Origin of the sequence: Providencia sp. PROV130 (assembly GCF_028482225.1) — a bacterium.
In the GTDB taxonomy this organism is placed as follows: Bacteria; Pseudomonadota; Gammaproteobacteria; order Enterobacterales; family Enterobacteriaceae; genus Providencia; species Providencia rettgeri.
Map to the genome: position 1 here is coordinate 1 of NZ_JAMPQC010000021.1, position 54,798 is coordinate 54,798.

The 54,798-nt window shown below is 38.3% G+C and carries 52 protein-coding genes; 37 read left to right on the top strand and 15 right to left on the bottom strand.

Annotation, left to right across the window (positions count from 1 at the left end):
* Positions 1-59: 59 nt before the first annotated feature.
* Complete coding sequence (gene zapB, locus PSF28_RS14860; RefSeq protein ID WP_004265299.1) at positions 60-299, bottom strand: cell division protein ZapB; 240 nt, start codon at positions 297-299, stop codon at positions 60-62.
* A gap of 305 nt (positions 300-604) precedes the next feature.
* Here zapB and PSF28_RS14865 point away from each other — a divergent pair, with 305 nt between their 5' ends.
* From PSF28_RS14865 to PSF28_RS14875, 3 genes are all read left to right on the top strand, one after another.
* On the top strand, positions 605-1,465 hold the full coding sequence (locus PSF28_RS14865) for an MIP/aquaporin family protein (protein WP_210838062.1): 861 nt from the start codon (positions 605-607) through the stop codon (positions 1,463-1,465).
* 3 nt (positions 1,466-1,468) lie between these two features.
* The gene (gene glpK, locus PSF28_RS14870) at positions 1,469-2,995 is read left to right on the top strand and encodes a glycerol kinase GlpK (protein WP_272685264.1); all 1,527 of its coding nucleotides are present in this window, start codon (positions 1,469-1,471) and stop codon (positions 2,993-2,995) included.
* 230 nt (positions 2,996-3,225) lie between these two features.
* On the top strand, positions 3,226-7,035 hold the full coding sequence (locus PSF28_RS14875; protein WP_272685265.1) for a hypothetical protein: 3,810 nt from the start codon (positions 3,226-3,228) through the stop codon (positions 7,033-7,035).
* Positions 7,036-7,077: 42 nt separating this feature from the next.
* On the opposite strand, the gene emrD is transcribed toward PSF28_RS14875, so the two are convergent.
* A complete protein-coding gene (emrD, locus tag PSF28_RS14880; protein ID WP_102140628.1) occupies positions 7,078-8,262 on the bottom strand; it encodes a multidrug efflux MFS transporter EmrD in 1,185 nt (394 codons plus the stop codon).
* Between the two features lie 477 nt (positions 8,263-8,739).
* Between emrD and fpr the strand changes: the two genes are divergently transcribed.
* A complete protein-coding gene (gene fpr / locus PSF28_RS14885; RefSeq protein WP_102140627.1) occupies positions 8,740-9,486 on the top strand; it encodes a ferredoxin--NADP(+) reductase in 747 nt (248 codons plus the stop codon).
* Positions 9,487-9,543: 57 nt separating this feature from the next.
* Here the strand turns inward: fpr and PSF28_RS14890 are convergent, their stop codons facing one another.
* On the bottom strand, positions 9,544-9,963 hold the full coding sequence (locus PSF28_RS14890; protein ID WP_004907027.1) for a DUF805 domain-containing protein: 420 nt from the start codon (positions 9,961-9,963) through the stop codon (positions 9,544-9,546).
* A 35-nt stretch (positions 9,964-9,998) separates the two neighbouring features.
* Here PSF28_RS14890 and PSF28_RS14895 point away from each other — a divergent pair, with 35 nt between their 5' ends.
* The 5 genes from PSF28_RS14895 (at position 9,999) to PSF28_RS14915 (ending at position 16,342) form a co-directional block, all read left to right on the top strand.
* Positions 9,999-10,628, top strand: a complete 630-nt coding sequence (locus tag PSF28_RS14895; protein ID WP_202981446.1) for a DUF1454 family protein — start codon at positions 9,999-10,001, stop codon at positions 10,626-10,628.
* Positions 10,629-10,806: 178 nt separating this feature from the next.
* Positions 10,807-11,577: a triose-phosphate isomerase gene (gene tpiA / locus PSF28_RS14900; RefSeq protein WP_102140626.1), complete on the top strand. Its 771-nt coding sequence runs from the start codon at positions 10,807-10,809 to the stop codon at positions 11,575-11,577.
* Positions 11,578-12,010: 433 nt separating this feature from the next.
* On the top strand, positions 12,011-12,955 hold the full coding sequence (locus PSF28_RS14905) for an OmpG family monomeric porin (protein WP_272685266.1): 945 nt from the start codon (positions 12,011-12,013) through the stop codon (positions 12,953-12,955).
* Between the two features lie 424 nt (positions 12,956-13,379).
* Positions 13,380-15,260, top strand: a complete 1,881-nt coding sequence (locus tag PSF28_RS14910; protein WP_102140631.1) for a glycoside hydrolase family 3 protein — start codon at positions 13,380-13,382, stop codon at positions 15,258-15,260.
* A gap of 125 nt (positions 15,261-15,385) precedes the next feature.
* Complete coding sequence (locus tag PSF28_RS14915; RefSeq protein WP_004907017.1) at positions 15,386-16,342, top strand: OmpG family monomeric porin; 957 nt, start codon at positions 15,386-15,388, stop codon at positions 16,340-16,342.
* A gap of 319 nt (positions 16,343-16,661) precedes the next feature.
* Here the strand turns inward: PSF28_RS14915 and PSF28_RS14920 are convergent, their stop codons facing one another.
* The 6 genes from PSF28_RS14920 to PSF28_RS14945 all read right to left on the bottom strand — a co-directional run bounded on the left by PSF28_RS14920 (position 16,662) and on the right by PSF28_RS14945 (position 22,622).
* On the bottom strand, positions 16,662-17,675 hold the full coding sequence (locus PSF28_RS14920; protein ID WP_102140624.1) for a sulfate ABC transporter substrate-binding protein: 1,014 nt from the start codon (positions 17,673-17,675) through the stop codon (positions 16,662-16,664).
* Positions 17,676-17,858: 183 nt separating this feature from the next.
* Entirely contained in the window at positions 17,859-18,836 is a 978-nt protein-coding gene (gene pfkA / locus PSF28_RS14925; protein ID WP_004265237.1) for a 6-phosphofructokinase, read from the bottom strand.
* Between the two features lie 405 nt (positions 18,837-19,241).
* The gene (locus PSF28_RS14930; RefSeq protein ID WP_210839594.1) at positions 19,242-20,186 is read right to left on the bottom strand and encodes a phosphatidate cytidylyltransferase; all 945 of its coding nucleotides are present in this window, start codon (positions 20,184-20,186) and stop codon (positions 19,242-19,244) included.
* The gene (locus PSF28_RS14935) at positions 20,183-20,824 is read right to left on the bottom strand and encodes a lysophospholipid acyltransferase family protein (protein WP_210839592.1); all 642 of its coding nucleotides are present in this window, start codon (positions 20,822-20,824) and stop codon (positions 20,183-20,185) included. Before PSF28_RS14935 ends, PSF28_RS14930 begins: the two co-directional genes overlap by 4 nt.
* 237 nt (positions 20,825-21,061) lie before the next feature.
* Complete coding sequence (locus PSF28_RS14940; RefSeq protein ID WP_004907010.1) at positions 21,062-21,814, bottom strand: M48 family metallopeptidase; 753 nt, start codon at positions 21,812-21,814, stop codon at positions 21,062-21,064.
* Positions 21,815-22,040: 226 nt separating this feature from the next.
* Entirely contained in the window at positions 22,041-22,622 is a 582-nt protein-coding gene (locus PSF28_RS14945; RefSeq protein ID WP_102140620.1) for a HutD/Ves family protein, read from the bottom strand.
* 161 nt (positions 22,623-22,783) lie between these two features.
* On the opposite strand from PSF28_RS14945, the gene PSF28_RS14950 reads away from it, so the two are divergent.
* Together PSF28_RS14950 and PSF28_RS14955 are read left to right on the top strand one after the other, a co-directional pair.
* On the top strand, positions 22,784-23,068 hold the full coding sequence (locus PSF28_RS14950; protein WP_102140619.1) for a type II toxin-antitoxin system RelB/DinJ family antitoxin: 285 nt from the start codon (positions 22,784-22,786) through the stop codon (positions 23,066-23,068).
* The gene (locus PSF28_RS14955) at positions 23,049-23,330 is read left to right on the top strand and encodes a type II toxin-antitoxin system YafQ family toxin (protein ID WP_102140618.1); all 282 of its coding nucleotides are present in this window, start codon (positions 23,049-23,051) and stop codon (positions 23,328-23,330) included. The genes PSF28_RS14950 and PSF28_RS14955 overlap by 20 nt, the downstream gene beginning before the upstream one ends.
* Before the next feature lie 295 nt (positions 23,331-23,625).
* Here the strand turns inward: PSF28_RS14955 and PSF28_RS14960 are convergent, their stop codons facing one another.
* Positions 23,626-24,210, bottom strand: coding sequence for a Spy/CpxP family protein refolding chaperone (locus PSF28_RS14960; RefSeq protein ID WP_210839588.1), 585 nt, complete (start codon positions 24,208-24,210; stop codon positions 23,626-23,628).
* A 150-nt stretch (positions 24,211-24,360) separates the two neighbouring features.
* Between PSF28_RS14960 and cpxR the strand changes: the two genes are divergently transcribed.
* From cpxR to trmL, 26 genes are all read left to right on the top strand, one after another.
* The gene (cpxR, locus tag PSF28_RS14965) at positions 24,361-25,059 is read left to right on the top strand and encodes an envelope stress response regulator transcription factor CpxR (protein WP_004265224.1); all 699 of its coding nucleotides are present in this window, start codon (positions 24,361-24,363) and stop codon (positions 25,057-25,059) included.
* The gene (cpxA, locus tag PSF28_RS14970) at positions 25,056-26,426 is read left to right on the top strand and encodes an envelope stress sensor histidine kinase CpxA (RefSeq protein ID WP_004906999.1); all 1,371 of its coding nucleotides are present in this window, start codon (positions 25,056-25,058) and stop codon (positions 26,424-26,426) included. Before cpxR ends, cpxA begins: the two co-directional genes overlap by 4 nt.
* A gap of 482 nt (positions 26,427-26,908) precedes the next feature.
* On the top strand, positions 26,909-28,348 hold the full coding sequence (locus PSF28_RS14975; RefSeq protein WP_272685267.1) for a capsule assembly Wzi family protein: 1,440 nt from the start codon (positions 26,909-26,911) through the stop codon (positions 28,346-28,348).
* Between the two features lie 659 nt (positions 28,349-29,007).
* On the top strand, positions 29,008-30,075 hold the full coding sequence (gene rfbB / locus PSF28_RS14980) for a dTDP-glucose 4,6-dehydratase (protein WP_272685268.1): 1,068 nt from the start codon (positions 29,008-29,010) through the stop codon (positions 30,073-30,075).
* Positions 30,076-30,087: 12 nt separating this feature from the next.
* Positions 30,088-30,720, top strand: a complete 633-nt coding sequence (locus tag PSF28_RS14985; protein ID WP_272685269.1) for a NeuD/PglB/VioB family sugar acetyltransferase — start codon at positions 30,088-30,090, stop codon at positions 30,718-30,720.
* Between the two features lie 8 nt (positions 30,721-30,728).
* Positions 30,729-30,941, top strand: coding sequence for an acyl carrier protein (locus PSF28_RS14990; protein WP_210848701.1), 213 nt, complete (start codon positions 30,729-30,731; stop codon positions 30,939-30,941).
* Positions 30,942-30,960: 19 nt separating this feature from the next.
* Complete coding sequence (locus PSF28_RS14995; RefSeq protein WP_272685270.1) at positions 30,961-31,971, top strand: ketoacyl-ACP synthase III; 1,011 nt, start codon at positions 30,961-30,963, stop codon at positions 31,969-31,971.
* A complete protein-coding gene (locus PSF28_RS15000) occupies positions 31,961-32,716 on the top strand; it encodes an SDR family NAD(P)-dependent oxidoreductase (RefSeq protein WP_272685271.1) in 756 nt (251 codons plus the stop codon). Before PSF28_RS14995 ends, PSF28_RS15000 begins: the two co-directional genes overlap by 11 nt.
* Positions 32,706-33,746 (top strand): ketoacyl-ACP synthase III, encoded by a 1,041-nt coding sequence (locus tag PSF28_RS15005; RefSeq protein ID WP_272685272.1) that lies wholly within the window; start codon positions 32,706-32,708, stop codon positions 33,744-33,746. Before PSF28_RS15000 ends, PSF28_RS15005 begins: the two co-directional genes overlap by 11 nt.
* Positions 33,747-33,782: 36 nt before the next feature.
* On the top strand, positions 33,783-34,646 hold the full coding sequence (gene rfbA / locus PSF28_RS15010; protein ID WP_272685273.1) for a glucose-1-phosphate thymidylyltransferase RfbA: 864 nt from the start codon (positions 33,783-33,785) through the stop codon (positions 34,644-34,646).
* 4 nt (positions 34,647-34,650) lie between these two features.
* The gene (locus tag PSF28_RS15015; RefSeq protein WP_272685274.1) at positions 34,651-36,093 is read left to right on the top strand and encodes a lipopolysaccharide biosynthesis protein; all 1,443 of its coding nucleotides are present in this window, start codon (positions 34,651-34,653) and stop codon (positions 36,091-36,093) included.
* Complete coding sequence (locus tag PSF28_RS15020) at positions 36,090-37,199, top strand: DegT/DnrJ/EryC1/StrS family aminotransferase (protein WP_272685275.1); 1,110 nt, start codon at positions 36,090-36,092, stop codon at positions 37,197-37,199. Before PSF28_RS15015 ends, PSF28_RS15020 begins: the two co-directional genes overlap by 4 nt.
* A gap of 3 nt (positions 37,200-37,202) precedes the next feature.
* Positions 37,203-38,117, top strand: a complete 915-nt coding sequence (locus PSF28_RS15025; RefSeq protein WP_272685276.1) for a glycosyltransferase family 2 protein — start codon at positions 37,203-37,205, stop codon at positions 38,115-38,117.
* Between the two features lie 33 nt (positions 38,118-38,150).
* Positions 38,151-39,359, top strand: a complete 1,209-nt coding sequence (gene wzy, locus PSF28_RS15030; protein ID WP_272685277.1) for an oligosaccharide repeat unit polymerase — start codon at positions 38,151-38,153, stop codon at positions 39,357-39,359.
* A 19-nt stretch (positions 39,360-39,378) separates the two neighbouring features.
* A complete protein-coding gene (locus tag PSF28_RS15035) occupies positions 39,379-40,305 on the top strand; it encodes a glycosyltransferase family 2 protein (RefSeq protein WP_272685278.1) in 927 nt (308 codons plus the stop codon).
* Between the two features lie 239 nt (positions 40,306-40,544).
* A complete protein-coding gene (locus PSF28_RS15040) occupies positions 40,545-41,711 on the top strand; it encodes a nucleotide sugar dehydrogenase (protein WP_272685279.1) in 1,167 nt (388 codons plus the stop codon).
* 71 nt (positions 41,712-41,782) lie between these two features.
* Positions 41,783-42,577 (top strand): glycosyltransferase, encoded by a 795-nt coding sequence (locus PSF28_RS15045; protein WP_272685280.1) that lies wholly within the window; start codon positions 41,783-41,785, stop codon positions 42,575-42,577.
* A gap of 28 nt (positions 42,578-42,605) precedes the next feature.
* Positions 42,606-43,751 (top strand): polysaccharide export protein, encoded by a 1,146-nt coding sequence (locus tag PSF28_RS15050; protein ID WP_272685281.1) that lies wholly within the window; start codon positions 42,606-42,608, stop codon positions 43,749-43,751.
* A gap of 6 nt (positions 43,752-43,757) precedes the next feature.
* Complete coding sequence (locus PSF28_RS15055) at positions 43,758-44,186, top strand: arsenate reductase/protein-tyrosine-phosphatase family protein (RefSeq protein ID WP_272685282.1); 429 nt, start codon at positions 43,758-43,760, stop codon at positions 44,184-44,186.
* Between the two features lie 35 nt (positions 44,187-44,221).
* Positions 44,222-46,300, top strand: a complete 2,079-nt coding sequence (locus tag PSF28_RS15060; RefSeq protein ID WP_272685283.1) for a polysaccharide biosynthesis tyrosine autokinase — start codon at positions 44,222-44,224, stop codon at positions 46,298-46,300.
* A gap of 17 nt (positions 46,301-46,317) precedes the next feature.
* On the top strand, positions 46,318-47,343 hold the full coding sequence (galE, locus tag PSF28_RS15065; protein WP_272685284.1) for a UDP-glucose 4-epimerase GalE: 1,026 nt from the start codon (positions 46,318-46,320) through the stop codon (positions 47,341-47,343).
* A gap of 58 nt (positions 47,344-47,401) precedes the next feature.
* A complete protein-coding gene (locus PSF28_RS15070; RefSeq protein WP_272685285.1) occupies positions 47,402-47,782 on the top strand; it encodes an HAD hydrolase family protein in 381 nt (126 codons plus the stop codon).
* Positions 47,773-49,359 (top strand): capsular biosynthesis protein, encoded by a 1,587-nt coding sequence (locus tag PSF28_RS15075; RefSeq protein WP_272685286.1) that lies wholly within the window; start codon positions 47,773-47,775, stop codon positions 49,357-49,359. The genes PSF28_RS15070 and PSF28_RS15075 overlap by 10 nt, the downstream gene beginning before the upstream one ends.
* On the top strand, positions 49,359-50,099 hold the full coding sequence (locus PSF28_RS15080; protein ID WP_272685287.1) for a capsular biosynthesis protein: 741 nt from the start codon (positions 49,359-49,361) through the stop codon (positions 50,097-50,099). Before PSF28_RS15075 ends, PSF28_RS15080 begins: the two co-directional genes overlap by 1 nt.
* 18 nt (positions 50,100-50,117) lie before the next feature.
* Entirely contained in the window at positions 50,118-51,017 is a 900-nt protein-coding gene (locus PSF28_RS15085) for a hypothetical protein (protein ID WP_272685288.1), read from the top strand.
* Positions 51,018-51,100: 83 nt separating this feature from the next.
* Positions 51,101-51,604, top strand: coding sequence for a tRNA (uridine(34)/cytosine(34)/5-carboxymethylaminomethyluridine(34)-2'-O)-methyltransferase TrmL (gene trmL / locus PSF28_RS15090; protein ID WP_272685289.1), 504 nt, complete (start codon positions 51,101-51,103; stop codon positions 51,602-51,604).
* A 29-nt stretch (positions 51,605-51,633) separates the two neighbouring features.
* Here trmL and PSF28_RS15095 read toward each other — a convergent pair whose 3' ends face one another.
* From PSF28_RS15095 to secB, 5 genes are all read right to left on the bottom strand, one after another.
* Positions 51,634-51,996: a type II toxin-antitoxin system PemK/MazF family toxin gene (locus PSF28_RS15095; protein ID WP_096863621.1), complete on the bottom strand. Its 363-nt coding sequence runs from the start codon at positions 51,994-51,996 to the stop codon at positions 51,634-51,636.
* Positions 51,993-52,238 (bottom strand): AbrB/MazE/SpoVT family DNA-binding domain-containing protein, encoded by a 246-nt coding sequence (locus PSF28_RS15100; protein WP_004906951.1) that lies wholly within the window; start codon positions 52,236-52,238, stop codon positions 51,993-51,995. Before PSF28_RS15100 ends, PSF28_RS15095 begins: the two co-directional genes overlap by 4 nt.
* 151 nt (positions 52,239-52,389) lie before the next feature.
* The gene (cysE, locus tag PSF28_RS15105) at positions 52,390-53,211 is read right to left on the bottom strand and encodes a serine O-acetyltransferase (RefSeq protein WP_272685290.1); all 822 of its coding nucleotides are present in this window, start codon (positions 53,209-53,211) and stop codon (positions 52,390-52,392) included.
* A 23-nt stretch (positions 53,212-53,234) separates the two neighbouring features.
* Positions 53,235-54,263 carry an NAD(P)H-dependent glycerol-3-phosphate dehydrogenase gene (gpsA, locus tag PSF28_RS15110; protein ID WP_004265161.1) on the bottom strand — a complete coding sequence of 343 codons (1,029 nt, stop codon included), beginning with the start codon at positions 54,261-54,263 and terminating at the stop codon, positions 53,235-53,237.
* A complete protein-coding gene (gene secB, locus PSF28_RS15115) occupies positions 54,263-54,739 on the bottom strand; it encodes a protein-export chaperone SecB (protein WP_004906947.1) in 477 nt (158 codons plus the stop codon). Before secB ends, gpsA begins: the two co-directional genes overlap by 1 nt.
* Positions 54,740-54,798 lie beyond the last annotated feature (59 nt).

Below are 54,798 nucleotides of genomic sequence, written 5' to 3' on the forward strand. Positions count from 1 at the left end.
ATGTGACTAGGGCGAAGAGACGAAGCCAACACCCCTACAACGCGAAGTATGACGAGAAATTACACTTCTTCCATCTTACCTAGCAGAGTCCGTAAACGCTCTTGCCAAGCTTGCTGCTCTTGTTTTAATTGTTCATTTTCACGCACCAGTGAATCCGTACCTGACTTTGCTGTTTCCAACTCTTGGCTTAATGCACCATTTTTATCTTTTAATTCATCGATTTCCATTTGTAACAGTGTGATTGTATCAATCGCTTGTTGGACTTTGGATTCTAGTTTTTCAAATACTTCAAATGACATAATTCTGGTCTCCCTTATCAGCTTTTACACGATTGTAAGTAGCATGATCCTCTGTGTCCAGTTCCTTCCTTCTGAATCGTAGTTACCTTCATAAAAAAACACTGGTCAGATCACATCACAAAGGTCGAATTCATCACTATTTTTGATTGTTTTGTTTCGCTTTAGTGATGTAACACACATTTTTCAATTTCGATATTTCTCGTTTATGTTCTTTAACGATAAATTCACAGTTAATGATTTTCGATTAGAAAATCTTAACTTAAAAAAACATTACAATATTTTTCATTTTCGTAGGATAGAAACATATGAGCCAAATGACGACTACATCACTCACAGGTCAGTGCATCTCAGAGTTTTTAGGGACTGCGCTACTGGTATTTTTTGGTTTAGGCTGCGTTGCTGCCGTTAGAATAGCGGGTGCACAACTAGGCTTATGGGAAATTAGTATTATCTGGGGCTTTGGCGTTGCTTTAGCCGTTTACCTAACAGCGGGTACCTCCGGTGCTCACTTAAACCCAGCGGTTACTCTCGCACTATGGCTATTTGCGTGTTTTGATAAACGCAAAGTTGTCCCTTATATCATCGCACAGATGTTAGGTGGTTTCTTTGCTGCCGCCTTAGTTTACTCAATGTATTCCCCTGTATTTTTCGATTACGAGCAAGTCCACCATATCATTAGAGGCTCACAAGAAAGCTTATTTACTGCGGGTGTTTTCTCAACCTACCCTGCGCCGCAAATTAGTGTTCCTCATGCATTCTTTATTGAGGTCATTATTGCGGCCATTCTAGTTTGCTTAATTCTCGCGCTAACCGATGATGGCAATGGTGTTCCTCGCGGCCCACTCGCTCCATTATTAATTGGTATCTTGATTGCCGTCATCGGCGGGTCATTTGGCGCACTCACTGGATTTGCACTCAACCCAGCTCGTGACTTCGGACCAAAGGTTGTCGCTTATCTCGCAGGCTGGGGTGATATTGCTCTCACTGGTGGTCGCGATATTCCGTATTTTCTTGTCCCATTGACAGCACCTATTGTTGGTGGTCTGCTAGGCGCATTCGCCTATCGCAAACTGATTGGTCGCCACTTGCCTTGCATGGTATGTGAAGAAGAGACCAAAACAGAAAAATTATCCGTTAAAAACACCAAATCCTCGGAACAGGCTTAAATTATGACAACTGAAACCACTATTGCGAAAAAGTATATTGTTGCACTCGACCAAGGCACAACCAGCTCACGCGCTGTTGTGTTAGACCATGATGCAAATATTGTCAGTATTTCACAACGTGAATTCACCCAAATTTACCCTAAACCAGGCTGGGTAGAACACGACCCAATGGAAATATGGGCATCCCAAAGTTCAACATTGGTTGAAGTCCTTGCGAAAGCAGATATTCGTACAGATGAGGTCGCTGGGATTGGGATCACGAACCAACGTGAAACTACCATCGTATGGGAAAAAGCCACAGGTAAGCCCGTTTATAATGCGATTGTGTGGCAATGTCGCCGCACCGCTGATTTTTGTACGCATTTAAAACAAAATGACCGCGATTTAGAAGAATATATTCGCCAAAATACCGGCCTGGTTGTCGACCCCTATTTCTCCGGAACCAAAGTAAAATGGATTTTAGACCATGTTGAAGGTGCCCGTGAACGTGCCGAGAAAGGTGAATTACTATTTGGGACTGTCGATACTTGGCTCGTTTGGAAAATGACACAAGGGCGTGTTCATGTCACCGACTACACCAATGCATCTCGAACCATGTTGTTCAATATCCGTAACCTTGAATGGGATGATAAAATCCTCAAAGCACTGAATATTCCACGTGCGATGCTCCCAAAGGTGCGCCCTTCTTCCGAAGTCTACGGGCAAACCAATATTGGGGGAAAAGGCGGAACACGTATTCCAATCTCCGGGATGGCAGGTGACCAACAAGCCGCACTTTATGGTCAGCTGTGTGTCAAACCAGGAATGGCAAAAAATACCTATGGCACTGGTTGTTTCCTACTTCTGAACACCGGCGAAACTGCTGTACGCTCAAATCACGGCCTACTAACAACTATCGCATGCGGCCCAAAAGGCGAAGTCAATTATGCCCTTGAAGGTGCCGTATTTGTTGGAGGAGCCTCAATTCAATGGTTGCGTGATGAATTGAAATTGATTGATGAGTCAACTGACTCTGAGTATTTTGCTACTAAAGTGAAAGACAGTAACGGCGTGTATGTTGTTCCTGCCTTTACAGGTTTAGGTGCTCCTTATTGGGACCCGTATGCGCGTGGAGCAATCTTTGGCTTAACCCGTGGCGCAAACCGCAACCATATTATCCGCGCAACATTAGAATCTATCGCTTATCAAACCCGTGATGTACTTGATGCCATGCAAGCAGACTCAGGTGAACGCTTAAAAGCACTGCGCGTTGATGGGGGCGCTGTCGCTAATAATTTCTTAATGCAATTCCAGTCAGATATTTTAGGCACCCCTGTTGAGCGCCCTGAAGTGCGAGAAAGTACCGCATTGGGTGCAGCCTATCTTGCTGGTTTAGCGGTTGGTTTTTGGAGTAACCTTGATGAGTTACAAAGTAAAGCAACGATTGAGCGCGTATTCAAACCGGGTATTGAGACTACAGAACGTAATTTCAAATACGAAGGGTGGAAAAAAGCCGTAGCACGTGCTCAGGAATGGGAAGATCGCGGTTAGTTTTTAATTAAAAATAATTAGATTTGCAGCCAAACATAATATATTTGACTGCAATCTGAGGCAGCACTTCTGTGCTGCCTTTCTTTTTCATAAAACTAATTAGCTAATAAATATAAAACCAATAATCAGATTAATAATAAATTAGAAGAACAATAAGTATTTATTTAAAGTTGTCTAGCAAGAGGAAAATTAACTATTGATAGTTTAAGAAATAAAGAAAGGACACGGTTATGGAAAACCGACACGAAGAACAAAGCAAACCCATTTCATCCATTAAAAATCAATACGATAACAATATTAAACAACAATCATTAAAAATTGGCTTATACGCACGTAAAGGCAGAGTCGTAGTTATTGATAATAACTCACCGTTATTAAAAAACTTAAGTCTTGACCCTAGAGCTTCAAAAGAAGGCAAATCCGCTCATGAGCTATTTAGCTGGCTTATAAATAAGCCAAGAGTTATAGGAGAAACGAAATACAGCTACATTGTAAGCACATTACCAAAGTCCCAATTTTCTGGTTTCACGTTCCATGCCAAGCAAGGCATATTTGTAGAAAGCTTTAATTCACCCAATGAATGGATCGACGGAGAAGTCAAAGCACAGGCCCAGCTCGCTGATTTATTGTTACCAAGTGGTGAATGGCACCGCCATTACAGCATCGTAATCTTGCCCGAAAGTGCCAATGATAAACAAATCGAGCTCATTCGCCATTGGTTGGAGCTCACAGGTGGTAGTTTATTGATAGTAAAAGACAAACAAAAAAAAACATCAGCTTCTACTCAACAGTTAATCAATGAACTTCGTCCAGTAGAGCACATTGAGCTAGCCAGCAATACCTTAGAAAATCACAACTTCCAACAAGTTATTATCTTACCACCCCATACAATAAGCTCATTGAAGCTAACTGATGAATTACGAAAAAATAGTCAATATTTCTCAGTAACCATAAGAGATACCAATAATAACAAAATATTAAATTTACATGATATCCCAATTGCAGAAACATCATCTTGGCAAAAGATTGCCCATTCAATCGAAACCGATGTCAATAGAATGATGGCAGAGCACCGACTGCCTGCGGTTAAAATCAGCTATGAAAAGAATACATTAAAACTTGTTGGGGAAAATATCATTTTTCGCCAGTTTCAATTGAAACAAGTAAAACAAGTCATCTCTCGATATCGTAAGCAAAAAACCATCGCTCAAACTCTCCCTATTTTTGTGGCAGAAAACCCAGATGAAATACCCAATCAATTAACTGTAGGGGCCATAACAGGAAAACTACCCAATATCCCTCATATTAAGGGTTACAAAATCCTTGAACAGCCCCAATTTGGGCAACTAACACTAAACAACACCACCAATGAATGGCAATATATTGCCAATAACACAAAATTTAAAACCCGCTCAGACCAGTTTGACTTTATCGCCATGCTGTCTAATGGGCAAAAATCCCAGCCTATTTCCATTCAGTTACAAACCGAAAATACACCACAACTCCGTATTCCTGGCAAACGGACATTTTCCGTTCCAGACCCGATTTATCATGAACCTCAACGGCGTTATCACCCAACACCAAGCGATATGCAAATCCATAATATTCAACTTGCACAAACTCATCTGCAGAATATGACAGATAAGCATATAAGCTTAACGGCTAATCGCTGGGCATTATTGAATGTGGAGATAACCAGTGAAACCGCGGCAAAATCCCCCGATATTGAGGCGATTATCAGTAGTAAAGAAAGAAAAATATTAGGTCGAATAAAACTTACAGGACCAGACCATTTACCCAAAACATTGACAGCACTTCCCCGCCGGCCCAATGTCTCCGTACAAAACTGGCATCAACAACGCTTTACTGCCCCGCTAAAAGGTGAATGGATACAACCGGATATCAACATCATTATCACTGTTAATGGCAAACCCATTATCACCGAAGAAACCAACCAATATGGGGCGTTCTCCCCAAACATCACGCTTGATAGCCACTTAATTGTTCGTGTAGATAGCCACAGCTTATACCAACAAGGGCATGGCGTTTATTCAGACTCCCCATTAGGCTGGGGAAGAGAAGCTGTGTCAGTCTTGCCTATTGGGCAACTCATACTGTATAGCTCTCCCGCCACAGTCAGTCACCCAAGCTTAACGCCATACGGAGAGGTAAATAAAAACCCAATGCCGTTTATTCATCCCAATTATGATAACCCTGAAAAAATCAGCTATCACCCTGAAGCCCAAATCCATTGGGCTTATAATAATAGCCAACAATACCAAACCGCTAACAATGCTGATTCTGACTACCAATATACTGCCATTGAAACCCTGCCTTCGAGTGTGTTCAACTCGCTATTAGGACTTGCATCACCCAATCACGGAGGGGGAGTTCACGAGCCTAACGTGATGTTTCACGAAATTTTTGGTCATGGCCTTGGGTTGCCACATACGGACTCGCAAGCTCATAATAATCAGCCAACATACCCTTACCGCCCCTATGACCACGGTAAAAATCCAGCTTATAACCAATCTAGGCAATATTATGTCACTTATCACGATCCCCACGACCCGCTACAACAGGCTATTCCGACTATGTTTTCGAGCTATGCTCCTTTTAGGAGCGATGCCTACGATGCATTTTTACCGCACGCAGATACCTACAACCAAAAAATCCACCAATTTTTAAGTAAAAGAGTACGTTGGCAGCCGAATAAAATAAAAGGTGTCGATAGTGAGGATGATGGATTTGCGGGGGAAGGGTTTTATCAACGATGGAATAAAGATTCTAAACAGTGGGTTACGCTAAAAAAAGTGAATTATTCAAAATATTATCACCGTACTCAAATTGAACAATTTCCTCATCAACGTGATGTCCCTATCTATTGGATACACATTCACTCAGCCAACATGGCGGACAATACACTTCACCCTTATAGTACGATTACCGTTGACCGTACCGTGGGTAATTTACCCGCTGATTATCACAACCTAAAAACAGGCGTAGGTCGTCCGTTTTATATTTACCATAATAATGCTTTAACGGTGACTTATGCCACGCCGAATGGGTTATTGACCGAAGTATTACAAATTCCACACGCAACGAGCTTCAATATTGCAGATAAAGGCGAATTAGTTCAATTCACCATACATAAATTGAACTACAAAAAAGAGCTCGGGCAACTTATTTACCACTATAAAAACCCGACCTCACTAGCGAATCGCATATTTGCAAAATATGATGGCCAAACATTACCTGACCACTTGCTCCTTGATAATTATTGGCAAGGCGCACCTATTTTTTGGGCAGCAACAGAAGAAGGCTTAATTGATTTTTCAACAGGTAAAGTCAATACTGCCAAAATCACAGCAAAAAGTGCCCTATCCGCCAAATGGATTGAAAATGGTCGGTTACACCAACAATATTTTTCATTATCGGATCCCTTTGGGCAAGATGGGCAAGTTGATACGTCAATGAACTTTATTGCTCTTAATCACCTTAATACCTACAAAACTGGCTATTTATCGGCAAATACGATCCACCACCAAATGATAGAAACACCATTAATCGCAGATATGAATATTGAGCAGCAGATTGATATTAGTGATTTAAACTTATCTAATGGACACTATACCTATTGGGTAACACTCATGAGCAGTGATGAGCAAAGACGAGTTCAAGAAAGAGTGCCTGTAGAGGAGTGGTTTTTTGCAATACAACAAAATCAATTAACCATAAAAGGAACGATAGACAGCACCCCAGGATTAAAACTGGATGGAATACTCATTCATATTGACCAGCACTTGCAAGACCATGTTGCCCCGAAGTTGATTTGGCTGCAACAAAACCATAAAAATCTAGCGGGACAATTAGCAGAAAATACGGAACTTCTAGATGACAACCAACCAGTGGTATTTAATTCAGGAGTCATTTTGCCGGAGCTAATATCATCAATACCAGAAAAGGAACCTAGCTCCCTTTGTTCATCAACGCTATCAATTCCGCAACAAAAGCAAGCTGATATACTGCTAAGTGCGTAATCTGAAAGTCAGGCTGTGTTTTACAGCCTGGCCTTCTCACGATTAAACCATGCGCTCTGAATGACTCATGCGTTTTGCTAAAGGCAACCAACACAATAATATGAGCGTCGACATTAAAAACATCAGTAACCCAAGGCTAAACTGCCCGTTTTGCGGTAATAATGCAGAAACCCAAGTGGCAACACCTGACCCTATATTTTGCAGGCCACCCACGAGTGCTCCCGCCGCCCCTGCTAAATAAGGAAAAGGCTCCATCGCGCCTGTCGTTGCTAAGGGAAATAACATCCCCGCACCAAAGAAAAATACCGCGGCCGGTACTAACAGTGTCCAAGTATTCATAATCCCAAACCAACCTGGAATCCACATCATAAAGCCTGCCAATAGACAAATAAGAACGGAGTGCCACATCAAATTATAAAATGTTTTTCCTTCTCGCCCCGCATACCAAGCACCAAAGAAAGCAGCAGGAATCGGCAATATAAATAAAATACTCACAGTAATGCTATTGAGCCCTAAAACACCGCCCATTAATACACCACTACTAGCTTCAAATACGGCTATTCCAGCTAACGCGCCCACTAACATGGATAAATAAGATAGAAATGAACCGCTTGATAATAATTCCCGATATGACGCAATCATTTTATGTTTTTCAGGTGAAACAGGACGCGTTTCGGGTAACCAACGATACATGCTTAATAATACAGAAGCACCTAAGATAAACAGGAAAATATAACAAGCATGCCACCCCCAGAAATGCGCCAATATTCCACCGAACATTGGGGCTAATAATGGGCTCACTAATATACCCATATTTAATAAGCTATTTGCATAACGTAACGCGGTGCCTTTATACAGATCACGAGGCATAGTTCTTGCCATCACACCTGCAACACCCGTTCCGAGGCCCTGCAACCCACTCGCTATAGTGAGTATATTTAATGTTGGCGCAAAAATCGCCACAATCGTTGAAAATAAGAAAATCGTTAAACCCGTTAAAATAACAGGTCGGCGACCAATTCGGTCAGATAACGGCCCATAAACTAACTGTGAAAAACCATAAGAAAATAAATAAGCCGCCATCACTTGTTGAACAGCACCAGAAGGCTCATTAAAATAAGTGGCAATTTCAGCAATGACAGGAACATAAATAGTTTGTGTCATTTGGCCGACCGCTGCCAATGCAATTAGCATTAATAGCAAATTAAAGTGTTCCAGCTTTCTCATTTTTCTCTCAGATACATCCAATAATTCAAATACACCCTATTTCAGACACAAAGTAACGCTGCATTATCTCAATGTAATAACGCAAAATTATTTAGGTGCTTAATTATCAATATAAAATACCGCTCCACACTTTGATGTCATTTTAAATAAGCTTTTGTGTCATTTAAAATAAATGGCAAATAGTGCGTTTCGCTTGAGTGTGACTAAGATAACAAAAGCCGCCATCTTTTCGTAGTAGTGCGACATTTTATGTTTTTCACTAATGGCAGTAATATTCGCCAGAATTGTCAACATAACTGTACATTAAGATTCAAAAAACATTCATTTAAAGAACAAACCACTGGAACACGTTATCGATAAGCATAAATAGTGAACTGTTTTAGTATTAAATCCTAGTGAGCCGTGCTTTGAGTTATTCGAATTATATATTTGTCATTTTTAGCCGGTGGATATTTGAATTATAAAGAGGTGGAATGTATGGCTAATTGGGTAACAGGAACAGTGACTGAAGCCAAATTTTGGACCGACTCATTATTCAGCCTTGTTATCAAGGCCCCGATTAAACCCTTTACAGCAGGGCAATACGCAAAACTTGGACTAGAAATCGAGGGAGAACGTGTCCAACGAGCTTACTCTTATGTCAATGCGCCAAGCGATGACCGACTCGAATTCTATTTTGTCATTGTACCAGGGGGCAAACTTAGCCCAAAACTCGCTAAACTAAAACCTAATGATACGTTACAAATTACGGATGAAGCGACGGGGTTCTTTGTTTTAAATGAAATCCCACCATGTAAAAACCTGTGGATGCTTTCAACAGGAACTGCTATTGGGCCTTTTTTGTCTATCCTACAAGAAGGCAAAGACTTGGATCGTTTCGAAAAAATTGTTTTACTCCACGCCGTCCGTTATGAGAAAGATTTAAGTTATTTACCCTTAATGAAAAAGTTGGAACAACAATATCAAGGGAAGTTAAAAATAGTTACCGTTGTCAGCCGTGAGCACTGCACAACCTCATTGCATGGCCGTGTTCCTGCGTTAATTGAAAGCCACGCTCTCGAAGATGCGGTTGGCCTGACACTTTCACCCGAGACCTGCCATGTCATGTTATGCGGAAACCCCGAAATGGTGAGGGACACTCGTGATACATTAAAAAATAGTCATCAAATGGTTAAACACTTGCGCCGCAAACCCGGCCATATCTCTAGTGAGCAATATTGGTAATGCAAAACACTACCCTGAAATATTTCAGGGTAGCATTCATGCTATGTGGTATTGGCATTATAGATAATCTACCGTTTCTGTTTCTTCACCATAGCGGTTAACCCCCTCCATTCCCAGAAAAGCACCGCAATCTATCACCATAATCATCGTAATAAATAAGGGTAAGAAACGCCCTATTCCCCATTGCCACACAGGTTCAAATTGACTGACATCGATTGAAAAGAGAGCAAATGCCAATAAAATTAGCGCAAACCATCCTCCCGATTTACCACGATCATGTAAACGCTTCACAAAGATAGCGGCCAAAGGGTAAAGTAGTAAAATAAATAACGATATAGCAAGCGTTTCAGAGAATAGCAGTACATTTTGTAACAGGGCAACTGCCGTCATTAAAATAAAAATGACCGCAATACCTACCCAAAATGGCCGGCGACCGATACGGCCTTTGAAGGAAAAAGCCCATTGTTGTAATGTCATTACCTATTATCCTGATACAATGTGGAAAACTAAAAATGAGTGGTTCAAAAATGACCCAAATTTTATTTCGTTCTGTATACGCCATCATAACCATTTTTGTACTTAGTGCGCCACAACTGGCTTTCGCTCAAAAGGTACCCACTTTGCCTGATACCGATTTCAAAGTCGCCTATTTAGCTCCAGATGCCCCTTCTTTTGAACTCACCATTCCAAAATTACGCAATCAATTCAATCAGGCTAATAAAGACTTATATCTCCATGAATATAAAGTTATTGCTAGCCAAGATATCTCCGCTCCCTATATTCGCGCGGCTTCTCGTATTAACCAACAGATATACTCCTCGGCAGTGTTAGAGCGTGGTAGTGAAAAAATTAAAAGTTTACAAATTACATTACTGCCATCAGATGACCCACAAGAAACCCAAAAAAATCGGCAGTTAATGGAAAACTATACTATTGCAATGATCCATATATTTGCCCCAGAAGTTTCACTGGACAACGCCCCTGCACTTACAGAAGCTTTAAATAAATTTATTGCCAATAATAATGCGACTCATGCTGAAGAAGCGCGATTAGGCGCTTTAAGATATATTTTAGTAAAAAGTGACAATAATGTGCTTACTTTTGCTGTTGAACCGATTAAGCTAGAACAACAAACACCCTAAACTGACTGTGATCACGCTCTAAGAACAAGCATGATGAAAAGCAAAGCTATTATTATCTATTGTTCTTATAATGCGGAAGGTGAATGGCGACAACATTGTCACGTTGCGCGTGTAACATAAGCGTGTGATGAATAACTTATTGATTAATCATTAAAACTCTCTGGTTGGAGGAAATAACATGCGACATCCATTGGTAATGGGTAACTGGAAACTGAACGGCAGCACACAGATGGTCAATGACCTCGTCGCTGGCTTGCGTAATGAACTAAGCAGCGTTGATGGCTGTGATGTGGCTATTGCACCACCTGCAATTTACTTAACCCAAGCTAAACACGCGTTAGCAGGTAGCCGTATTGCGTTAGGTGCACAAAACGTTGACGTTAACTTATCAGGTGCATTTACAGGTGAAACCTCTGCTGAAATGTTAAAAGATGTTGGCGCCAAATACATCATTATCGGCCATTCAGAGCGTCGTACTTATCACAACGAAAGTGATGAATTTGTCGCTAAGAAATTTGCTGTATTAAAAGAGCAAGGCCTGATCCCAGTATTGTGTATTGGTGAAACTGAAGCTGAAAATGAAGCAGGCAAAACCGAAGAAGTATGCGCTCGTCAAATTGATGCCGTATTGAACTCTTTAGGCGTAGAAGCTTTCCAAGGTGCCGTTATCGCCTATGAGCCAATCTGGGCAATCGGTACTGGTAAGTCTGCAACACCAGCGCAAGCACAAGCAATCCATAAATTTATTCGTACTCATATTGCGAAGAAAGACGCTGCTATTGCCGAGCAAGTTATCATCCAGTACGGCGGTTCTGTTAATGCGAGCAACGCGGCTGAGCTATTCACCCAACCAGATATCGATGGTGCCTTAGTGGGTGGGGCTTCTCTGAAAGCTGACGCTTTTGCTGTTATTGTTAAAGCAGCCGCTGAAGCGAAAAAAAACAAATAAGGTTATTTTAATACCTTGAGATTAACCGCCAAATATTGGCGGTTTTTTTGTCTTAATTTTTTAAACTAATAACTATATTAATAAACAATCTATATCTAAAGTTCCCCCCTCATAACTATCAACCATATAAATAATGAAAATTTAATTATCAAAAAAAATAATGGGATATTAATTAAATTTAAAACAAATTAACAAACAAGCGATTTAAAATCTCATCAAATATTATTGATAAAAATAAAACCTCATTTCCTAAAAATAAAAAAACAACAACAATAACATAAGGATACATCCAGTTAATATTTGGCATTATATATATCATTCATCATCAATTAAATAATAACGGTAGACAACCTATAAAAGTTAATACACATTTATCTCGCTAATCGCTCAACTAGATAATTAACATTAATAAATTTTACCCTGAAGGATAAATATGAAATATATAGTTGGTTTAATCTATAGCATCATAATTATATTCCCTACAATTTGTTTCTCTGAATTAAATAATGACTCTTGGCGAGTTAATACTAATATTTATTTGGAAATAGAAGAATACCAAGGTCAACGTGATTCATTTAAAAATAAAGTCTACGATAAAATCAGTACAGTTGGGCAATTAAAGCTATACAACCCTAAATCTGACTGGCGCTTCATCCTAGATCATCGTGAATCCTTAAGAAATCATGGCCGTAATTTTACAACTTCACGGGATTCTTATATTCGAAACCGCACACAAATTGATGCTATCAAAAAAATTCTCAACACCTCAAAATCAGACTTAGAACTTGGTTTTCGTTACAGAAAAGAGTCAAACGATGTCGAACCCAACACCAAAGCGCGCTCATCGAATCGCTTATATGGCTTAACCCCAGCCGGTGAATACCGCTTCAACGATGATTGGTCTTTTAATTTTTGGCTTTCTTATTTTTATTACAGTAATTATTTCAATGACAGTAGCCATGAAGCAGAAACTGAATATGGTGTGACTTACAAATATTCAAATGCATTAAAAGCAAAACTCACTGTTTATATTGACAACCAATGGGATAAAAATTTCAGTACCCGCTTTTTACAATCGCAAGTTCGTGCTTACTTACCCATTACCATTAAGCCTAACTGGAAAATTACACCATATGTGCGTTATTTCTTACAAGAAAATACCTATGACAAAAATAATTATTTAACACAGGAAATTAAAAATGGCTTCCGCATTGGCTCCCGCGTGGAATACAAAGCTACGCCATCCCTGACTTTATGGAGTGAACTCGCCTATGAGCCTTCAACATGGAAATCACCGAAAAAGAATGGGACCACGTCAGGGTATGATAATAAACAAACGTTATACCTCGGTAAAATTGGCGTAAAATACCAATGGTAACCTTTAATTTTCAATCAACTTATTTCTCATAAAAAAACAAGCCATATGGAATATCATGTGGCTTATATATTTTAAATCACAAAATCATTTAAATATAAGAATAAAACATTTCGAAAAGCAAATAATCAGTTGAAATATTCACTTTTAACGTTACATTGTCGATTTAAATATCATTTAATTATAATTTATACTTACGTCACATAACAAAATAATATCAAACTGAAATTATTCTAGGTTAAAATCAATTATTCTCAAAAATTTACTATTTAATATCAATTAGATAAATAAAAACCATCTCAGTATTTATTTGTACTCTATTCCTCTTACTCTAAAAGAGAGAATACTATCAACTGTGAGCACTCTCACATCATAAATATATCCAGCCACTTATTATTTTTCGAAAAATAACCTAGAGAAAATGAAAATGAAGAAATTCACTTTACTTAGTGCTTGTATTTTCAGTGCGTTTTCAATGGCTAACCCAATAACACAAGCCCAATTGAATGAATTATGGCAAGACAAACAAAAGTCTGCTCAAGAAATAGTGGATAATATGTCCGAGGCTGAGAAAATTGGTCAGCTATTCATGCTGGATTTTAGATATTGGAATAAAGACAGTAATGGGGAACCCGCACCATTTTTGGCTATGAATGATGAGGTTTCTAAGGTTATCAATCAATACCATCTCGGATCAGTGATCCTATTTAGAGAAAATCTGATTGATACACCACAAACTGTGGAGTTAATTAATAAACTTCAATCTTCCCGCAGTAACCTTCCATTATTTATTGGCACCGACCAAGAAGGCGGCTATGTCACCCGCTTACGCGTAGGCACCGAAATGCCTGGTAATATGGCTCTAGGCGCAACACGTAACCCAGCCCTTGCAGAGCTAACAGGGATGATCCACGGATATGAGCTATCCAGTCTTGGTTTTAATATCAATTTTGGTCCAGTTGTTGATGTTAATAACAATCAAAATAACCCAGTGATTGGGGTACGTTCATACTCAGATGATAAAAATTTAGTTGGAACTCTGGCCACCAGCTATATTCAAGGTATTCATAAATATAATTTATTGACGTCACTTAAACATTTCCCTGGTCACGGAAATGTTTCTGCTGACTCTCATGTTGATTTACCCGTTGTTAATTCTGACGCAAAAACATGGCGAGATACTGAACTCGTCCCATTCAAATACGCGTTATCTCATGGTGCTGATGCCGTCATGACCGCACATATTATTGTACCAGCACTGGATGACCATAAGATCACCACACTTGCCGGTAAACAAGTTGGCACCCCAGCGACGCTTTCCAAACCTATTTTGCATGATATTTTACGTGATGAGCTCAACTATGACGGCTTGATAGTGACAGATGCCATGGATATGGGGGCTATTGCAGACAATTTCGATATTAATTGGGCGGTAGAAACCTCGCTACTTGCTGGCTCAGATATTATTCTTATGCCAATCAAAATGTGGGACTCCCAAGCGGTTTCTCGTTTAGATAACATGTACCGCTATTTAGAAACACAAGCAGAAAAAAATCCAGAACTGAAGAAACGTATTGATGAATCCGCAAAACGTGTGGTGCTGAAAAAGCTTCAGCAAGAAATTACGGCACAACCTGTAGACATAGTGAAAGCGGAACAAGTCGTCGCATCAAAAGGCCATAAAGATATTGAAAATATGGTTTCTGAGCAGGCTATCACATTAATTAAGAATGAGAATGTACTGCCTTATCAATTAAAACCACTCAATCGAATTTTCACTATTTCTGATGAAAAACCACGTAATTCTTTAATTCAAAAACAGTTAAATGATATCGCACAAGAAACGGGAGTTGCGATTATTACAGGTGAAAGTGTCGTTAAATTAAATGAAAACACACTAACTCAAGATGAAGCAAAAAAACTGGTGCAAAACCAAGATTTGGTATTACTGACGACCTATAACTTAAAGGATACACCAACGAATGCTCAGCTTATCATTGATGCTGCAAACCAACTTAAAACCCCGATTGTTGTTATCTCTTCACGTAACCCCTATGACATTGCATACCTAAATAATGTCAGCGCAAATATTGCTATCTACGGTATCACTGGATTTGATATCACCAATAATAACCGCAATTCATTAGAAACCAATATTCGTAGCGGGTTACGGACATTATTTGCTAACACTCATGGCCTGCCGCTAAACCCACCTCAAGGGGTGCTACCCGTTAATATCAAAAACCCACAAGGAAACAAAGTCCTGTTCCCTTATGGTCATGGCGAAACTTACTCCACAGTCAATTAATTACACAACCTATTAATTACTTAGCAATCATTCCGCCTTTATACCTCCACGGTATAAAGGCCAGACACTAACGCCTTAAATAAAGGCATAAAAAATAAAATACATATAAAAATTAAAGGGTTAAAATGAAAACTTCACTGAATGGTTTACTTTTTGTTACGCTCACAGGATTGGCAACATCCGTTTTCGCAGCCGATCAAGTCAATAATGATTACTGGCGCGTTTCTTCCAACGTCTATATGGAACTCGAAAAATTTGAAGGGCATCATAATACCAGCGGTCGTAAGGTCTACGACAAAACCACGATGGTTGGGCAGCTATTTTTAGTGAATCCTGAATCAAAATGGAGCTTTTTTCTGGAACATAAGGAATCATTAAGAAGCTACAACCATAATTTTTCAACATCCAAAGACTCTTTTATTCGTAATCGTACACAAATTGGCGCTACTCGGAAAATGTATGCCAGCGAGATTGGCCAGTTCAATTTAAATGTCACCTATCGCAAAGAATCCAATGACTCCGCACCAGGTACACAAGCGCGCCCATCGAATACGATGTTTTGGTTAATGCCTAGCGGGACATACAATTTCAATGATAAGTGGGCGTTTAACTTTTGGGATGCGGTTTATCACTACGACAATTTCCACGCCCCCAACAGTTATGAGTGGGAATCCGAGCACGGGCTTGTTTACAAGGTCAATGATTCCGCAACCGCCAAAGTCTATCTATACACCGATTGGACATGGGATAAAGACTTTAATAAGACATGGGAACAAAACCAAATTCGCGGTTATTTTCCTATCACGTTAAACCAGGATTGGAGCGTAATGCCTTATTTTCGCTATTATTTAAATGAACATAACTACGATAGCAACAAACGTACAACCCAGAAAGTTAAAGACGGCTACCGTGTCGGGACGCAGGTTTTTTATAACTTAACACCAAAACTAACACTATGGGGCGGCTTCGCGGTTGAACCTAGTACTTGGGAAAATCCCAAAAATGCAGGTATCACCTCTGGTGGCAATAACCGTCAAACATTTTATCTTGGCCAGTTAGGTGTCAAATACCAGTGGCAATAAATTAACCTCATTCCTAGTCTGCCCCTCACAGGCTAGGAATAATACCCCATTTTAATCCTGTTTTTATTATCCCCGCCCTTAACTATCATTACTCAAAATATTTATTACACCTAAGATAATACTCTAAATAGTTCAAATTGTAGGTAGGCGGCAAACAAACGAGGCCCTAGGAGCATACACCAGTATGTGACTAGGGCGAGTGCGTGCAGCCAACACCCCTACAAATTGAAATATGACGAGTATTTAGGAGCATACACCAGTATATGACTAGGGTGAGAGCATGCAGCCAACACCCCTACAAATTGAAATATGACGAGTATTAGCGTTGAATGATTTCGTCGAACACCCCTCCATTCGCAAAATGGGTTGCTTGCGCGGCTTGCCAGCCCCCAAAGCTGCCATCAACCGTCAGCAGTTTTAGTTCAGGAAACTGTTGTTGATATTTTTTGGCCACTTCACTATTTCGTGGTCGATAATAGTTTTTAGCTGCAATTTCCTGCCCTTGCGCAGAATAGAGATGCTCTAGGTAAGCTTCTGCAACCGCCCTGCGGTCACGTTTATCGACGGTTTTATCGACAACAGCGACGGTTGGCTCAGCGAGAATCGAAATACTTGGCGTCACAATTTCAAACTGCCCGCTTTCCCCTAACTCATTGATGGCTAATAACGCTTCATTTTCCCAAGCAATTAATACATCGCCGATACCACGTTCAACAAAACTATTGGTTGCGCCACGAGCCCCTGAATCGAGGACTTCCACATTTTGATACAGCTGTTTAACAAACTGCTTCGCTTTTTCAGAGTCTTGCTGGTTTTTATCTAATGCATACCCCCACGCTGCGAGGTAATTCCAACGAGCTCCACCAGAAGTTTTCGGGTTGGGTGTCACCACAGAGACATCTTTACGGACTAAATCGTCCCAATCGTTGATGTTTTTCGGGTTATCTTTACGAACTAGAAAGACGATAGTCGATGTATAAGGAGCTGAGTTATCGGGAAGTTTTTCTATCCAGTTTTTATCTATACGGCCACTTTGTGCAATAGCATCAACATCGTAGGCTAAAGCTAACGTCACAACATCGGCTTCTAACCCATTCACCACTGATATGGCTTGCTTACCTGAGCCACCATGAGATTGACGAACAGTGACGGTATCCCCCGTTTTCTTTTGCCAATAATCACTAAATTCCTGATTATATTGCTGATAAAACTCACGAGTTGGATCATAAGACACATTCAACAATTGAATGTTTTTCGCCCATGTCCCTGTCGCTAACAGCAATAGCAATGCTGTCGTGAATTGTGATTTTTTTACCTGCCATGAACGTGTCATTTGCCTTCCCTCATTAAATTTGCGATAAGGAGAGGCTGACAGATAGCATCAATTACGGGAAATAATTAAAAAGAAAAACTTATAAGAATGAGGAATATATGAACAGAGTATTATCTGGAATACAGGATCAAACCTGCATAGCGGGAAATCACTATGCAGGAAAGATTTGCAATTATAGAGGGATTAGTACAGCTTCTTCGCTGTATCAAACCAATCCTTCTTAAAGACGCGCTTCATATTCATAACCGCATCAATAATGTCATGATGGACTAATTTTTCATTTTGAATACCCACACAGCGCCCGCCGTAGCCTTCCAACAGAAGTTGAATGGAATAAGCCCCCATGCGTGATGCTAAAATGCGGTCATAAGCAACCGGAGAACCACCGCGTTGGATATGGCCTAGAACCGTTGCACGGGTTTCGTGGTGTGTTTCCTGCTCAATATATTTCGCTAATTCACCCACATCACAAACGTGTTCGGTAATAGCGACAATCGCATGACGTTTGCCTTTTTCAATACCACGTTTGATTTCTGATAATAATTCTTCGCGGTCAAAAGCCATTTCCTGCTCAGGTAACACTAAGAACTCACAGCCCCCAGCAATCGCAGCAGATAGCGTTAAATCACCACAGTAGCGACCCATTACTTCAACAATAGAAATACGTTTATGGGACGTCGAGGTATCGCGAAGGCGGTCAATAGCCTCAACAACCGTTTCAAGTGCAGTGAAATAACCGATGGTATAGTCTGTGCCAGCAACGTCATTATCAATCGTTCCCGGTAATCCAATACATGGGAACCCAGCTTCCGTCAGTGCTTTAGCCCCCAAATAAGAACCATCACCACCAATAACAACTAATGCGTCAATATGATTTTTCTTCAGATTATCGAATGCGACTGCACGCACTTTTTCATCACGGAATTGTGGAAAACGAGCTGAGCCTAAGAAGGTACCACCACGGTTAATCATATCTGACACGCTATACCGGTCTAATTGCTTCATGCGGTTTTCATATAGGCCAAGGTACCCGTCAAAAATACCCATGACTTCTAAACCTTCACCCAATGCCGCGCGAACCACACCGCGGATCGCTGCATTCATGCCTGGCGCGTCACCACCACTCGTTAAAACCCCAATTCTTTTAATCTGCTTGACCATGATGACCTCTGATTAATGAACATAAAATTGCAAATCGATAAAACCGTTACGCTGCTAATCTTTTTAACGCTAATTACGCTGGCTTACCAGTGCTGAATTGATTCACCTAGCAGCATAATACGGCAAAGAGTGAATTATGCATCTGCTTTCCATCAAGCTTTTATGTTTTATTGTGATCCAGTTTACATAATTCTAGCCGAACACCCCAATAGGTAAATCTTTCAATGCAAAAAAAGCCCTAGAGTACCAACTAAAGCGAATTACCCTAGTTGAATCTTAGTTTGAAATAAAAATTAAGTATTGATGATAACACTTAAATTCCTTCGATGCTGTACCTATAAAACAAAAGAAAAGCACCATTTGGTGCTCTTTTAATTAACGAACAAAAACGAAAATAAAATTGGCCTATGTATAGTAATAACGCGTTAAATGGAAAAAAATAGGCGCAGCAAAACACAATGAGTCAATGCGATCCAGCATGCCCCCATGTCCTTCAATAATCGCCCCAAAATCTTTAATGCCACTATCACGCTTAATGGCTGACATACATAACCCTCCCACAAACCCCATAATAGTAATCGCTAATGACATCAGCCCCGCAACCCACCAGCTAAATGGAGTTACCCAGTAAAGGCAAACACCAATAAGTACTGAAGATAATACGCCGCCAATAAAGCCTTCAATGGTCTTGTTTGGGCTCAGCTTAGGCACAATAGGCCGTTTACCCATTAACTTACCAAAAACATACTGCAACACGTCTGAAATTTGCGTCACAATAATCAAGAAAAGTAATAATTTTACGTTTTCGCCTTCATAACCTTGAATATTCAGCATCAACAACGCGGGTACATGACTCAAACAGAAAACAGCCACCAACATTCCCCACTGAATTTTTGCTGTTCGCTCAAGAAAATGAAAGGTATCTCCCGCTAAAGCAATGCGAGTTGGCAAGAAAAGGAAGACAAAAACAGGCACAAAAATTGAAAATAACCCATACCATTCAATACCAACTAAGACATATTGCAATGGAATAAAAACAAAAAAGCACCAAAATAATGCTTCATGGTCACTGCGCCGTGTTGGCGTTAAGGTAATAAACTCTCTGAGTGCAAAAAACGATATCAGCGCAAATAAGATCACCACACCTATATTGCCAAGCACAACAGCCAGTACACAAATAATGCACATGACCCACCATGCGCGAATACGTGCATTCAAATTATCAATTGTTGGATTGCTTTTTTCACCTGAATAACGGTATGCAAGAATACCACCAACAACACTGGAAAATACCAGTATCCCAAAGACACCTGACAACAATAATACTAATTCCCTGTCCCCAATATTCATGGCATTAGCTCCTCAAGCGCTACTTTTGCTCGCTGCAAAAAAGCGATTTTATTTTCATTTTCCATAAGAGGCTCCAGAGGCTTACCAACGATAGCTGAACAAATCACCGGCACAACAAGCTTTGACCCCTTCGGTAACACACGATTTAAATTTTCCAAATAAACGGGAACCACTTCAACATCAGGGTATTTTTTCGCGAGATGGTAAAGCCCACTTTTAAATTGGCTTAAAGTTTCCCCATCACCACGCGTGCCTTCAGGAAAAAATATTAATGAATGCTTTGCCTCTAATACTGACTCTAAAGGAGCTAATGTATTGTTTTGAGCTGGCTTATCACCTTTTCTATCGACCAATACCGCCCGAAAAACCTTATTAACTAAATAACGTCGAAAGGGTGTTTTGACCCAATAATCTTTAGCAGCAACCGGGTGAACAAAATGACGCATTAACGGCGGTAACCCAGACCAAATAACCAAACCATCAAGATGGCTTGAATGATTGGCATAATAAATACGTGAAGCCATTGAAGGTTGGCACCCTACCCAACGAGTGCGAACACCCGTTAATAAACGGCAGGTTCCCGATAACAGCATGCCCATTCCCTTAGCTAAAAGAGAAATTCTCTGCACTTTTTCCATCTTTTTTCCTTGCTAACGTTTTATCAAACGAAAATTTGCAAAATTACGAAAAGACCTGAATATCGTTTAATTAACAAGATAGAGAGTCGGTTACAGGAGCACAACGGGATAAGTTCTGATTTGCAATATAAGAAAAGTAATATTGAGATAAATAGCAGGAAATACGTGATTGGTGTAGCAATATATCATCATATTACTACACCAAAATAACACTCAACTAACGTCAATAATTAAATATTATTTTTTGTCAGCGGCAATACGGTCACGGATGTTTTGCGCACGTTCGCTTGATGGTGGGTGAGAGTCAAACATGCTTGTCTCGCCGCTACCCATTTTCGCTAATTTTTCAAAACCAGTGACTAAACCGTCAGTTTTAACACCACGTTTTTTTAGTAAGTCATAAGAGAAGTTATCCGCTTCGCTTTCTTGGTGTTGAGAGAACTGTGAGTTAATCAGTTTTTCACCCAGAGCTGCAACTTGTGATGCACTCAGTTGTTCTACAACGCCACCCGCTGATGCTGCGGCAGTACGCGCAGCAACTGCCGCATAAGCAACTTGCATTGCTTTACGTGTATGACCTAATGCAACGTGGCCCATTTCATGACCCAGAACGCCTTCAACTTCGTTATCGTTCATCACATCCATCAGGCCGCTATATACACGCACACAACCATTTGCCATTGCCCATGCGTTGACATCGCTAGTCAGATAAACTTTATAGTTTACTGGAGTACCATCAACTTCGTTACCCAGTGCTTTTGCAATTTTGTCTAAGCGTTTCGCATACTTGCTAGACGCTGGAGCAATTTTGTTTTGCGCATCCATTTCTTTACAAGATTGGTCACTTAATTGTTTAACATCAGAGTCAGTCAGTGTCGCAGCTTGGAATAATTGCATGCCTGAGTTAGTCAACATCCCTTGGTCTAAATTTTTACAACCCGTTAAAATGACAGCAGAAACAGCAACTGCCACAAGCGCTTTCATCTTCATAGAACATTTTTCCTTTAGTATATATAGGTATTATTTTTTAATGACGCTAAAGACTATAAATTCTGCGAAAAATAACAATAGGAATAAAGCCATAATTATCCAATATATGAATTTGATAACGTTTTTATTAAAATTGCAAAATAGACAGAATATTATTCCAATAATAGGTACACATACAGATTGCATGCAAATGGCCATTAGGGCAATGGCCAAAAAATCACTCTAACTACTTAATAAATAACTCAATAACACAAAAATCATTTTCTGTATTCTTTTCAACAATAAATTGCAGAGCTTCTCGATTTTCTTTAATTAATAGAGTGTCAAATGGCTTTAAATAAAAGGAATCTGAATTAATTTTCATACTCAAACGAGGTGTAATATTAAAAATTAAGATCTCACTAGCCCCACTCACCCAAGAATTAATGAACGCAGTATTCACCCATTGTAAGCGAGCCTGATATTTTTCAGGGTTATAGATGACATTAAAATCACGAATTGCACCCTGAACGAGTTCCGCATAAACCTCGCTTTCCCCATTAAAAGCAAAAAATTCTTTTTGCTGTAATGCCACCGCCGGTTTCTTATCTACATGCAAAATAAGTCCTTCCCCTTCCAATACACCAATAATACGTTGCCGATTTTGGAAAAAGGAAAACGAGCCCGCCGTTTTAACATCTGCTATTGACACTCGCCAATCAAAATCATCTAAACCTTCACCATGGCTGCGCGCCAATTCAAGTGTCGACCCCTGGCCATTTTTCCAAGGCATATTGCGATAATCTTGCGTCGTTAATATCTGAGTCATAAGGTGAACCCTACTTTAGTAGATACATTATTTTTATAGTGAGAATGAGAAATGAAAATAGCAGACTTTCAACAAAAAAACGCCTTTTTAAAAATCAATTTCAAATTGTAGCCCATGCGTGCTACAATTCAAACATTCACCATAAGAAGAGGATAACGGTAATGGCCAGTACTCAACATAAAACAGATATTGTCAGAGCCAGAATTGAGCCTAAAGTCAGGGAAAATGCTGAAGCAGTGTTATCTGAATTAGGGATTAGCATGTCTGATGCTATTCGTATTTTCGTCAAGCAAATATCATTGCGACAAGCTTTTCCTATTGAGTTAAAAACACCAAACTCAATTACATTAGAAGCTATTAATGCACCAACTACAGACGAAACATTTGACTCTGCTGAAGATTTATTTAGCCAAGTGAGCAAGTCCGATGCTGAAAATTCGCGTTAAATCCCAATTCAAAAAAGACTTAAAAAAGTCGTTATCTGACAAAAAAAGAAATACTCAGCTATTAAAAGAGTTAATCGATAACCACCTATGCATTACTGGCTCTGTTCCAGCAGAATATTTGCCTCATCCCTTAAAAGGAAACTGGAGACCTTGCTATGAATGTCACATACAACCCGATTTTTTATTAATTTGGGATATAAACTACCAAACCAATGAAATCATATTAGTTCGCTGTGGTTCTCATTCTGAATTATTTGGCTAATTCATCACATTTCCCTACCTAAAACAATTAAATCGACGTAGGCGACCGTCCACTTACCGTCCACCTCTGCGAACTTTGATGAACTTTCATAGCCTTTTAAATATTGATAAGTTACTGTTTTTAAAGAATTGAAGATATAATTTATTAAAAAAAAAGCCCCTAACAGGGGCTATAAAAGACAGGGATGGTGTCTATGGCAAGGAAAAACTTCACTTATTGCTACTTCACTACTTACTATGGAACTCAGGATATGAAACTAACTAACTTGCATTACTACAGGTACTAACAACTAAACTTATTGAAACTGCATCGCTTGAAATTCCGCCATTTTATGCTGACTCATTTCTTGTTGGTGAATGTGCTCAAGCTCTGTTTTCTGTTCTGGCGTTAACAACTGGTACAATTCATGGTGAATTCGAGCCATTTCAACACGTTGTTCCAGTTCTTTTTGCATTCGTTTTTCAAGTTCTTCACGAACCGCTTTGTCATCAAAGCTATCCGCTATAATTAATTTGTGCAGTGCTTCACGTTCTTTAACTAAAGCAGAGTTATCAACATGATAATGACGCTGTGTTGCCATTAAATCACGCAATTGCTGACGCTGTTTTTCATTTAACGTGATACCATTAAACATAAAGGTACTGGCACGTTCTTCACTGCTAAATAACTCATGATGTTGAAAGGGCACAACCGCATTGCCTGTTGGCGTAGTTGGCTCGGACTGCATCTGTAACATCAAAGGTGTTGAACTTTCATTTGCAGCACTTTGTGGCTCTTCTGCAAAAGCAACCGCTGGTCCGAACACAAACGCAGAAGCTAAAACTAACATTGCGGTTTTATGTACTGTATTATGTACTTTGCTATGTGTTGTTCTCAGCATTTGACACCTTGTCTCCGAACTGTGCTCGTGATTCAATGTGAACAAATATACACCTGTGGCTGCAAACTAGCGTCAGAGCATGTAAAAGAACGTAAAGTCATGGAATCGTACAGATTGTTATCGTATTTTGGCAGTTGGAGGACTTAAAAAATGCATAAAATCCTATTAGTTGATGACGACCGTGAACTCACGTCGCTGTTAAAAGAACTGCTGGAAATGGAAGGTTTCAATGTTGTCATCGCCTATGATGGTGAACAGGCATTACAGCAAATTGACTCATCCATTGACCTGTTACTACTTGATGTCATGATGCCGAAAAAAAATGGTATTGAGACATTAAAAGAACTGCGCCAAATCCATCAGACCCCCGTTATCATGTTAACGGCTCGCGGTAGTGAGTTAGATAAGGTTCTGGGCCTAGAACTCGGTGCAGACGACTATCTACCTAAACCGTTCAATGACCGTGAACTGGTAGCACGTATTCGTGCTTTATTACGCCGTTCTAACTGGAGCGAGCAAACTCAAGGCGACAATAGCAATACCCCTGTTTTACAAGTTGATAAACTGCAACTTAACCCAGGTCGTCAAGAAGCCAGCTTTGATGATGAAATTTTGGACTTAACAGGAACAGAATTTACGTTGTTATATCTACTCGCACAGCACCTAGGCCAAGTGGTTTCTCGTGAACACCTTAGCCAAGAAGTACTTGGGAAGCGCTTAACGCCGTTTGACCGTGCTATTGATATGCATATTTCAAACTTACGCCGCAAACTTCCAGAACGCACTGATGGCCAGCCGTGGTTTAAAACTCTACGTGGCCGCGGATACTTAATGGTTTCTGCCACATGATCAACAGCTTAACCGCAAGGATCTTTGCGATCTTCTGGTTTACCCTCGCACTAGTATTAATGCTAGTGCTGATGGTGCCCAAGCTCGACTCTCGGCAAATCACCGTCCTGATGGAAAGTGAACAACGCCAAGGGGAGATGCTTGAGCAGCATATTGAAGCCGAACTCGCACAAGCTCCGATGAATGACCTACTTTGGTGGCGGCGTATTTCTAACGCCATCAAAAAATGGGCACCTCCCGGCCAACGGTTGATTATCGTCACCAGTGAAGGCCGTGTGATTGGTGCAATGCCAAGTGAAATGCAGGTAATACGTAACTTTATTGGGCAGTCTGATAACGCGGATCACCCGAAAAAGAAAAAATATGGACGAGCCGAAATTCTCGGTCCTTTCTCCATTCGTGATGGGGAAGACCACTACCAACTGTATTTAGTTCGCCCAGCAAGCAGCCCACAATCTGACTTTATTAATTTATTGTTTGATAGGCCTTTCTTATTACTGATTGCCACCATGCTGATCAGCGCTCCACTACTATTATGGTTATCTTGGAGTCTCGCCCGCCCTGCCCGTAAATTAAAAATGGCGGCAGACGATGTGGCGAAAGGGAATTTACGGCCACACCCAGAGCTAGAAGCCGGTCCGCAAGAGTTCTTATCTGCGGGAAATAGCTTTAACCAAATGATCAGTGCCCTTGATGGTATGGTTAGCGCACAGCAACGCTTAATCTCTGATATTTCTCATGAATTACGCACTCCATTGACTCGTTTGCAACTGGCAACCGCCTTATTACGCCGTCGCCATGGGGAAAGTAAAGAGCTAGAACGCATCGAAACCGAGACCCATCGCCTAGATAGCATGATTAACGATTTACTGGTGTTATCCCGCAGCCAGCATAAAAACGAAATCTTGCGTGAAAATATCAAAGCCGATGAACTTTGGGGCGATATCTTAGATGATGCTAGCTTTGAAGCTGAGCAAATGAACAAAACGCTCGAAGTCACTTCTCACCCTGGGCCTTGGCCGTTATATTGCAACCCTTCTGCCGTCGGTAGTGCATTTGAAAATATTGTGCGTAACGCATTACGTTATTCGCATACACACATTGCCGTTGATTTCAAAGAAGAAAATAACGGTATTCTCATCACCGTCGATGATGATGGCCCCGGTGTTAGCCCTGCTGACCGCGAGCACATTTTCCGCCCATTCTACCGCACTGATGAAGCTCGAGACCGAGAAACTGGTGGTACTGGTTTAGGTCTTGCAATTGTTGAAACCGCCATAACACAACATAAAGGTTGGGTGAAAGCGGATGATAGCCCATTAGGTGGTTTAAGGTTACAAATCTGGCTACCTGAACACGGCCGATAAATTAACTTTATTCATTACCAATAACCCCTTTCTCTTAATTAAAGAAGGGGGTTATTTTTTTCAATCAAGATATATCTATCGCGATTAAATAGAGAATAATCCTATATTGGCTCTAATAACAACAATTCCTAAATACCCGACCAATATAAAATTCTATTTTAATGCTACTTACCCTCCAAAAAAAGAACAATAAAGAAGGATACTTAAAATTAACCATGTAGTAATCCAACAAAAAGCATATCGTTTTATATCTTAATATGTTACTAACTTCTACACCGACTATATTAATCTGATATTCTGTTTTACTTAGTTAAAGTGTGATAATTGATATTAATAGAAAGCACAGAAGCCCAACTCAATGCAAATTAAGATACTTATAATGTGGGCTGATAATAATCATATTTTAACTTTATTTAATTTACAGGTTTTCCCTTATTAACCTGTTCAATATTAGGCGAACTCAACTTCAAATGGATTTATCAATGAAAAAATTCAAGCTCACTAAGCTAGCCATACTTGCTGTGTTCGGCGCCATAAGTGCACAAAGCGTTGCGGGGGGATTAGTTCTACCCGATAACAACTTACGCAGTGATCTTGCTTGGCTTTCTGAACGTAACGTCATCCAAATTAGCTTATCAACTTGGCCACTATCCCAAGAAGAAATCACGCGTTCTTTAAATAATGCAAATATTACTAATAGCGAACAAGAAGCCATTATTCAGCGCATTAAAAAGAACCTTGACCGTAAGAAAAACAGTGTTCAACTAGAAACTCACCTTGCATCTAGCCACTACTCTATGCCACAGGGCTTTGCCCAAAGTGAATATAGTGATATTCGCTATACCGTTTCAGGTAACTACAGCACTGACGACGTAGACTTAAACCTCACTGCAAATGGCGAACGTGCTTTACGCGTTGAAAATGGTTCTGACTACAACCTCAATGGCTCATATGGTGGTGTAAAAATTTGGAACCAATGGGTATCCTTTGGTGAAATCCCGCAATGGTGGGGACCGGGCCACGATGGTAGCTTAATTCGTACCGATGCGGCTCGCCCTGTTACTGGCTTCTTAATTCAACGTGCTGACCAAAGCCCATTTGAAACTCCATGGCTTTCTTGGATTGGTTCGTGGCAATACCAGCTCACCGCAGGGCAAATCAAACAATACTCTTCCCAGCCAAACACTAAACTGATTGGTTTACGCATGACCATGAACCCAACTGACTTCTTCGAACTCGGTGGTTCTCGTGTAGTCATGTGGGGAGGCGATGGCCGCCCTAATAACTGGAGTTCTTTCTGGAATGCGATGGGCGGTAGGGATAATACTGGTGACTATAACGATGACCCAGGTAACCAGTTAGCCGGATTAGATTTCAAACTAAAACTTTACCCGTTAATCGATCTACCTGTCAGCTTATATGGCCAAATGGTCGGTGAAGATGAAGCCAACCTTTTCCCATCGAAAAACGCCTTTATGGGTGGTATCGAAGGTTATCACACACTATGGGGCCAGCCATTAAATTGGTATATTGAAGGCGCGAACACCCATACTGAGTGGGACAAAGACGGCGTAATGTATCGCCACTTTATCTACAAAAATGGTTATTACCAACAAGGTGCATCACTAGGCCACGCGATGGGCGGCGACGGGCGCATGCTCACCACCAAAGTGGAATACACTCTCGATGATGACAACCGCGTCAGTTCTCGCTTGATGTACGCGAAAGTGAATAAATCTAACTTTGAAGGCAACAAGTTGTTCCCTAAATCAGAAACCATCAAAGGTGTTGATTTCGGTTGGTGGCATAACTTTGACAATGACGTCAGCACGGATGCGAAAGTTTGGGTATCTAAAACTGATTACGAAACACGCAATGATTTAGGCGCTGCCGTTACGGTAAACGTGCCGTTTAAGTGGTAGTTAGCAGATTTTAAGCATATTTTATCAAAAACGGGTTATGTTTTTAGCATAATCCGTTTTTTTATCCCTCAAACATTATTATTCTAGTCAAAAATACACTATTCATATAACTCCATCCGACAGCCAAGTTAATTAATATAATCAATTAAGCATTTTATTAATCTATTCCTACGCGGAATTCGGATAAATATAGAAATATTAGGATCTGGCTTTCATTGAACACACACTAAAAGCAATGATATACAAGGAATAACTTAACTTAAATATTTAATCGCGTAGAAAGCGTAAGAATAGGATTATAACCTAATAATTTAAAATAACTTATTCTATTGGTGATTGTGTTAGGACTATTCTCTAACGCTATCGCAGTGATAGTCAGTAACTAGCTTTAATGGTATTATTAAGCGCTTTTTACTTGACCAAATAAATGCTGAGGCATACCCTTTGGCGGTAAAAAAACAATAAGCTTTGCTTATCAATTGAGCAAATTAGCAAAAAATGCAATGTTTTCAATTGATAAGTATGCGTTTACAAATTCAATGGTGCTCTGGGACCCGACAACCCAGTGCGGTAGCTATGGGTGTTATTAATAATTAACACCTTTAAAGTTAACTATAGACCACTTTTAATTTATTACTTATTTAATAACAAGGTTCTCAGTGAAAATATTCATGACTGGTGGCGCAGGCTTTATTGGTTCTGCTGTTATTCGCCATATTATTAATAATACTAACGACAGTGTTGTTAATATTGATAAATTAACTTATGCAGGAAATTTAGAATCTTTAGCGCCAATTTCTGAAAGCCCCAATTATATATTTGCTCAAGCCGATATTTGTGATTCCGCTGCCATTAAACAACTATTTGAGTTGCACCAACCCGATGCGGTGATGCACCTAGCAGCTGAGTCTCATGTTGACCGCTCTATTGATGGCCCAAGTGAATTTATTCAAACGAATATTATCGGTACCTATACTTTATTAGAAACCGCTCGTCACTATTGGAACCAATTGCCTACCGATAAAAAATCAGCTTTCCGCTTTCACCATATTTCAACAGATGAAGTTTACGGCGACCTTGAATCAACAACTGACCTATTTACTGAAACCACCTCTTATGCACCGAGCAGCCCATATTCTGCATCTAAAGCATCAAGCGACCATTTAGTTCGTGCATGGCAACGTACTTATGGGCTACCCACCATTGTGACTAACTGTTCTAACAACTACGGCCCTTATCATTATCCAGAAAAACTGATCCCGCTTATTATTCTAAATGCTTTAGAAGGTAAGCCATTACCTGTTTATGGTGATGGGCAGCAAATTAGGGACTGGTTATATGTAGAAGACCATGCAAGGGCACTATACAAAGTTGTCACTGAGGGCAAAATTGGTGAAACTTATAATATTGGTGGTCATAACGAAAAAGCCAATATTGATGTGGTTAAAACAATCTGCAGCATCCTCGATGAGTTAGTAGCAAATAAACCGAATGATATTAGTCACTATAAAGAGTTAATTACTTACGTAACCGATAGACCTGGCCATGACCTTCGTTATGCGATTGATGCTACAAAAATTAAAAATGAGCTTAACTGGGTACCAGAAGAAACATTTGAGACAGGATTGCGTAAAACCGTGGAATGGTATTTAGCGAATGGTGAGTGGGTTGCTCATATTAAAAATGGTAGTTATCAGCAGTGGCTAACTCAACATTATTCTATATAGGAATAAGTAAAAATGAACAAATTATACATAGTAGGCGCAGGAGGCTTTGCTAGGGAAATATATTCATATCTAAAACAAGAACATTTTAGATATCAAGACCATCATGTAGTTGGTTTTTTGTCTGACCGTCATGATGATTTAGACCAGTTTATTACTGAGCATAAAGTAGTAGATAACATACGTTCTACCATTATTACGCCACAAGACGCCATCATTATAGCAATTGCAGATTGTAATTTTAAAAAAGAGTTATACCAATATTACAAAAATATCGGTTGTAAAATTTTAACTTACATCCACCCCTCTGCCTTCATCGGAAACAATGTTACAATCGGAGAAGGCTGTGTCATTTGTCCCTACGTTATATTAACTACAGATATAATAATAGGTATAGTTGTCACAATTAATGCCCATTCATCAGTAGGCCATGACGCGCAAATCGGTGATTTTAGTACTTTGAGTGGTCATTGTGATATCACTGGATTTGTTCACATAGAGCAAAGTGTTTTTTTAGGCTCACATGCACTCATTATTCCTAAAACTACAGTTGAATCGAATGCTATTATTGGTGCCGGCTCAGTAGTAATCACAAAAGTTAAAACAGGAAGTACCATGTTTGGAAACCCTGCTAAAAAAATCAAATAGAGGATTCTATGTCTAAAGAAAATCAGTTATTAAATATCATCGCAGAAATTTTAGAAATCGATGCTGTATCTCCTGAAACAGAGTTAAACGAAGAAAATTGGGATTCCCTCGCTGTTGTTACTTTTATTTCAGAAGTGGATTCAAATTTCGAGCAAGTTCTCTCACCAACAAGCGTAAATAAAGCTAGTACCGTACAAGATCTTCTCAAATTAGTAAAATAATCAATTTAAAGGGTTTCTCATGCTTACTATCAATAATGTTAAGATTAAGGGGATCAGCACTACTGTTCCGCACAAAGAAGTTAATAACATAGATTTTGCTCAATATTATGGTGAAAAAGAAACCCTTAAATTAATTGATAGCATTGGTGTAACGCATCGTTATATCAGCACAGATAATATAACTTCCTCCGACCTATGCTTAGAATCAGCTAATCGGATTATCGACGCCCTTTCTTGGAATAGAAGTGATATTGGAGCTATAATTTTCGTATCACAAACTCCTGATTATCAACTCCCCGCAACAGCTTGTATATTACAGAATAAATTAAATTTACCTAATACTACTTTGGCATTTGATATAAATATGGGCTGTTCTGGCTACATTTATGGCCTTCAAATCGCATCTAGCTTAGTGAGTAATGGGATAAAAAAAGTTTTATTACTTGTTGGAGATACGATAAGTAAATTAATTAAAACAGGGGATAGGAGTACAGAGTTTTTATTCGGTGATGCTGGCAGCGCAACAGCTCTAGAGTATGAAGAAGGAAGCAACATAGCATTTGAGCTTGGTTCTGATGGTGCTGGCTGGGAAAATATTGTCGCTCGTCAACCAATAGCATCAACAAGCTCGAGAGCAGCCCACTATTCTTACCTTGAAATGAATGGAGCTGAAGTATTTAGTTTTACTTTAACTCGAGTCCCTAAATTAGTGAATAAATTCCTTAATAACCTTAGCTTAAAAGCTGAGGAAATTGATTTAGCAATATATCATCAAGCAAATTTATTCATGCTAAAACACTTATTTAAAAAATCTAAACTTAGTGAAGAACAAACAGTAACTAGCATTGGCCATTATGGTAATACAAGTTGTGCCTCAATTCCGTTAACACTTTGTTATGCAAATAAAAGAAAAAAATATAATAACACTCTTTTAGTCGGTTTTGGTGTAGGTCTATCTTGGGGTGCTGCAATATGCGACTTAAGTGGTACGTTACTATTACCAGTAGAGGTCATAAATAATGATAACTAATTTATTACAAAATAAAAAAATTCTAATTACGGGAGCTTCTTCAGGGATAGGTCGCGCTATTGCTGAATATTTTTCTTCTCAAGGTGCACAAGTAGTCATAACTGGAAGAAATGAATTAAGACTGAATGAAACATTTCAACAATTAATAGGCGAAGGACATCATCAAATCATCGCTGATATCACTAATCCTGATAATATTCAAAACTTGTTAAAGTCGACAGTTCAACTAGTTGGTCCTTTAGATGGAGTTGTTCATTGTGCCGGAATCCAAAAGACCTTGCCATTACAGGCTCTAAAAGAAGAACAATTTGATGAAATTTTCGCTACCAATGTCAAGTCAGCTCAATTTATAACTAAAGAGCTACGACGTAAAGGCAATTATAACGAAGGCTGTTCCTTAGTCTACCTAAGTTCTGTTGCTGGTGTATGCGGCGAACCTGCAATTACAACCTACTCTGCAAGTAAATCAGCGCTAATGGGATTAGCAAAATCAGCAGCTATCGAACTAGCTAGAAATAAAATAAGAGTTAATTGTATTGCGCCTGGCCCTGTAGAAACGGAAATGACAATCGCATTTTCGAAAAAGCTTACGGCAGAACAGTTACAAATTATAGAAAGAAATCATCCACTAGGTATTGGTAAAGCAGAAGATGTCGCATACGCAGCAGCATATTTAGTAAGCAACCTTGCAAGATGGGTAACAGGAACAACTTTATTTGTAGATGGAGGGTACAGTGCACACTAAAAATCCCCCTATAAAGGCTAAGGTAAAAGCTCTTGGTAAATATTTACCAGAAAAAGTGTTGAGTAATGAACAATTAGCTGACGAATTTCCAAGTTGGAGTGTTGAAAAGATTTATGAGAAAACTGGGATAAAAAAACGGCATATTTCTGCCGAAGAAGAAACCTGCTCATATATGGCGATACAAGCAGCTGAGGACCTATTTGAAAAAAATAATATAGCTAGAGAAGATATTGACTACATTTTATTATGCACACAGAGCCCTGATTATCTATTGCCCACGACCGCTTGCATTGTTCAAAATAAACTAAATATACCCAAAACAGCAGGAGCACTAGACTTTAATTTAGGCTGTTCGGGCTATATATATGGTCTAAGTCTTGCCAAAGGGCTCATAGAGAGCCATCAAGCGAAAAATGTTCTCCTAGTTACATCTGAAATGTATTCTAAGTACATAAATAATAAAGATAAAAGTGTTAGAACACTATTTGGAGATGCAGCAACCGCTACCTTGATTGGAGCGGTAGAATCTGAGCATGACTTAATACATAGTTTTGTTTTTGGGACTGATGGTAATGGTGCTGATAACCTAGTTGTTCCTCATGGCGGTTCAAAAAAACCCATATCTTCACTGTCTAACGAAGAATATGAAGATAGCCATGGGAATATAAGATCACCTAAAAATCTATATATGAACGGTGCAGAAATCTTAACATTTACTCTCTTAAATGTTCCGAAAAGTATTAATGCTATTCTTGAAAAAGCAGCCATATCAAAAGAAAATATAAATAAAGTTATATTTCACCAAGCTAATAGATTCATGCTAGATAAATTAAAAAAGAAAATTGGATTTAGTGATGAACAGTTCTTAGTTTCCTATGAACATTATGGTAATACTGTCTCATCCACCATACCTTTAGGGATTATTAATGGTATTGATAATAAAGAAATAGACTCAACTCATAATATATTAGTATGCGGATTTGGCGTTGGCTACTCTTGGGGTGGCTGTATTATAGAATCTATTGGTTGATACTCTAAATTTATTTATAATTTTTAAGGAAAAAAAGTGAAAGGCATTATCTTAGCTGGTGGATCGGGTACTAGGTTATATCCAATAACGATGGGAGTTTCGAAGCAGTTACTCCCTATTTACGATAAACCTATGATCTATTACCCGCTTTCTGTTTTAATGTTAGCCGGTATTCGGGAGGTTTTAATTATCACAACCCCAGAGGATCAAAACAGCTTCGAACGCTTATTGAATGATGGCTCTCAGTTTGGTATTACAATTCAATATGCTGTTCAGCCAAAACCCGAAGGATTAGCACAGGCATTTATTATTGGTGAAGAATTTATTGGATCTGACAGTGTTTGTTTAGCATTAGGTGATAATATCTTTTATGGTCAATATTTTAGTCCTAAATTAAAAGAAGCTGCAACTCGTCAAGAAGGTGCTACTGTATTTGGTTACCAAGTAAAAGATCCTGAACGTTTTGGTGTTGTTGAGTTTGATAGTAACAAAAAAGTTATTTCTATTGAAGAGAAACCTAAGAAACCAAAATCAACTTTTGCTGTAACTGGTTTATACTTTTATGACAATCAAGTTCTTGAATTGGCTAAAAAAGTTAAACCATCTCAGCGAGGGGAACTAGAAATAACGACACTCAATGAAATGTATTTAAAACAAAATAAATTAAATGTTGAAATGTTAGGCCGTGGTTTTGCATGGCTAGATACTGGAACTTATGAAAGTTTGTTAGAAGCGGCACAGTTTGTGGAAACAATTGAAAAAAGACAAGGCTATAAAGTAGCTTGCCTAGAAGAAATCGCTTATAACAATGGCTGGCTTACAAAAAAAGATTTACTATCAAGAGCTGAACTAATGGCTAAGAATAGCTATGGCGAATATTTAAGATCATTATTAAAGTAAGCCTGTGAATAAAAATTTAAAACAAAAAACCACATCAGGATTAAAGTGGAGTGCAATTGAGAAGCTAACAACGCAATTTATTCAACTAGCTATAATGTTACTTCTCGCTCGTTTATTAGGTCCAACATCTATAGGCCTAGTTGGGATGTTGGCAGTATTTATTGCAATTGCTCAAGTTTTTGTTGACAGCGGATTTAGTAATGCATTGATAAGAAAACAAGATAGAACCGAGCTAGATTACTCAACTGCTTTTATCTTTAATATAATTATATCCCTTATTTGCTATAGTACATTATTCTTTTCTGCTCCGTTTATTGCTAACTTTTACCAGCAACCAACTTTAATAGAACTATTGCGTACATTAAGTTTAGTTATTATTATTAATAGTTTTGGCATTATCCAGAGAACACTGTTTACATGTGAAATGGATTTCAAAACTCAAGCTAAATGCTCATTAATTAGTGTTTTTTTTAGTTCAATAGTTGCTTTAGTTCTTGCATACTATGAGTATGGTCCATGGGCATTAGTAGGCCAATCTATAACATTTGCATTAATAAACACTATTCTATTAAATTTATATTCCAGATGGCATCCGAAATTAAAATTCTCTAGAGATTCATTTAATTACTTATTTAAATTTGGCTCTAAATTATTAGCATCTAGTTTATTAGATACCATTTACAATAATATTTATCAGATCATTATCGGGAAAGTATTTTCAGCTAAGCAAGTTGGTTTTTTCACTCAAGCAAATTCATTATCAGTTATACCCGCCCAAAGCTTAACATCTATAATACAACGTGTAACCTACCCGATGCTAAGCCAAATACAAGATGACAAAAATAAATTTGAAAATATTTATCTATTAACCCTGAAACTCTCATCTTGTATTGTTTTCCCTATTATAATGGGTATTGCTATTATAGCAAAACCCTTAATACTTCTTGTTTTAGGTAGTGAGTGGACTAATACATCAGAGCTTTTGAGTATTTTATGTATTGGGTACATGCTATACCCAATACATGCAGTAAATTTGAATCTATTACAGGTTAAATCAAGAACCGACCTATTCTTGAGACTTGAAATAATTAAGAAGATAATAATCACCATTATATTACTGATAACTATACCCCTTGGTTTAAAAGCGATTTGTATTGGTATTGTTATTCAATCCTATGTTGCTTTATATTTAAATACTATCTATACAGATAGGTTAGTTTCACTAACCAGAATAATGCAATTGCATGCGTTACTCCCTATCTGGCTGATCACTATGGTAGTTTCACTGATCGTCTGGTGTATAGCACAACAAATAGATATTACTGTAGTTCAGTTAATAATACCTATTATATTAATGCCAGCTCTATATATAACCAGTATTAAGTTCATTCAACCTAAGATTTACTCTGTCATTTTCACAACCATATTAAAAAAGAATAAACAATGAACCCAATAACCGTTACATCTCCATTACTTCCGCCTTTAGATGAACTAACTTCTTATTTAGAGGATATATGGCAGCGTAAATGGCTAACAAATAATGGCCACTACCATCAACAACTCGAGAAAGAACTTTGTGAGTATTTAGGTGTAGAACATATTTGTTTGTTCTCTAATGGTACCCTTGCACTCATTACTGCATTACAAGCTTTAGAACTTAAAGGTGAAGTGATTACAACACCTTATAGTTTTGTAGCAACTAGTCATGCCATTATGTTAAATAATTTAACACCCGTATTTATAGATATTGACCCAAATACATTCAATTTGGACCCTAAAAAAATTGAAGAAGCTATTACTGATAGAACATCTGCCATATTACCCGTTCATGTTTATGGTAATCCTTGTGATCATGATGAAATTCAAAAAATTGCAGATAAACATAATTTAAAAGTCATCTATGATGCAGCACATGCATTTGGCGTTACGAAAGACGGAGCATCAATTCTTAATTGGGGTGATTTATCAATCTTGAGCTTCCATGCAACAAAAGCATATTCAACTATAGAAGGTGGGGCCATCATTTGCCACTCACCAGAAATGAAAAGAAAACTAGATAAGCTTAAAAATTTTGGTTATGAATCAGAGCTTGAAATATCTATGTTAGGTTCAAATGCTAAAATGAATGAGATCCAAGCTGCATTTGGGTTAGCAACATTAAAGCATATAGACAAAGCAATTTTAAAAAGACAGACGATTGCACATCTCTATAGAACACTATTAAAAGATATTAATGGAGTCTATTTTTTAGATGATATCAGCGAAGTCAAACATAATTACTCATACTTCCCAATATTAATTAATGAGAAAGAATATGGTATGTCAAGAGATAGTATTTATCAAAAATTAAAAAATAACAATATATTATCTAGGAGATACTTTTATCCGTTAATAACTGACTTTAATTATTACAACCAAAATAAAGAATTATTTATTTCTCATGCAACCACCGAAGCTAAAAAAATCTCTGATAATGTTATATGCCTCCCTATTCACCATGGTTTGAGCTCTAATGAAGTAAACTACATAGTACAACATATCAAGGAAGGCTAGTTAATGAAGACTATAAGTTCTTTACCTCTTTTATCAGAAAAGGAAATAATACAAAATCAATTAATTGATATTATGCATATCTCTATAATATGCATAACGTTTAATCACAGAAAATTTATAGCTAATACACTTGATTCATTTTTAGGACAAAAAACAAAATATAAATATGAAATTATCATCCATGATGACGCATCCACAGATGGTACACAAGATATAATATCTCAGTATCATCAAGAATATCCAACCATAATAAAACCTATTTTCCAAATAGAAAATCAATATAGCAAAGGCATTAAACCATTTGATATCTGCCGCCTAAAATCTAAAGGTAAATATATCGCCATATGTGAAGGGGATGATTTTTGGTGTGACCCACATAAATTAGAAAAACAAATTGATTTTTTAGAAAATAACCCTGACTATATTGTTAGCACTCATAATGCATGTATAGTTGATAGTAATAACAAACTAGTTTCAGAGTCGAAACTAAATGATACATGCAAAAGAGACTTTTCCTCTGAAGAGTTAATCAAAACTAAAGGATTTATATTAACTTTAACGTGGGTGTTTAGAAATATAGATTTTGGTCCATTACCAGAAAAATCACATGTTATAAATGAGGATACATTCTTCACATCAGTTCTAGGTTTATATGGTAAGTCTAAGTTTCATTCAGATATAATTCCCGCTGCATATAGAATTCATGAAAATGGTGTTTGGTCATCCACAAATAATGATGAAAAAGTTACATCTATAGTAAACACTTTCTATTGGTTACAATGCTATCATCGCCGTATTAATAGTGGTTGGAGTGACTACTTCCTATTATTACACTTTAAATATACATGCAAACGCATTTTTATGCACAAAAAAGCTCCCTTTATTAAAATTCTATTCAAACAATTTTTTGGGAAATAATTGACACTTTAAATATTTAGGTATTTTATCTTTATGCTTAAAAGCGAAAAAGCCATTATATTTTTTTTCTATGTATTTTGCTATACATTATCTACGATTTATTATATGCATGAGGGTTATATATACGGCGATTTACGCGGTCAGAACTTAAACTCCATAGAAACATTAATTTATTCATATATGACCGCTGTAATTGGTGTAGCGTTATTTTGCTGGATAACATCATTACTAATTAAAACCATAAAAATAAAAAAAATACCCGAATTAGAAACAAAAAAAACTCACTATTTAATACTAATGTTAAATATCTTATTTATTTCTTTCAGTATTAAATATAACTTTGGTTTTTCTGGCTTAGAAGTCGACCCTGACATTCCAAAATCCATTCTCTATTTCTTTATAATTTTACAGCCTCAATTTCTATCTTATATTTACCTTGCATATCATGTAAAATCAAAAAGTAAAATTTACTACCTAAATATTGTACTCATTTTATTATTTTCTGTTTATAAAGGCTGGCTTGAGTCAATAGTCTTCATATCACTTATATTATTCATGAAAAATAAAGAGTATATATTTAGTAATAAGAAAAAAATATTCTTATTAGCTTTAATGTTTATTTTTTTAGTTCCTTTTCTAAAAGCTAGTAAAACCATATTGATGGGTTACCATCAATATGGTTTCGAATCATTTTCTGATGCTATAACGAGTTTTATTGAATATAATGATTTTAAAAGTGTTAGTGATTTTATTATAACTTATATCATGGCTACAATTAATAGGTTCGAGCATGTATCAATAATATACTACATAAATGAAACATGGAATCCTAATTTACTGCATAATATACGTCCAGCGATACTAGAAGGCTGGCCTAATGAAATAATTGGAAATGTTTTCGGATTAAATTACACATCTTATATCCAACAAGATATAGCTCGCATGATACAGCCTTTATATTCCTGGCAAGTCCAGATTCCTATTACAGCAAGAATATTCATTGAAAATAACACTCTATTGTATTTAGTATATATTTTATTTATAGCCACAATTAGCATTGTGTTATCTAAAATAATATCTAACAATAAAGAAGTTCAAACCTTGAATTGGTTTGTTCTTTTCTCATTCTTATTTCATGGTTGGAACTATAGTATGATACTATGGATTCAAGCCTTACTTATGTATATATGCATTTCTATTATACTTATATTTCTTTCAAACTTAAATCGCATCAAGCGATAGACTAAAATAGGAAATAATTTTGTATAGTCATAATATTTGTGAAATGACATCAGTTGTCATCACAACAAAAGACAGATGGGATTTTTTATTACGGGCTATAGATAGCATAGTCTCAAGCACAGTATTACCAAAATACATTGTAATTGTTAATGACGGTGAGAAAATAGAAAAAGAAAATTTATTAAATAATATACCCAAAAACATTCAACTAACGTTAATTAACAATGAATATTCAAAAGGAGCTAATGCTAGTCGTAATATTGGTATTTCTAATTGTGTCACTGACCTAATATTTCTATTAGATGATGATGATGCTTTAACTCTTAGATCTATCGAAGATAGACTGTCCGTCATTAAAAAATCGCCAAATACTGTTATCGCATATACAGGAGTGCAATTCGTATATTCCAATAATTTAGAACAAGTAAAGCGAACTTTACCACCTCATTCTTTATCTCATGACAGTAACCAAAATATTAAGGCGCTACTTAAGAATGGTAACCTTATAGGTTCAACTTCCCGAGCATGTATTAGAAAAAAAGCATTTTTACTAGCTGGTCAATTTGATGAAAACCTCACTTGCTTACAAGATTATGACCTATGGTTAAGGATGTCTAAACTCGGAAATATAGAACATGATAACAAATCGAATGTAATATATACTATTCATTGCAATGGGAAACAAATCAGTTCTCAACATCAAAAATATTTAACCACTGGATTTATATTATATAATAAATATAAAGATGACATTAACAAGTTAAAATTACAAAGAAAATTCTTATCTCAAATTTATTTAAGAGTCGCTATAATAACATCAAGATATTCAACAAAAAACAAAATAAAATATTGCTTAACCTCCTTGAGATATGGTCTAAAAATAAAAACATTACTACTTTTAATATTACCTAGCTCTATAATAAAAAAAATCCACCCCTACAACTGAATATAACTTATTTCCCTATTTTAATCCAATTACTCGCCAAGACTTAAATATTAAAAAGCTAATGATAACAAAACATTAATTAGAACATATCTTTACTTTCTATTATAATGCATAGATGACTTTGCTCTTTAACTAAAAACATGCCTCTTAGAAATTAAAGAGTTTTATGTGATTATTTTTATATAATACGTAGTATTAAATCATATTTTCTTTGAAACTTTATATTTGGGAGATTTACTTTGAAAATAGCAATTGCAGGGACTGGCTACGTCGGCTTATCTAACGCCATGTTACTGTCACAAAACCACGAAGTGGTGGCGGTGGACATCATTCCTGAAAAAGTGGCGATGTTGAATGACAAGCAGTCGCCGATAGTCGATATGGAAATCGAACAGTTTTTAGCAGAAAAAACACTGAATTTCCGCGCAACACAAGACAAAACTGAAGCCTATACCGGGGCTCAGTACGTCATTGTTGCCACACCGACTGACTATGACCCGAAAACCAACTACTTTAATACTCAATCAGTCGAGTCTGTCATTCATGACGTGAATGAAATTAACCCGACAGCGACCATTATTGTTAAATCCACCATTCCAGTGGGTTTTACGGTGCGTTTACGTGAAGAGTATGGCTACAGTAATGTCATTTTCTCCCCTGAGTTTTTACGTGAAGGCCGTGCATTGTGGGATAATCTGTATCCATCGCGCATTGTGGTCGGCGAACGCTCTGAGCGCGCGCAAATTTTTGCTGATTTATTGCTGGAAGGTGCAATTAAGAAAGATGTACCTGTGCTGTTTACCGATGGCACCGAAGCCGAAGCGATTAAACTGTTCGCCAACACCTACTTAGCGATGCGGGTGGCCTACTTCAATGAGCTGGACACTTACGCGGAAAGCCGTGGGTTAAATGCCCGTCAAATAATTGAAGGCGTCTCCTTAGACCCACGTATTGGTAGCCATTATAACAACCCATCATTCGGTTACGGCGGTTATTGCTTACCGAAAGATACCAAACAGTTGTTAGCTAACTACGATGATGTGCCGAATAACCTGATTAACGCCATTGTCGAATCAAATCGTACTCGTAAAGACTTCATTTCGGATGCGGTCATCGCCAAAGCACCACGTAAAGTGGGTGTTTATCGCTTGGTAATGAAAGCGGGGTCAGACAACTTCCGCGCTTCAGCGGTACAAGGCATCATGAAACGCATCAAAGCCAAAGGCATTGAAGTGGTGGTGTATGAGCCGGTGATGAAAGAAACCGAGTTTTTCCATTCCAAAGTAGTCAATGACTTAGCGGAATTTAAAGCTCAATGTGACATTATTTTAGCTAACCGCATGGTACCTGAAATTGAAGATGTTGCGGACAAAGTGTATACACGCGATTTATTCGGTAATGATTAACTGTACATATAAAACTAGTTTTATTATGAGTAACGTTTATGATACGAAGTACTAGTAGTGTAGCTGTAATTATGAGCGTTTACAAAAATGATAAACTAACTCATGTTAAAGAAGCTATCGAGAGTGTTTATCAACAAGAGGATATAGCTCCTCTCATACTCGTATATGTAGATGGGAAGATTCCACAACAACAATTCTCATACCTAGAGAGCCTACATGATAGAAATATTATTGAGTTAACTTTTTCTAAAAATAACCAAGGGCTATCATTTGCCCTTAATACATTGATAGACAAAGCTCTTGTATATCCAAATGTAGAATACATAGCACGTATGGATAGTGATGATATATCATTACCACAACGACTAAAAAAGCAAAAGTATTTCATGGATGCCCATACCGAAGTAGATATTTTGGGTACCGCATGTGAAGAATTTGGTACACCTTATGCCCTTGTAGAAAAAAAACTACCTTCATACCACCCCGATCTAGAGAACTTTAGCATAACCCGTTGCCCATTTATTCATCCCTCTGTCATGTTTAGGCGACGAGTTTTTGAACAAGGAAACCGATATCCGACACACACTTGTTTTACAGAGGATATGGCTTTTTGGCTAGAACTACTTTATAAAAACTATAAATTCCATAACTTACCTGATGTTTTGCTAAGATATAGACTTGAAGAAAACACGATGACTCGCCGAGCCGGTCTCTCTAAAGCTAAAAGTGAAGTTTCATTGCGTCTGGGTTATATGTTTCTTCTCAATAAATTTAGCTTTAAAAATATGTTTTTAATATACAGCCGTTACTTCTTTCACCTACTACCACCCAAAATAATGGCATTAGCATATAAACATTTGAGATAATCACTTACGAAAGGGATCTAAAAACTTTATGAAGCGTCTTTCCATTGCTGTACTTATGCTAACTGCATTAACAGGCTGCACCGTTACCCCTGGTGCCTACATGTCAACGTCAGGCAAAAATGTCGTTGATACGGGTGATACTGATATTAGTAAATTAGTCGATATCTACCCAATATCTCCAAAACTCTTGGATGATATGTACACAGCGCCTATCATCGCCAAACCGAATGCACAATTAGAAAAACAGCTGACTAATTATGAATATCGTGTGGGGGCGGGTGACGTATTAACTGTTACTGTTTGGGATCACCCTGAATTGACTATCCCAGCGGGTTCTTACCGTAGCGCACAAGACTCAGGTAACTGGGTTCATGCTGATGGCACCATTTACTACCCCTATATCGGCAAGGTCAAAGTGGCAGGTAAGACTATCACCGAAATTCGCACCGTAATTAGTAATCGTTTAGCCACCTATATTGAATCCCCACAAGTGGATGTTAGTATTGCTGCGTTCCGCTCGCAAAAAATGTATGTGTCGGGTGAAGTGGCTAAACCAGGTACACTGCCAATCACTAACGTGCCTCTCACTATTTTAGAAGCCTTTAATAATGCAGGCGGTTTAACCGAAAAAGCCGATTGGGATAATGTGGTACTGACCCGTAATGGCAAAGAAATTAAAGTATCATTACAGTCCTTAGTCCAATACGGCGATTTAACTCAAAACCACCTAATGCTACAGGGTGACGTACTGTATGTTCCTCGTAATGACTCACAAAAAGTGTTTGTCATGGGTGAAGTGGGTCAACCAACCACACTGACTATTGACCGTGCAGGGATGAGTATCACCGAAGCACTGAGCAAAGCCAGTGGCATTGACCAAAATACTGCCAATGCAACGGGGGTATTTGTTATCCGCCCAATTAAAAACCAACCCGCGGAAGATAAAGAGTTAGAAGCTTTACTGCCGAAAAAAATGGCGGCGGTATATCAGTTAAATTTATCGGATGCCACATCACTCGTGATGGGCACCGAGTTTAAACTTCAACCGTATGACTTAGTCTATGTTACCGCTGCGCCAGTCGTGCGTTGGAACCGCCTGATCACCCAACTGTTACCAACCATTGCCTCTTATAACCAGTTAACGGAAGGCACCAAACGTATTCACGATTGGTAATAAACTATGTTTAATAATGTCCTAGTTGTTTGCATGGGAAATATTTGTCGCTCTCCTACGGGGGAGCGTTTATTACAAAATTACTTCCCACAAAAAAAAGTGCACTCTGCCGGTATTATCGCAAAAAGTGAGTTGTCCGCTTATGACAGTGCCATCCGTATTGCTAAGCAGCACGATCTTTCCCTTGAAAACCATCAATCACGTCGTCTAACTAGCGAATTATGCAATAAAGCAGACTTAATCCTAGTGATGGAAAACGATCATATTGCTAAAATCCACCAACAGTTTCCTGAAACTCGTGGCAAAGTGATGTTATTTGGTCAATGGATTAATAAAACCGAAATTCCAGATCCCCATAAGCGCAGTGATGAAATGTTTGAACACGTTTATCAGCTCATGGAAAAAGCCGCGCTTGCTTGGCAAGGCAAAATTTAATTTTATTTATTGGATGACTTAACATTTAACCTATTATGAACACAACAAAAAATAGCTCCCCTGCATCAGATGAAATCGATCTGCTCGCTCTGTTTAAAGTTTTGAAATCCAACACAATTAAAATTGGGTTTTTTACCGTATTTTTTGCCGCTATCGCAGTGGCCTATAGTCTATTAGCAACGCCAATTTACCAAGCCAATGCGACATTACAGTATGACAAATTAGGCCAGGTCTCATTACTCGACCAAATGAGCGATGTCATGCCATTCGGTAATAGCAATAACCAAGCGGACTCTGAAATTGAAGTCATCAAGTCCCGCATGGTGTTAGGCAAAACCGTTTCAGACCTGAACTTAGACACTCAAGCAGCCCCTGAAGGCTTTATCAGTAAGTTACTGGGTGAAGTGGCACCCGTTCATGTTGCCCTGTTTCAATTACCTGACAACTTAATTGGTCAGCCATTTACCCTAACTTATTTAGGGGATAACAATTATTCCCTAAATGTGGATGGCCAAGTCTTGCAAGGTAAAGTCGGTGAAGTTCTCAAACACGATGAAATTAACTTATTAATTTCCAGTTTTGCGGCTGAAACTGGCGAAGAGTTTGCATTAATCAAAAATGCCCGTTATTCCACTATTGAAGACTTACGTAATACCCTAACTATCGCGGAGGTGGGCAAAGGTACTGGCATTATCAGTTTAGCCATTAAAGGTGCGGATAAAACTGAGAATGTTAACATTCTCAACAGTGTTATCCAAAACTATGTTGACCAAAATACCGAACGTAAAAAAGAGGTCACTAATAACACGCTCGTGTTCTTAGATGGCTACTTACCGACCATAAAAAAGAAATTAGATAACTACGAAAACCAGCTCAATGCCTTTCGTAAAAAGAATGAGTCTATTGACTTATCTTTAGAAGCCAAAGCCGCTTTAGACACCGCATTACAAGTAGAAGAAAAACTTAATGAGCTGACTTTTAAAGAAGTCGAGATTCAACAACTGTACACTCGTAACCACCCAGCTTATCAGTCTTTGCTGGATAAACGCCAACAACTGTTACGCGAAAAAGAAAAAATCAGTAAAAATATCCAAAAATTGCCGAATACACAACAAGAAATCGTCCGTTTAACCCGTGATGTTGAAGCAGAACAAGCTATCTACACGCAATTAGTTGCGAAACAACAGGAATTGAGCGTATTGAACTCTGGTATTACTGCGGATGTACGCATTATTGATTCTGCCGAATCTCAGCCAAATGCGGTTGCACCAAGAAAATCACTCATCGTCGTACTAGCCACTATCCTTGGTTTTATTGTTGGCTGTGCGTATGTAATTGCTCGCGAGTTCTTTAATAACAAAATTAAAAGCACCGAAGATATCGATGCGCTCGGGATTAATGTCTATGCCACTATCCCATTCTCTACCCATGAGAAAAAACTGATTGAGGCGGGAAATAAGAGCCCATTAGCTATCGAAAACCCGGCAGATACCGCAGTAGAAGCTATCCGCTCGTTACGTACCAGTGTCTACTTCTCGGTAATGAACCAAGGCAATAACTTGGTGATGGTGACCAGTGCATCCCCAGGTGTAGGGAAAAGCTTTGTCACCTCCAATATGGCGGTGGTACTGGCCAATGCAGGTAAAAAAGTATTATTAATCGATACTGATTTACGTAAGGGCCGCTTACATAAAGCCTTTGGTTTAAGTAATAAAGCAGGCTTATCAGAATATTTATCACAGTCAAGTCTCGGTTCACCAACCATTCATACCAATGTGATTGAAAACCTCGATGTGATTTGTCGTGGTAAAAATGTTACTCACTCCTCTGAGTTATTAATGGGTGAGCGCTTTAAGCAGCTGCTGGATAAAGTCAAAAACCAATACGATATTGTAGTAATTGATACCGCACCAATTTTGGCCATCACGGACTCCGCCATTATTGGTAAGTATGTTGGTACTTCATTGCTGATTGCCTTCTATGGTGTGAATACTGTCAAAGATGTCGATTTATCACTGAAACGTTTTAAGCAAAATGATATCGAAATTACAGGTGTGATCTTGAACGGTATTGATGCAAGGTCAGACGATTATAACTACCACTACGAATATTAAGACTCAGGAATATTGATATGCATAATCAACAATTTCTTGTTACTGGCGGTCTCGGCTACATTGGTAGCCATACCTGCGTGCAAATGATCCAGCAGGGAATGCAGCCAATTATTTTAGATAATTTGCATAATGCTAACCTTGAAGTGTTAAATCGTATTGAAGCTATCACTGGAACAAAACCAACCTTTTACCAAGGTGATGTACGTGACAAGGCTATCTTAGATATTATCTTTGCCAGTCACCAAATCCAGTCGGTTATCCACTTTGCTGGTCTTAAAGCCGTCGGTGAATCAGTACAGAAGCCAATTGAATATTATGATGTTAACGTCAATGGGACATTGGTGTTAGTGGAAAGTATGAAAAAAGCGGATGTTAAAAGCCTGATTTTTAGCTCATCGGCCACGGTTTATGGTGAGCCTGAACACATTCCATTAACGGAAGAGGCTTCAGTCGGTAATACCAATAGTCCGTATGGTACCAGTAAATATATGGTTGAGCGTATTCTAGCTGACTTAAATATTGCAGATAACGAGTGGTCTATCTCATTGCTGCGCTATTTTAACCCTGTTGGTGCTCATAACTCAGGTTTGATGGGTGAAGACCCTAATGGTATCCCAAACAACCTGACACCATTTATTGCACAAGTCGCAGTCGGCCGTCGCAAAGAATTGGCCATATTTGGTGGAGACTACCCGACAAAAGATGGGACAGGTGTTCGCGACTATATTCACGTGATGGATTTGGCTGATGGCCATATTGCAGCCTTGAATAAAGTCAGCCAGCAAGCGGGCTTACATATCTACAACCTTGGCACAGGTACAGGAACAAGTGTTCTAGAAGTCGTTGCTGCATTTGAAAAAGCGGTCGGTAAACCGATCCCTTGCACGATTTCAGCACGTCGCCCTGGTGATATCGCAGAATACTGGTCGACTCCAGCCAAAGCCGCTCAAGATTTAGGTTGGACAGCAAAATATTCAATCCAAGATATGGCTAATGACGTTTGGCGTTGGCAATCAATGAACCCGAACGGCTATAAAAGTTAGCCATTGATACTCATACTTTATTCATACTAAGTAAGTAGCTTTTGATAGGATTTATAATATGAAAAAATTAATTGTAGACCTAGATGGTACTCTAACAAGTGCTAATACTACAAATTATAAAGAAGTTTCACCTCAAAACGAAGTAATAGAAAAACTTAGAGAATATAAAAAAATAGGATTTGAAATAATAATTTTCACCGCAAGAAATATGCGAACCTATGATGGTAATATAGGAAAAATCAATGTCCATACACTTCCAGTTATTATTGAATGGCTAGATAAACATAATATTCCATATGATGAAATTATTGTAGGGAAACCTTGGTGCGGACATGATGGATTCTATATTGACGACCGAGCCATACGACCTTCTGAATTTACTAAACTAAGTGTGGAGGAAGTAAATCAGCTAATAGAGAATGAAAAAAAATGTTTTTAATTATGTCCGGAGCCTTTGTCGGCCAAGAATTAGAGTCAGAGTTCGGGAAAATTCCACCGAGTTTTTTACCTCTAGGAAATAAAAGATTATATCAGTATCAAATTGCATTAGCCCCTAAAGGTGAAGAGATATATATATCCATACCTGAAACCTTTAATATATCTATAACTGATGAAACATGGCTAGAAAAAAATAATGTTAATATAATAAAAACCCCAAATAGTTTAAGCCTAGGTGCATCGCTAGTAGCATCTTTAAATATATCGGGCAATACGTTAAATAAACCCTTACATGTATTATTCGGAGATACATTATTCCGGAGTCTACCTATTGTTGGTGAGAATGTTGTAGGTATATCTTATACTAAGGATTACTATAACTGGGCAGTTGTTACAAATGACAATATTCAATGGCTAAAAGACAACCCGCTAGAACCTTCAAATGCAAGACATAGAATCATTGATGGTTATTTCAAATTTAATGATCCGAGAGAGCTGATAAAATCAATTACTCAGAGTGAATGGCAATTTCTTGAAGGATTGAATAAATATCATAATACAATTGGTATTACTCCTATTGAATCAGATAACTGGTTAGACTTCGGTCATGTTAATACTTATTACCGTTCAAAAGCCCAATACACTACACAAAGAGCATTCAACGAACTACTGATTACACCTGACTGGATTGAAAAATCAAGTTCAAAAAGTAATAAAATAGCTGCAGAAGCCTTTTGGTTTGAGAATATACCTTCAGAGCTGAGAGGCTTTATCCCACAATACCTTGGTTCTAAATATGAAAATGATACTATTTCCTACCGCTTAGAGTTTTTACATCTTACAGCTTTAAATGAGCTATATGTATTTTCAAAATTACCAAGCAAAGCTTGGGAGCAGATATTAACAAGCTGTATGAACTTTCTCGTCGCCTGTAACAATAATAAAGCCTCAGACTGTAGCTCAAGTAACACCCTTTCTATATTACTTAAAGAAAAAACAATTGAACGGTTAAATGACTATTGTCAAAATAAAAACATTTCTTTGGATAAAAAATGGAGCTTAAACGGGGATGAGGGTTTTAGCCTTACCCAAATATTAGAAAGCATAAATATGTATGTGCCATCTAATCCCAAAGAAAATACTGTGTTACATGGAGATTTTTGCTTTAGTAATATTCTTTATGACTTTAGAGCTGGCAAAATAAAGACGATTGACCCTAGAGGGCTTACACCTAGCAACGAACAAACTATCTATGGAGACTTGAGGTATGATCTTGCAAAACTAAGTCATTCTGTCCTTGGATTATATGACTGGATTATCGCTGGTTATTATGATGTTACAATTAATGATGGTGATATATCATTCGATATTGCAGAAGAAGAACATCATAAAGGAACACAGCAAATTTTTATTAAAATAGTTGAAGATACGTTCGGTTTAACCGCAAAAGAACTGTATGCGATGCAAATTCATCTTTTCCTTTCTATGTTACCTTTACATTCTGATGATATTGAGCGCCAGAAAGCATTATTTGCTAATGCTTTTCGCCTTCACCAAATTTTTCTAAGGTTAAAATAATGATCGTTATCCCTATGGCAGGTATGAGCTCTAGGTTTTTCAAAGCAGGATACACCCTTCCTAAATATATGTTAGAGGCTCAAGGAGAAACTTTATTTTGGCATTCAGTTAAAAGCTTTGATAAATATTTCTCTAGCCACCCATTTTTATTTATTGTAAAGGATATTTTTAACACCCCCCATTTTGTTGAAGAACAAGCAAAAAAACTAGGTATTAAAAACTTTTACATTTCTGTATTAAATGAAGATACTAGAGGGCAGGCAGAAACTGTAGCGCTTGGATTGAAAATTCTTGAAGAACAGAAAATTAACTATTCTGGCTCTATTACTATTTTCAATATAGATACATTTAGGAAAAATTATAAATTCCCAAATCTAAAGGAGAAAGGAAACGGCTATTTAGAGGTTTTTAAAGGGAGTGGTAATAATTGGTCTTATGTAAAGCCACAAAGTGAATACACTACAATAGTTACTGAGACCGCAGAAAAAAAAATCATCTCAAATCTATGCTGTACAGGATTATATCACTTTGAAAACAAAGATGACTACCTACTAGCTTTTACTAGCTACTTAAAGAAACCTATAGAAGAATGGGATAAAGGAGAGTTATACATTGCACCATTATATAATGAACTAATAGCTATTGGATTTAAAATACATTATGACTTAATTAATAAAAAAGATATTGTATTTTGCGGTATTCCTCAAGAATATGAAGATTTTAAATCACTTAATTTTTAGCTAAGATGGTATCTCCGAATGGCAGAACATAAGAAAAAAATCCATTTACTTTTTAGTATAGCAGTGCATGAATCAGCAGAATCAGTATATGACCTTGTAAATAATATAAATTATTTTTGCTTGAATCCATTAATAGTCATTCATGTTTCTCAAGATTCTGAAATGGAGTTTGATTTTTCAAAACACAAAAATGTCTATATTAATAGAACTAGGCTTTTGACAGGATATGTTGATGGAACCTTAACTTTTGTACATATAGAAAATTATTTGGAATGCAAAAGAATAGGCCTACATTTTGATTATTTCATTCCTTTTGGTAGCAATCAACTATTTATTAAATCAGGTATTGAAAGTTATATTTATGGTTCAGTAAAAAATGAGAGTTCTAGCCCAGATAAGAAAGATTACCACTACCAAGTACACCTAAAAGATAAAAATGCTCACAAGATGTTAAGTTCTGTTCTCAGAAAGTCAGCACCTGAAGGCACATATTACAAGCATGATGTAATGGAGCACATGCTATCTTCAGGAGGGAATCAATACTATAAAGAAAATATATGGGCATACCGTTGCAAATTAGGTCTTAGAATAAGGAAATTCGCATCATTGCTGACAAAAGTAATGGTTAAATTAAAATTAGCATCATTGATTCCATCTTTTATAGCTAGATTTTCTTATGCTTCAGAAGAAATAATATTCCCTTCAATAAAATATGTAGGAGTAGAAAGAAAAACATTTTGCTTTATTCCTTGGGAAAGGAAAAATATTAAAGTCACTATCGAAGATATAGAACAACTTAGAAATCAGGACTCTCATTATTACTCGGTCAAACGAATAGAAAGAGATTACTACGATGAGGTAAGAGTTTTTATTAGAGAAAATATTGCTCAAGGTTATAAGCCTAAAGAACTTAAATAATATGTTCACTTCCACATGAAACCAAACCCATTTGCGCGTAAACTCTTCTCATCGTTTCTTATCAAAAATATCAGCTTAACGTTATGCCACACATTGTTTTATTCGAACCAGAAATACCACCAAATACTGGCAATATCATTCGTCTTTGTGCCAATACTGGCTTTGATTTGCATCTTATTCACCCTCTTGGCTTTACATGGGATGATAAACGCCTACGCCGTGCGGGATTGGACTATAGCGAGTTTGCCGATATCAAGCATCACCATGATTATTATGCTTTTTTGAAAAGTGAAGGGCTAAACCCGGATAATAACCAATCTGAAAGTGGGGCTCGCGTGTTTGCCTTAACCACTAAAGGTAAACCAAGCCACAGTAATGTCAGCTACCAACAAAATGACTATTTGATGTTTGGCCCTGAAACTCGCGGCTTACCACCTTATGTGCTCGATAACATGCCAATGGAGCAGAAAATTCGTATTCCTATGTTGGCAGATAGCCGCAGTATGAATTTATCCAACTCTGTAGCAGTGGTTGTGTTTGAAGCATGGAGGCAGTTGGGGTATTCAGGGGCGCTGCTAAAGGACTAGACTATAAAAGGAGCTCAGTTTGAGTTCCTTTAGTTTGAATCAATAAAAAAATGCTCTCCACCAATTAATGGGATCAACCTTGCGAGCACACCATCAAGAACCCCCTCATCAGCAACTACCCCAAACTTCATACTTCTATCTTTCCAAGATAGTGTTTGAATAAGGTTTGCCGCAGCAACACACGGAGTATCAAGATTATTTATCCCTACTTCTGTTATGTGCCCTCTAATGCTTGTGCTAATAGGACAACAAATTACCAAGCCTGATTTTTTATTATATTCCACACTGGATAAAACGAGTGCAGGCCGATATTTTCCTATTTCTTTTCCTTTCGTTGGGTCAAAATCTAACCAAATAATATCATTTCGCCTTGGTATATAACTTTTACTCATTCACCAATTTCCATATCATTAATTTGAGCAAGTTCATCTGAATGACTATTATATTCATTCATATTGTCAAGCAAATAAGCTTCAGAAAACATCCTTATCTTCTTTTTGGGAGAAAGAACCAAATTACCGTTATTAACAGAAATATCAAGACGTTGACCAACCTCAATACCTAATTGTTTTAAGATAGCTGATGGGATAACAATGCCCTGGCTATTTCCCCATTTTTTTATAGCAACGCTCATTTCTCTTACCCCATACTTATTTTTGAGTATATTAGTTTCTAAATGTATAAACATTGTATAACTTCATTGAGGTTAAAGCAAATTTTCGGTCAATTTATATACAGATGAGGGAAATCAAAAATGAAAACGATCGAACTAGAACCCTCACAACTCAAATCCCATCCCCATCTTCAAAACCCCAAATACTGCCATTAAAGTTTTGATCCATTTCTAAGGACGGTTTATCGCTGGTGGGTTTGCCGACAATACGTGCGGGAACCCCTGCCACTGTGGTATGCGGTGGAACTGGATGAAGCACGACTGAACCTGCGCCAATTTTTGCGCCGTGGCCAATTTCGATGTTACCGAGTATTTTTGCCCCTGCGCCAATCATCACTCCTTCCCTCACTTTCGGGTGGCGATCACCACAAGTTTTCCCGGTACCACCGAGTGTGACGGATTGTAGGATTGATACATCATTTTCCACAATAGCCGTTTCCCCAATCACGATGCCTGTTGCGTGGTCAAGCATGATGCCACAACCAATACGGGCGGCTGGGTGGATATCGACACCAAATGAAACAGAAATTTGATTTTGCAGGTAAACCGCCAGCGCTTGGCGGCCTTCTTTCCACAGCCAATTACCGATGCGATAGGCTTGCAAGGCGTGGAAACCTTTCAAATACAATAATGGAGTGGAATATTTATCAACGGCGGGGTCACGTAGGCGAACTGCGGCTAAATCCATTGCCGCAGAGAAAATCATGCCTTCATCATTGCGATAAGCTTCTTCAACAATTTCACGCACTTCAAGCGCTGGCATAATCGGCGAGCTCAGTTTATTGGCTAGCATATAGCTGAGTGCACTGCCTAAATTGTCGTGCTTTAACAATGTCGCGTTAAAAAAACTGGCGAGGAGTGGTTCGCAGTCCGCAAGAGACTTCGCTTCATCTTTAATGAAACCCCAAATTCTATCCAGTTCTTCACGCGACATAATCACTCACCTATCTATTTTTATTAATCATGCAGCTTTGGCATATCGGCAATTTCATCTTTCGTCGCACGCCCTAGTAGTGCTTGCGCCGCCTCTAACACATTTTTATGACGGTAAAGGATTTGATAAATTTGCTCAGTAATTGGCATTTCAACACCTGCCCGCTCAGCTAGTGCGCGGACTTCCTTGGTATTACGATAGCCTTCAACGACTTGGCCAATCTCTTTTTCTGCATCTTCAACGCTAACGCCATCACCTAGCATCATGCCAAAACGGCGGTTACGGGATTGGTTATCTGTACACGTTAACACAAGGTCACCTAAACCTGCCATCCCCATAAAAGTTGCAGGGTCTGCTCCCAAAGCTGCACCTAAGCGACTCATTTCAGCTAAACCGCGGGTAATCAATGCAGTACGTGCATTGGCACCAAAGCCCATGCCATCAGAAATACCGGCGCCAATAGCAATCACGTTTTTCACTGCACCGCCCAGTTGCACCCCAACCATATCCGGGTTTTTATAGACGCGAAAACTCTTGCCGCAATGGAATAACTTTTGTAAGTCATCACCAAATTGGCTATCGCTTGCGGCAACAGAAATTGCTGTTGGTAAACCTGCGGCAAGTTCTTTTGCAAACGTTGGGCCAGACAACACAGCCAGAGGAATTTCATTACCTAATACCTCACGTGCCACTTCTTGCAACAAACGGCCAGTATCCCTTTCTAAGCCTTTAGTCGCCCAAATAATACGGGAGTCTGCGCGTAAGTATGGCTGGATTTGTTTTAGTACATCACCAAAAACATGGCTCGGTACCACAATCAAGATATTGGGGCTCGCCTCAACGGCGCGTTTTAAGTCCGTTTCGAGAGATAAACTATCAGGAAAAGAAACGCCAGGCAAAAATGCCTGATTGCTACGATCTTGTTCTAGTTGATGAATGTGTTTTGGGTCATGGCCCCATAACACAACCTGATGTGCATTACGTGCAAGCGTAATGGCTAAAGCGGTGCCGTACGAGCCGGCACCGATCACTGTCATTGAAGCAGTATTCATTAAGCGTCCTGTTGAGCTTCTGAGTTCTGCGCTTGTTCACCTTGTTGCTGCTGTAAATAGTTCATGAACAGTGCATCAAAGTTAACTGGCGCTAAGTTCAATTGTGGGAATGTACCACGGCCCACTAAGCTAGTGATCGCTTCACGTGCATATGGGAACAGGATGTTCGGGCAATATGCACCTAAGCAATGTGCCATTTGAGTACCTTCAATACCTTCGATAGAGAAAACACCTGCTTGCTGAACTTCACACAGGAAAGCGGTTTCTTCACCTAAAGTTGCTGTCGTAGTGACGCGTAAAACAACTTCATAAACACCTTCAGACAGCTGAGTTGAAGAAGTATCTAAATCTAATTTGATTTCTGGCTGCCACTCGTGTTGAAAGATGTGTGGTGCGTTAGGTGCTTCAAATGAAACGTCTTTTGCATAAATGCGTTGAATTTGAAAAACCATTTCTGAGTTGTTTTGTTCTGACATAGTTTATGTACCTTTAACTTCCATATGAATTTTCCCTGTCATTCTTTGAGCTACAGGGG

What these genes read in the sequence shown, in the direction of transcription:
- zapB (WP_004265299.1), bottom strand. Translation starts at nt 299, where the DNA reads ATGTCATTTGAAGTATTTGAAAAACTAGAATCCAAAGTCCAACAAGCG.
- PSF28_RS14865 (WP_210838062.1), top strand. Translation starts at nt 605, where the DNA reads ATGAGCCAAATGACGACTACATCACTCACAGGTCAGTGCATCTCAGAG.
- glpK (WP_272685264.1), top strand. Translation starts at nt 1,469, where the DNA reads ATGACAACTGAAACCACTATTGCGAAAAAGTATATTGTTGCACTCGAC.
- PSF28_RS14875 (WP_272685265.1), top strand. Translation starts at nt 3,226, where the DNA reads ATGGAAAACCGACACGAAGAACAAAGCAAACCCATTTCATCCATTAAA.
- emrD (WP_102140628.1), bottom strand. Translation starts at nt 8,262, where the DNA reads ATGAGAAAGCTGGAACACTTTAATTTGCTATTAATGCTAATTGCATTG.
- fpr (WP_102140627.1), top strand. Translation starts at nt 8,740, where the DNA reads ATGGCTAATTGGGTAACAGGAACAGTGACTGAAGCCAAATTTTGGACC.
- PSF28_RS14890 (WP_004907027.1), bottom strand. Translation starts at nt 9,963, where the DNA reads ATGACATTACAACAATGGGCTTTTTCCTTCAAAGGCCGTATCGGTCGC.
- PSF28_RS14895 (WP_202981446.1), top strand. Translation starts at nt 9,999, where the DNA reads ATGAGTGGTTCAAAAATGACCCAAATTTTATTTCGTTCTGTATACGCC.
- tpiA (WP_102140626.1), top strand. Translation starts at nt 10,807, where the DNA reads ATGCGACATCCATTGGTAATGGGTAACTGGAAACTGAACGGCAGCACA.
- PSF28_RS14905 (WP_272685266.1), top strand. Translation starts at nt 12,011, where the DNA reads ATGAAATATATAGTTGGTTTAATCTATAGCATCATAATTATATTCCCT.
- PSF28_RS14910 (WP_102140631.1), top strand. Translation starts at nt 13,380, where the DNA reads ATGAAGAAATTCACTTTACTTAGTGCTTGTATTTTCAGTGCGTTTTCA.
- PSF28_RS14915 (WP_004907017.1), top strand. Translation starts at nt 15,386, where the DNA reads ATGAAAACTTCACTGAATGGTTTACTTTTTGTTACGCTCACAGGATTG.
- PSF28_RS14920 (WP_102140624.1), bottom strand. Translation starts at nt 17,675, where the DNA reads ATGACACGTTCATGGCAGGTAAAAAAATCACAATTCACGACAGCATTG.
- pfkA (WP_004265237.1), bottom strand. Translation starts at nt 18,836, where the DNA reads ATGGTCAAGCAGATTAAAAGAATTGGGGTTTTAACGAGTGGTGGTGAC.
- PSF28_RS14930 (WP_210839594.1), bottom strand. Translation starts at nt 20,186, where the DNA reads ATGAATATTGGGGACAGGGAATTAGTATTATTGTTGTCAGGTGTCTTT.
- PSF28_RS14935 (WP_210839592.1), bottom strand. Translation starts at nt 20,824, where the DNA reads ATGGAAAAAGTGCAGAGAATTTCTCTTTTAGCTAAGGGAATGGGCATG.
- PSF28_RS14940 (WP_004907010.1), bottom strand. Translation starts at nt 21,814, where the DNA reads ATGAAGATGAAAGCGCTTGTGGCAGTTGCTGTTTCTGCTGTCATTTTA.
- PSF28_RS14945 (WP_102140620.1), bottom strand. Translation starts at nt 22,622, where the DNA reads ATGACTCAGATATTAACGACGCAAGATTATCGCAATATGCCTTGGAAA.
- PSF28_RS14950 (WP_102140619.1), top strand. Translation starts at nt 22,784, where the DNA reads ATGGCCAGTACTCAACATAAAACAGATATTGTCAGAGCCAGAATTGAG.
- PSF28_RS14955 (WP_102140618.1), top strand. Translation starts at nt 23,049, where the DNA reads ATGCTGAAAATTCGCGTTAAATCCCAATTCAAAAAAGACTTAAAAAAG.
- PSF28_RS14960 (WP_210839588.1), bottom strand. Translation starts at nt 24,210, where the DNA reads ATGCTGAGAACAACACATAGCAAAGTACATAATACAGTACATAAAACC.
- cpxR (WP_004265224.1), top strand. Translation starts at nt 24,361, where the DNA reads ATGCATAAAATCCTATTAGTTGATGACGACCGTGAACTCACGTCGCTG.
- cpxA (WP_004906999.1), top strand. Translation starts at nt 25,056, where the DNA reads ATGATCAACAGCTTAACCGCAAGGATCTTTGCGATCTTCTGGTTTACC.
- PSF28_RS14975 (WP_272685267.1), top strand. Translation starts at nt 26,909, where the DNA reads ATGAAAAAATTCAAGCTCACTAAGCTAGCCATACTTGCTGTGTTCGGC.
- PSF28_RS14985 (WP_272685269.1), top strand. Translation starts at nt 30,088, where the DNA reads ATGAACAAATTATACATAGTAGGCGCAGGAGGCTTTGCTAGGGAAATA.
- PSF28_RS14990 (WP_210848701.1), top strand. Translation starts at nt 30,729, where the DNA reads ATGTCTAAAGAAAATCAGTTATTAAATATCATCGCAGAAATTTTAGAA.
- PSF28_RS14995 (WP_272685270.1), top strand. Translation starts at nt 30,961, where the DNA reads ATGCTTACTATCAATAATGTTAAGATTAAGGGGATCAGCACTACTGTT.
- PSF28_RS15000 (WP_272685271.1), top strand. Translation starts at nt 31,961, where the DNA reads ATGATAACTAATTTATTACAAAATAAAAAAATTCTAATTACGGGAGCT.
- PSF28_RS15020 (WP_272685275.1), top strand. Translation starts at nt 36,090, where the DNA reads ATGAACCCAATAACCGTTACATCTCCATTACTTCCGCCTTTAGATGAA.
- PSF28_RS15025 (WP_272685276.1), top strand. Translation starts at nt 37,203, where the DNA reads ATGAAGACTATAAGTTCTTTACCTCTTTTATCAGAAAAGGAAATAATA.
- wzy (WP_272685277.1), top strand. Translation starts at nt 38,151, where the DNA reads ATGCTTAAAAGCGAAAAAGCCATTATATTTTTTTTCTATGTATTTTGC.
- PSF28_RS15045 (WP_272685280.1), top strand. Translation starts at nt 41,783, where the DNA reads ATGAGCGTTTACAAAAATGATAAACTAACTCATGTTAAAGAAGCTATC.
- PSF28_RS15050 (WP_272685281.1), top strand. Translation starts at nt 42,606, where the DNA reads ATGAAGCGTCTTTCCATTGCTGTACTTATGCTAACTGCATTAACAGGC.
- PSF28_RS15055 (WP_272685282.1), top strand. Translation starts at nt 43,758, where the DNA reads ATGTTTAATAATGTCCTAGTTGTTTGCATGGGAAATATTTGTCGCTCT.
- PSF28_RS15060 (WP_272685283.1), top strand. Translation starts at nt 44,222, where the DNA reads ATGAACACAACAAAAAATAGCTCCCCTGCATCAGATGAAATCGATCTG.
- galE (WP_272685284.1), top strand. Translation starts at nt 46,318, where the DNA reads ATGCATAATCAACAATTTCTTGTTACTGGCGGTCTCGGCTACATTGGT.
- PSF28_RS15070 (WP_272685285.1), top strand. Translation starts at nt 47,402, where the DNA reads ATGAAAAAATTAATTGTAGACCTAGATGGTACTCTAACAAGTGCTAAT.
- PSF28_RS15075 (WP_272685286.1), top strand. Translation starts at nt 47,773, where the DNA reads ATGTTTTTAATTATGTCCGGAGCCTTTGTCGGCCAAGAATTAGAGTCA.
- PSF28_RS15080 (WP_272685287.1), top strand. Translation starts at nt 49,359, where the DNA reads ATGATCGTTATCCCTATGGCAGGTATGAGCTCTAGGTTTTTCAAAGCA.
- PSF28_RS15085 (WP_272685288.1), top strand. Translation starts at nt 50,118, where the DNA reads ATGGCAGAACATAAGAAAAAAATCCATTTACTTTTTAGTATAGCAGTG.
- trmL (WP_272685289.1), top strand. Translation starts at nt 51,101, where the DNA reads ATGCCACACATTGTTTTATTCGAACCAGAAATACCACCAAATACTGGC.
- PSF28_RS15095 (WP_096863621.1), bottom strand. Translation starts at nt 51,996, where the DNA reads ATGAGTAAAAGTTATATACCAAGGCGAAATGATATTATTTGGTTAGAT.
- PSF28_RS15100 (WP_004906951.1), bottom strand. Translation starts at nt 52,238, where the DNA reads ATGAGCGTTGCTATAAAAAAATGGGGAAATAGCCAGGGCATTGTTATC.
- cysE (WP_272685290.1), bottom strand. Translation starts at nt 53,211, where the DNA reads ATGTCGCGTGAAGAACTGGATAGAATTTGGGGTTTCATTAAAGATGAA.
- gpsA (WP_004265161.1), bottom strand. Translation starts at nt 54,263, where the DNA reads ATGAATACTGCTTCAATGACAGTGATCGGTGCCGGCTCGTACGGCACC.
- secB (WP_004906947.1), bottom strand. Translation starts at nt 54,739, where the DNA reads ATGTCAGAACAAAACAACTCAGAAATGGTTTTTCAAATTCAACGCATT.